52 protein-coding genes (1 of these 52 cut by a window edge) are annotated in these 53,208 nt (G+C 45.6%); 30 read left to right on the top strand and 22 right to left on the bottom strand.

Going from position 1 to position 53,208, the window contains the following annotated elements; all coding sequences use genetic code 11:
- Together LSG37_RS12225 and LSG37_RS12220 are read right to left on the bottom strand one after the other, a co-directional pair.
- On the bottom strand, window positions 1-227 hold a 227-nt coding region (locus LSG37_RS12225), incomplete at its 3' end, for a hypothetical protein (protein ID WP_233080137.1).
- Complete coding sequence (locus LSG37_RS12220) at window positions 209-1,306, bottom strand: dienelactone hydrolase family protein (RefSeq protein WP_233080136.1); 1,098 nt, start codon at window positions 1,304-1,306, stop codon at window positions 209-211. The genes LSG37_RS12220 and LSG37_RS12225, both read right to left, overlap by 19 nt.
- Window positions 1,307-1,556: 250 nt before the next feature.
- Between LSG37_RS12220 and LSG37_RS12215 the strand changes: the two genes are divergently transcribed.
- The 4 genes from LSG37_RS12215 to LSG37_RS12200 all read left to right on the top strand — a co-directional run bounded on the left by LSG37_RS12215 (window position 1,557) and on the right by LSG37_RS12200 (window position 9,290).
- Window positions 1,557-3,722: a prolyl oligopeptidase family serine peptidase gene (locus LSG37_RS12215; RefSeq protein ID WP_233080135.1), complete on the top strand. Its 2,166-nt coding sequence runs from the start codon at window positions 1,557-1,559 to the stop codon at window positions 3,720-3,722.
- A gap of 111 nt (window positions 3,723-3,833) precedes the next feature.
- Window positions 3,834-4,910 carry a low-specificity L-threonine aldolase gene (gene ltaE / locus LSG37_RS12210; RefSeq protein ID WP_233080134.1) on the top strand — a complete coding sequence of 359 codons (1,077 nt, stop codon included), beginning with the start codon at window positions 3,834-3,836 and terminating at the stop codon, window positions 4,908-4,910.
- Between the two features lie 113 nt (window positions 4,911-5,023).
- Window positions 5,024-8,263 (top strand): S41 family peptidase, encoded by a 3,240-nt coding sequence (locus LSG37_RS12205; RefSeq protein WP_233080133.1) that lies wholly within the window; start codon window positions 5,024-5,026, stop codon window positions 8,261-8,263.
- Window positions 8,264-8,417: 154 nt separating this feature from the next.
- The gene (locus tag LSG37_RS12200; RefSeq protein ID WP_233080132.1) at window positions 8,418-9,290 is read left to right on the top strand and encodes a 3-keto-disaccharide hydrolase; all 873 of its coding nucleotides are present in this window, start codon (window positions 8,418-8,420) and stop codon (window positions 9,288-9,290) included.
- On the opposite strand, the gene LSG37_RS12195 is transcribed toward LSG37_RS12200, so the two are convergent.
- Together LSG37_RS12195 and LSG37_RS12190 are read right to left on the bottom strand one after the other, a co-directional pair.
- The gene (locus LSG37_RS12195; protein ID WP_233080131.1) at window positions 9,247-9,612 is read right to left on the bottom strand and encodes a hypothetical protein; all 366 of its coding nucleotides are present in this window, start codon (window positions 9,610-9,612) and stop codon (window positions 9,247-9,249) included. The genes LSG37_RS12200 and LSG37_RS12195 overlap by 44 nt on opposite strands.
- Before the next feature lie 40 nt (window positions 9,613-9,652).
- On the bottom strand, window positions 9,653-10,081 hold the full coding sequence (locus tag LSG37_RS12190) for a hypothetical protein (RefSeq protein WP_233080130.1): 429 nt from the start codon (window positions 10,079-10,081) through the stop codon (window positions 9,653-9,655).
- Window positions 10,082-10,386: 305 nt separating this feature from the next.
- On the opposite strand from LSG37_RS12190, the gene LSG37_RS12185 reads away from it, so the two are divergent.
- Complete coding sequence (locus LSG37_RS12185; protein ID WP_233080129.1) at window positions 10,387-10,575, top strand: hypothetical protein; 189 nt, start codon at window positions 10,387-10,389, stop codon at window positions 10,573-10,575.
- A 113-nt stretch (window positions 10,576-10,688) separates the two neighbouring features.
- Here LSG37_RS12185 and LSG37_RS12180 read toward each other — a convergent pair whose 3' ends face one another.
- Entirely contained in the window at window positions 10,689-11,285 is a 597-nt protein-coding gene (locus LSG37_RS12180) for an FMN-binding negative transcriptional regulator (protein WP_233080128.1), read from the bottom strand.
- A 6-nt stretch (window positions 11,286-11,291) separates the two neighbouring features.
- A complete protein-coding gene (locus tag LSG37_RS12175; RefSeq protein WP_233080127.1) occupies window positions 11,292-11,687 on the bottom strand; it encodes a GNAT family N-acetyltransferase in 396 nt (131 codons plus the stop codon).
- A 90-nt stretch (window positions 11,688-11,777) separates the two neighbouring features.
- Here LSG37_RS12175 and pdxR point away from each other — a divergent pair, with 90 nt between their 5' ends.
- Together pdxR and LSG37_RS12165 are read left to right on the top strand one after the other, a co-directional pair.
- Complete coding sequence (pdxR, locus tag LSG37_RS12170) at window positions 11,778-13,217, top strand: MocR-like pyridoxine biosynthesis transcription factor PdxR (RefSeq protein WP_233080126.1); 1,440 nt, start codon at window positions 11,778-11,780, stop codon at window positions 13,215-13,217.
- A 343-nt stretch (window positions 13,218-13,560) separates the two neighbouring features.
- Complete coding sequence (locus tag LSG37_RS12165) at window positions 13,561-14,274, top strand: DUF445 domain-containing protein (RefSeq protein ID WP_233080125.1); 714 nt, start codon at window positions 13,561-13,563, stop codon at window positions 14,272-14,274.
- A gap of 52 nt (window positions 14,275-14,326) precedes the next feature.
- Here LSG37_RS12165 and LSG37_RS12160 read toward each other — a convergent pair whose 3' ends face one another.
- Window positions 14,327-15,115 carry a PhzF family phenazine biosynthesis protein gene (locus LSG37_RS12160; protein ID WP_233080124.1) on the bottom strand — a complete coding sequence of 263 codons (789 nt, stop codon included), beginning with the start codon at window positions 15,113-15,115 and terminating at the stop codon, window positions 14,327-14,329.
- A 109-nt stretch (window positions 15,116-15,224) separates the two neighbouring features.
- On the opposite strand from LSG37_RS12160, the gene LSG37_RS12155 reads away from it, so the two are divergent.
- The 3 genes from LSG37_RS12155 (at window position 15,225) to LSG37_RS12145 (ending at window position 16,709) form a co-directional block, all read left to right on the top strand.
- Window positions 15,225-15,614, top strand: a complete 390-nt coding sequence (locus LSG37_RS12155) for a cytochrome b562 (protein ID WP_233080123.1) — start codon at window positions 15,225-15,227, stop codon at window positions 15,612-15,614.
- 69 nt (window positions 15,615-15,683) lie between these two features.
- On the top strand, window positions 15,684-16,127 hold the full coding sequence (locus LSG37_RS12150; protein ID WP_233080122.1) for a MarR family winged helix-turn-helix transcriptional regulator: 444 nt from the start codon (window positions 15,684-15,686) through the stop codon (window positions 16,125-16,127).
- A gap of 72 nt (window positions 16,128-16,199) precedes the next feature.
- Window positions 16,200-16,709 carry a DUF1993 domain-containing protein gene (locus LSG37_RS12145; protein WP_233080121.1) on the top strand — a complete coding sequence of 170 codons (510 nt, stop codon included), beginning with the start codon at window positions 16,200-16,202 and terminating at the stop codon, window positions 16,707-16,709.
- 137 nt (window positions 16,710-16,846) lie between these two features.
- Here LSG37_RS12145 and LSG37_RS12140 read toward each other — a convergent pair whose 3' ends face one another.
- From LSG37_RS12140 to LSG37_RS12125, 4 genes are all read right to left on the bottom strand, one after another.
- Window positions 16,847-17,632: a substrate-binding periplasmic protein gene (locus LSG37_RS12140; RefSeq protein WP_233080120.1), complete on the bottom strand. Its 786-nt coding sequence runs from the start codon at window positions 17,630-17,632 to the stop codon at window positions 16,847-16,849.
- An 83-nt stretch (window positions 17,633-17,715) separates the two neighbouring features.
- The gene (locus LSG37_RS12135; protein ID WP_233080119.1) at window positions 17,716-18,618 is read right to left on the bottom strand and encodes a DMT family transporter; all 903 of its coding nucleotides are present in this window, start codon (window positions 18,616-18,618) and stop codon (window positions 17,716-17,718) included.
- Window positions 18,619-18,640: 22 nt separating this feature from the next.
- Complete coding sequence (locus LSG37_RS12130; RefSeq protein WP_233080118.1) at window positions 18,641-18,820, bottom strand: DUF2496 domain-containing protein; 180 nt, start codon at window positions 18,818-18,820, stop codon at window positions 18,641-18,643.
- Window positions 18,807-19,076, bottom strand: coding sequence for a late competence development ComFB family protein (locus LSG37_RS12125; RefSeq protein WP_233080117.1), 270 nt, complete (start codon window positions 19,074-19,076; stop codon window positions 18,807-18,809). The genes LSG37_RS12130 and LSG37_RS12125 overlap by 14 nt, the downstream gene beginning before the upstream one ends.
- 166 nt (window positions 19,077-19,242) lie before the next feature.
- On the opposite strand from LSG37_RS12125, the gene LSG37_RS12120 reads away from it, so the two are divergent.
- A complete protein-coding gene (locus tag LSG37_RS12120; protein ID WP_233080116.1) occupies window positions 19,243-20,346 on the top strand; it encodes a tryptophan 2,3-dioxygenase family protein in 1,104 nt (367 codons plus the stop codon).
- Window positions 20,347-20,407: 61 nt separating this feature from the next.
- Here LSG37_RS12120 and LSG37_RS12115 read toward each other — a convergent pair whose 3' ends face one another.
- From LSG37_RS12115 to dinG, 4 genes are read right to left on the bottom strand one after another with little or no spacing between them, the layout of a single operon-like run.
- Complete coding sequence (locus tag LSG37_RS12115) at window positions 20,408-21,367, bottom strand: histone deacetylase family protein (RefSeq protein WP_233080115.1); 960 nt, start codon at window positions 21,365-21,367, stop codon at window positions 20,408-20,410.
- Entirely contained in the window at window positions 21,340-21,930 is a 591-nt protein-coding gene (gene priC / locus LSG37_RS12110) for a primosomal replication protein PriC (protein ID WP_233080114.1), read from the bottom strand. Before priC ends, LSG37_RS12115 begins: the two co-directional genes overlap by 28 nt.
- The gene (locus tag LSG37_RS12105; protein ID WP_233080113.1) at window positions 21,927-22,706 is read right to left on the bottom strand and encodes a sulfite exporter TauE/SafE family protein; all 780 of its coding nucleotides are present in this window, start codon (window positions 22,704-22,706) and stop codon (window positions 21,927-21,929) included. Before LSG37_RS12105 ends, priC begins: the two co-directional genes overlap by 4 nt.
- 2 nt (window positions 22,707-22,708) lie before the next feature.
- Complete coding sequence (dinG, locus tag LSG37_RS12100; protein ID WP_233080112.1) at window positions 22,709-24,760, bottom strand: ATP-dependent DNA helicase DinG; 2,052 nt, start codon at window positions 24,758-24,760, stop codon at window positions 22,709-22,711.
- A 476-nt stretch (window positions 24,761-25,236) separates the two neighbouring features.
- On the opposite strand from dinG, the gene LSG37_RS12095 reads away from it, so the two are divergent.
- The 16 genes from LSG37_RS12095 to LSG37_RS12020 all read left to right on the top strand — a co-directional run bounded on the left by LSG37_RS12095 (window position 25,237) and on the right by LSG37_RS12020 (window position 43,279).
- Window positions 25,237-27,939, top strand: a complete 2,703-nt coding sequence (locus LSG37_RS12095; RefSeq protein ID WP_233080111.1) for a TonB-dependent receptor — start codon at window positions 25,237-25,239, stop codon at window positions 27,937-27,939.
- 230 nt (window positions 27,940-28,169) lie between these two features.
- Entirely contained in the window at window positions 28,170-30,113 is a 1,944-nt protein-coding gene (locus LSG37_RS12090; protein WP_233080110.1) for an alpha/beta hydrolase family protein, read from the top strand.
- A 175-nt stretch (window positions 30,114-30,288) separates the two neighbouring features.
- A complete protein-coding gene (locus LSG37_RS12085) occupies window positions 30,289-30,612 on the top strand; it encodes an HvfA family oxazolone/thioamide-modified RiPP metallophore (protein WP_233080109.1) in 324 nt (107 codons plus the stop codon).
- A 52-nt stretch (window positions 30,613-30,664) separates the two neighbouring features.
- Entirely contained in the window at window positions 30,665-31,513 is an 849-nt protein-coding gene (locus LSG37_RS12080) for an HvfB family MNIO-type RiPP peptide maturase (protein WP_233080108.1), read from the top strand.
- 1 nt (window position 31,514) lies between these two features.
- Window positions 31,515-32,252, top strand: a complete 738-nt coding sequence (locus tag LSG37_RS12075) for an HvfC family RiPP maturation protein (protein WP_233080107.1) — start codon at window positions 31,515-31,517, stop codon at window positions 32,250-32,252.
- Between the two features lie 273 nt (window positions 32,253-32,525).
- Window positions 32,526-33,074, top strand: a complete 549-nt coding sequence (apt, locus tag LSG37_RS12070) for an adenine phosphoribosyltransferase (RefSeq protein ID WP_233080106.1) — start codon at window positions 32,526-32,528, stop codon at window positions 33,072-33,074.
- Window positions 33,075-33,095: 21 nt separating this feature from the next.
- Window positions 33,096-35,276, top strand: a complete 2,181-nt coding sequence (gene dnaX / locus LSG37_RS12065; protein WP_233080105.1) for a DNA polymerase III subunit gamma/tau — start codon at window positions 33,096-33,098, stop codon at window positions 35,274-35,276.
- Between the two features lie 76 nt (window positions 35,277-35,352).
- Window positions 35,353-35,688, top strand: coding sequence for a YbaB/EbfC family nucleoid-associated protein (locus tag LSG37_RS12060; RefSeq protein WP_008897685.1), 336 nt, complete (start codon window positions 35,353-35,355; stop codon window positions 35,686-35,688).
- An 18-nt stretch (window positions 35,689-35,706) separates the two neighbouring features.
- Complete coding sequence (gene recR, locus LSG37_RS12055) at window positions 35,707-36,309, top strand: recombination mediator RecR (protein WP_233009442.1); 603 nt, start codon at window positions 35,707-35,709, stop codon at window positions 36,307-36,309.
- A gap of 443 nt (window positions 36,310-36,752) precedes the next feature.
- Window positions 36,753-38,684 carry a molecular chaperone HtpG gene (gene htpG, locus LSG37_RS12050; protein ID WP_233080104.1) on the top strand — a complete coding sequence of 644 codons (1,932 nt, stop codon included), beginning with the start codon at window positions 36,753-36,755 and terminating at the stop codon, window positions 38,682-38,684.
- 193 nt (window positions 38,685-38,877) lie between these two features.
- Window positions 38,878-39,519, top strand: coding sequence for an HvfX family Cu-binding RiPP maturation protein (locus LSG37_RS12045; RefSeq protein WP_233080103.1), 642 nt, complete (start codon window positions 38,878-38,880; stop codon window positions 39,517-39,519).
- An 89-nt stretch (window positions 39,520-39,608) separates the two neighbouring features.
- Complete coding sequence (locus tag LSG37_RS12040; protein WP_233080102.1) at window positions 39,609-40,169, top strand: sigma-70 family RNA polymerase sigma factor; 561 nt, start codon at window positions 39,609-39,611, stop codon at window positions 40,167-40,169.
- Window positions 40,162-40,872: a DUF3379 family protein gene (locus LSG37_RS12035; RefSeq protein ID WP_233080101.1), complete on the top strand. Its 711-nt coding sequence runs from the start codon at window positions 40,162-40,164 to the stop codon at window positions 40,870-40,872. Before LSG37_RS12040 ends, LSG37_RS12035 begins: the two co-directional genes overlap by 8 nt.
- Before the next feature lie 467 nt (window positions 40,873-41,339).
- Complete coding sequence (adk, locus tag LSG37_RS12030) at window positions 41,340-41,984, top strand: adenylate kinase (RefSeq protein WP_233080100.1); 645 nt, start codon at window positions 41,340-41,342, stop codon at window positions 41,982-41,984.
- A gap of 149 nt (window positions 41,985-42,133) precedes the next feature.
- On the top strand, window positions 42,134-42,514 hold the full coding sequence (locus tag LSG37_RS12025) for an MAPEG family protein (RefSeq protein ID WP_233080099.1): 381 nt from the start codon (window positions 42,134-42,136) through the stop codon (window positions 42,512-42,514).
- Window positions 42,515-42,517: 3 nt separating this feature from the next.
- Window positions 42,518-43,279 carry an alpha/beta fold hydrolase gene (locus LSG37_RS12020; RefSeq protein ID WP_233080098.1) on the top strand — a complete coding sequence of 254 codons (762 nt, stop codon included), beginning with the start codon at window positions 42,518-42,520 and terminating at the stop codon, window positions 43,277-43,279.
- Here the strand turns inward: LSG37_RS12020 and LSG37_RS12015 are convergent.
- Window positions 43,256-43,738: an Hsp20 family protein gene (locus LSG37_RS12015; RefSeq protein WP_233080097.1), complete on the bottom strand. Its 483-nt coding sequence runs from the start codon at window positions 43,736-43,738 to the stop codon at window positions 43,256-43,258. The two genes, LSG37_RS12020 and LSG37_RS12015, sit on opposite strands and share 24 nt — an antisense overlap.
- Before the next feature lie 154 nt (window positions 43,739-43,892).
- Complete coding sequence (tpx, locus tag LSG37_RS12010; protein ID WP_233080096.1) at window positions 43,893-44,501, bottom strand: thiol peroxidase; 609 nt, start codon at window positions 44,499-44,501, stop codon at window positions 43,893-43,895.
- Between the two features lie 145 nt (window positions 44,502-44,646).
- Here tpx and LSG37_RS12005 point away from each other — a divergent pair, with 145 nt between their 5' ends.
- Window positions 44,647-45,678, top strand: a complete 1,032-nt coding sequence (locus LSG37_RS12005) for a response regulator (protein WP_233080095.1) — start codon at window positions 44,647-44,649, stop codon at window positions 45,676-45,678.
- Entirely contained in the window at window positions 45,679-46,635 is a 957-nt protein-coding gene (locus LSG37_RS12000; RefSeq protein ID WP_233080094.1) for a sensor domain-containing diguanylate cyclase, read from the top strand.
- Window positions 46,636-46,663: 28 nt separating this feature from the next.
- Here LSG37_RS12000 and LSG37_RS11995 read toward each other — a convergent pair whose 3' ends face one another.
- From LSG37_RS11995 to LSG37_RS11980, 4 genes are all read right to left on the bottom strand, one after another.
- A complete protein-coding gene (locus tag LSG37_RS11995; RefSeq protein ID WP_233080093.1) occupies window positions 46,664-48,166 on the bottom strand; it encodes a SpoVR family protein in 1,503 nt (500 codons plus the stop codon).
- A 23-nt stretch (window positions 48,167-48,189) separates the two neighbouring features.
- The gene (locus LSG37_RS11990; RefSeq protein ID WP_233080092.1) at window positions 48,190-49,458 is read right to left on the bottom strand and encodes a YeaH/YhbH family protein; all 1,269 of its coding nucleotides are present in this window, start codon (window positions 49,456-49,458) and stop codon (window positions 48,190-48,192) included.
- Between the two features lie 21 nt (window positions 49,459-49,479).
- Entirely contained in the window at window positions 49,480-51,402 is a 1,923-nt protein-coding gene (locus LSG37_RS11985) for a PrkA family serine protein kinase (RefSeq protein WP_233080091.1), read from the bottom strand.
- A 230-nt stretch (window positions 51,403-51,632) separates the two neighbouring features.
- Window positions 51,633-52,217, bottom strand: a complete 585-nt coding sequence (locus tag LSG37_RS11980; RefSeq protein ID WP_233009457.1) for a Fe-Mn family superoxide dismutase — start codon at window positions 52,215-52,217, stop codon at window positions 51,633-51,635.
- Window positions 52,218-52,442: 225 nt separating this feature from the next.
- Between LSG37_RS11980 and LSG37_RS11975 the strand changes: the two genes are divergently transcribed.
- Window positions 52,443-52,781 carry a Grx4 family monothiol glutaredoxin gene (locus tag LSG37_RS11975; RefSeq protein ID WP_233080090.1) on the top strand — a complete coding sequence of 113 codons (339 nt, stop codon included), beginning with the start codon at window positions 52,443-52,445 and terminating at the stop codon, window positions 52,779-52,781.
- 75 nt (window positions 52,782-52,856) lie between these two features.
- Here the strand turns inward: LSG37_RS11975 and rnt are convergent, their stop codons facing one another.
- Window positions 52,857-53,208 carry the 3' portion of a ribonuclease T gene (rnt, locus tag LSG37_RS11970; protein WP_233080089.1) on the bottom strand. The gene runs 326 nt beyond the window's last position, so 352 of the gene's 678 nt are visible here — the last part of the coding sequence; its start codon lies beyond the right edge, outside the window — the gene reads right to left on this strand; the stop codon is at window positions 52,857-52,859.

Here is a 53,208-nt window from a genome sequence, read left to right as displayed (position 1 = left end):
CACGAGCTTCTCCTGTTTGCATTAATCAACAAACGGAGTTTCATCTGATCCGCAGTGAGGGTTACGTGAACCTCACCTTGCGGCAGGGAGGTTTTTATTTGCTGTGCGCCTGTGACAGCTGAACGTGATGAGTAGTTGATTGTTTTGCAAACAAAAATGACATGAGTGTTTGATACATGCTTAAGGATGCAAGGCAAAGCCGACTGTTTTAGTGCTGTTTTTGCCATTGTTCCAGCCATAACCAGACTTGTTGTTGCTGTTGCTGGTTAAATTCGTGGCGGGCTTCAGTCCAGATTTCAGTGCGAAGTGTGGAGTCAGCCTCAAAAGCCTGCCAGACTTTTTTCAGTTGGTTATGACCTTGTATCACGCCTTGCACTGGCATCAGTGGGTCTTGTCCGCCATTGATTAAATACAAAGCTTTAGGCGCGACTAAACTGACCTGATCCACTATATCCAACTGACGGGCCAAGCCTGGATGCAGCAGATAAAAAGACGATTGGCCTTTGGTCAGGTTTTGTCCTGGCAGCACTAAATGCTGATAGGTGTTAAACCAGCAAATAGCCGCTGCAGATTGAATATGCTCTGACAAAGCCGCCACCTGCCATGCCCGGTAAGCCCCCATCGAAAAGCCGATAGCGGCAACTTTGCCTTTGGGCACATGGGGTCTTTGTGCTAAAAATTGAGCTAACTGCATATCTTCATAAGCCGACAAACCTGCAAGCGAATGCCCTGTTGCCAGCAAATTAGCGGCTAACTGCTGTTGCTGTTCGTACAGCACAGGCCCACGTTCACCAAAACCTAAGGTATCAGCGGCCAGCACCAGATAACCTTGTTCCGCCAGTTCATCGCCAATAAAACGGCCGCCGTAGTGTTTATTTACCCAGTTTTGTGCTTCTGTTTTGACGCTGGAACCAGCAAAAGGCCGGATCATTTTTTCTTTACCAATAACAAAATAAGCACCGTGGTCATGCAGCAATAAAACAGCAGCTTTAATCGGCTGGCTTTTAGGTGTGAGCAGCAAGGCTTTGCTATGACTGATACTGCTTAACGGGATTTGCCATAGCTCTGCCTGATAACTGCCTCTGTCTTCCTGTTGCAGCATTTGTGCCTCAGCCAGAGGGGATTTCACAGGCGCAAGCAAAGCAGCCAGATAAAACTGACGTTGCTGCTGTTGCCATTGCTGCACTGGTATTGAGGCTTGCCAACTGCCCGGATAAGTGGGGGCTGGACTTACCGGTACTGTCATATCGGCATTGACAAAAAATACAGCTAAACCCAGCCACAACAACGCACTTCCTCGGGACATCAGCATTACCTCACCAGTCTTTTATTCAGCATAAAGCAAAGCTGAACAACAAGCCGATATTCTGTCTATTTATTCCATAAACCGCACAGCTCCGGCTATTAGTCGCGTCTTTTAAAAGCCTTGGTTCAAACAGGTGCTTTGAGCTGGCAGTTTTGTTATGCTCGGTATTGAATTTTAGTAACACTCACCCATTTGTCAGTGAAGCACCGGCTTCCACTGCGAAGGGTATAACATCCGGGGAACAGGATAGATGAGATACGCATTAAGCGCAGTGGCATTGGCTTTGTTAACAGCCTGCGGCCAACCAAGTGACACCACAAAAACACAAGAAACAGTTATGACAGAAACTCAGGCCGCTCACCCTTTTACTTACCCAGTAACCGCTAAAGGCGACGTGGTAGATAGTTACTTTGAAGAAAAAGTGGCAGACCCTTATCGCTGGCTGGAAGACGACCGCAGCAGCGAGACAGGCAACTGGGTAAAAGAGCAAAATAAAGTGACTTTTGCTTACCTGGACCAGATTGCTTACCGCGACCAGATTAAACAACGTTTAGAAGCACTATGGAACTATGAAAAAGTAGGCGCACCTTTTATTGAAGGTGAATACACCTATTTCTTTAAAAACGACGGCTTACAAAACCAGTCGGTGCTTTACCGTAAAAAAGGCGATGGCGAAGCAGAAGTCTTTTTAGACCCAAATACCTTCAGCACTGATGCGACAACCTCTTTGGCTGATGTGTCTTTTTCTGACGATGGTAAAACGTTGGCGTACTCTATCTCTGAAGGTGGTAGTGACTGGCGCAAAATTATTATCATCGATGTTGAGACGAAAAAACCAATTGAAGAAACCTTGGTAGACGTCAAGTTCAGCGGTGTGTCGTGGAAAGGCAACGAAGGTTTTTATTACTCAAGTTACGACAAACCAGAAGGCAGCGAGCTGTCTGCAAAAACCGATCAGCACAAGCTGTATTACCACAAATTAGGCACTGCACAAAAAGACGATCCTGTGGTGTTTGGTGGTGTTGATGCTGAAAAACACCGTTATGTCGGTGGTGGTGTCACAGATGACGGCAAATACCTGATTGTTTCTGCCGCCAACGCGACCTCTGGTAACAAAGTCTTCCTGAAAGATTTAACCAAAGCCGACAGCGCTTTTGTCACTTTATATGCTGAAGGCAATGCCGATTTTGAATTTGTCGATAGCCGTGGTGATGCGCTGTATTTTGTCACCAACTTAAATGCACCGAACAAAAAGCTGATCAAAATTGATGCGACTGCACCTGAAGCGGATAAGTGGACAGAAGTGATCCCGGAAACTGCCAATGTGCTGGATGTGAATAAAGGTGCAGGTTTCTTATTCGCCAATTATATGGTGGATGCGATTTCTCAGATTAAACAGTATGACTACGACGGCAAACTGGTGCGTGATGTGACACTGCCGGGCTTAGGCACTGTGTCTGGCTTTGGTGGTAAAACCAAAGACACGACTTTGTACTACAGCTTCACTAACTACAACACAGCACCTAGTACTTTTGCTTTTGAGCCAAAATCTGGCGAAACCAGTACTTATTACAAAGCTGCTGTGAAGTTTAACAGTGACGATTATGAGTCGAAGCAGGTGTTTTATACCTCTAAAGACGGTACTAAAGTGCCGATGATGATCACCCACAAAAAAGGCATCAAACTGGATGGGTCTAACCCAACTATGTTGTACGGTTATGGCGGTTTTAACGTCAGCCTGACACCAGCCTTCAGTGTGGCCAACCTGGTGTGGATGGAAATGGGCGGCGTGTACGCTGTGCCTAACCTGCGGGGTGGTGGTGAATACGGTAAAGCCTGGCATAACGCCGGTATTCAGTTGAAAAAGCAAAATGTGTTTGATGACTTTATTGCTGCAGGTGAATACCTGATCGCAGAAAAATACACTTCCAGCAACAAACTGGCTATTCGTGGTGGTTCTAACGGTGGTTTGTTAGTAGGTGCTGTGATGACACAACGCCCTGATTTGGTCAAAGTGGCTATTCCTCAGGTCGGTGTACTGGATATGCTGCGTTACCATACTTTCACCGCTGGTGCAGGTTGGGCGTACGACTACGGCACGTCAGAGCAAAGCAAAGAGATGTACGACTACATCAAAGGCTACTCACCAGTGCATAACGTCAAAGAAGGTGTGGCTTATCCTGCAACTCTTGTCACCACAGGCGATCACGATGACCGTGTAGTACCAGCGCATTCCTTTAAGTTTGCCGCTGAACTGCAAGCCAAAGCCACTGGCCCTAACCCACAGATGATCCGCATTGAAACCAATGCAGGTCACGGTGCCGGTGTGCCAGTATCCAAGCAAATCGAGTTAGCTGCGGATATCTTTGGTTTTACTTTGTTTAATATGGGTGTGAAAGAGCTGCCAAAGCAGTAAATACTTTTAGCACTATTACTTGAGATAGCAGCTTAACCCTGATAAAAAACCAGAGCTTTTAAAACTCTGGTTTTTTTTAATCTTTAAAATCTGAATAAACAGAGGGAATGCATGACAGACTTTCGCAGTGACACAGTCACTCAACCCAGCGAAGCAATGAAAGCCGCTATGCTGGCTGCCCCTTTGGGTGATGACGTATTTCAGGACGACCCGACAGTAAATGAGTTGCAGCGTTATGCGGCAGAGCTATTAGGTTTTGAAGCTGCTTTATTTGCGCCAAGTGGCACCCAAACCAACTTAATAGCCCTGATGGCACATTGCCAGCGGGGCGATGAAGCCATAGTGGGGCAGCAATGGCATACCTATAGATGGGAAGGCGGTGGTATGGCCGTACTCGGTTCTATTCAGCCACAACCTATAGAGCATCAACCCGATGGTACATTGGCATTGGAGCATATAAGAGCTGCGGTAAAGCCAGATGACCCACATTTTGCCCGCACTAAATTAATTGTGATGGAAAACACCACGGGGGGTAAGGTATTGCCACTGGCCTATATGAATTCAGTGGCGGCTTTGACCAAAGAGCTGGGATTAAAGTGCCATATAGACGGCGCCCGTTTGATGAACGCTGCTGTGGCTTTAGCGACTGAAGATGGTTCTGATCCAATTCAAAAAGCCAGAGAACTTTGTGCTGGTTTTGATTCAGTGTCTTTGTGCTTATCCAAAGGGTTAGGGGCTCCGGTTGGCTCTTTGCTGCTGGGCAGTCATGCTTTTATTCAGCAGGCAAGACGACTTCGTAAAATGCTGGGCGGCGGCATGCGTCAGGCTGGTGTGCTGGCGGCGGCTGGTTTATATGCATTGCAGCATAATATTCAGCGTCTGGCAGAAGATCACCAGCATGCACAACAACTGGCTGATGGTTTACAGCATATTGCTGCTGAACATCCACTGCTCAAAGGCAAGCTGGAACTGGTATCTGTTCATACCAATATTTTATTTACCGATATAGCTGTTGAAGTGGCAGAGCCTTTACTGGCTTATCTGTCGGAGCAGGGTATTAAACTGACCAGCAGTAATTACAACAAAGCAGATCAATACTACAAAAGAGTGCGTTGGGTCACTCATTTGGATATCAAGGCTACTGATATTCAAGGTGCGCTGGACGTAGTGCAAAAATTCAGGCTCTGAGTGGGATTAACTGACTGATTTCTGAGGCGGCCCCCTCTGCTTTTTTTTGGTTGAAGCTGATAAGGTAAAGCCAAACTAAAAGTACAGTAAAAACAAAAACTCCGGGGCCATCTATGAAACTCAGTTTAGTCGCTTGTCTGACCGCCGCTCTTTTTGCCAGCAGTTATGCCGATGCTGCTTATTACCGCTCACCCGCTTTGCAAAACGATCAACTGGTATTTACTGCCGAAGGTGATTTATGGCTAAGCCAACTTAGCGGTGGCGATGCTAAACGTTTGACCACACATCCGGCCGAAGAAACTCAGGCGCTATTTACCCCTGACGGTAAAGCCGTAGTTTATGTGGCGGCTTATGACGATACCCCGGATATTTATTATTTATCTTTAACAGGCGGTTCACCGAAGCGTTTAACAGCACACAATGCCAAAGTAAAACTGCAAGGCTGGAGCTTGGATGGCAAATTGCTGTACAGCACTGATGCCATGACAGGCCCGGTAAACAGCTGGGTGCTGAAGCTGATGGATATAGACACTCAGCAAACTGAAACCTTGCCGTTACTGGATGCAGTAGAAGCTGTATTGGATCAGCAAAATGGCTATGTTTATTTTATCCGTTACGGTTTGCAACTGACCGGCGATAACGCCCGGCAGTATCAGGGCGGAGCCAAAGGCCAGTTGTGGCGCTGGAAACTGGGTTCAGTGCTCGAAGCTGAACGCTTATTGGCAGATCATCAGGGCTCGTTACGCAATCCTATGCTTTGGCAAGGGCAACTGGTGCTGGTCAGTGATGCAGGTGGCAATGCTAATTTATGGTCTTACGATCCTGTTTCTGCACAGCTTAAAGAGCTGACCACGCATCAGGATTTTGCCGTACGTTCTGCCCGTCTTGAGCAAGGCAAAGTGGCTTATCAGTTAGGGGCAGATATTCAACTGCTGGATTTAAGCTCGGGCCAAAGTAGTACTCTAGCCCCTGCGTTGGTGACAGACTCTCCGCAGCAGCGTCAGCGTTTATTAACTGAACCTCTGAAGTATTTAACCTCCAGCTCTGTTGGTTTTGCCAAAGAAAAACTGGTACTGACGCTTCGCAGCAAAGTGCAGGTGTTGTCCCGCTCGCCACAACGTATTGTCGAGCTGGCCGTGCCTGAAACAGCCCGGGCCCGCGGTGCTGTGATCAGTCAGGATGGCAAATGGGTGTATCTGATTTCGGATCAATCCGGTGATCCTGAAATTTGGCAATATGCAGCCGATGGTTCAGACAAAGGCAAGCAACTGACCAAGGATGGCCGTGGTTTTCGCTGGAACTTAGCCTTATCACCTGATGGCCGTTATCTGGCGCATGATGATAAACAAGGCCAGCTTTGGGTGTTCGATTTGAAAACCGGCAGCAATCAGCTGGTTCACAAAAGTGGCTTTGGTTTAAGCCCTTACGGCGATATGGTCTGGAATAAATTCAGCAACGTATTGGCCTTTACCGCAGAAAAAGATGGCACTGGCCGTCAGCAAATTGGCCTGTATTCCATCAAAGAGCAGCAGGCGAAATTGTTGACTACAGATAAATACAATTCCTACAGCCCGGCTTTTCATCCAGATGGCGACTGGTTGTACTTTTTATCAGAGCGCGAGTTAAAACCAACCCCAGGTTCACCTTGGGGGGATAGAAATATGGGGCCTGCTTTTGATAAAAGAGCCCAGGTATTTGCCTATGCGTTAACCAGCTCTGCGCAGTTTCCCTTTGACGCAGAAACTGAATTAACCGCCGGGCTTGAAGACCAGGGTAAAGCTGTTTCAGTGAAAGACTTACCAGGGCAGTTGTGGCAAGTACCGGCAGCAGCAGGGAATTATCAGAAACTGCAGGTTGGTGCTGATTATTTATATCTGCATGAATTTGAACATAGTAGGGATGCGGGTTCAGTACGGGCCTTAAAAATTGAACCTGAAAACAAAAAACTGTTGAGCTTTGCCGGTAAGGTTCGCGCTATACAAAGTAGTGCAGACGGTAAATCACTGTTTTTGCAGTACGAAACAGCGCCTGGCAGTTATAGATTTTTCTTGGGTTCTGCCGCAGCGAAAGCACCGGAAGGCGAAGAAGCAGAACCCTGGGCCATTGATAAAATTAGCCTGACCGTCACACCAAAAGCCGAATGGCAACAAATGTTCCATGATGCCTGGCTGATGCACAGGGAGTTTTTATTTGACCCGGCAATGCGTGGTGTGGACTGGGGCACCACCAAAAGACGCTATCAGCCTTTACTGGAAAGGGTGACAGACAGATTTGAACTGGACGATTTACTGGCACAGCTGATTGGCGAATTGTCTGTCTTGCACTCGCAGGTGCGGGGCGGCGATTATGCAAAAGCCAGTGAAAGCAGCAAAGCTGCCAGTCTGGGGGGCGAATTTGTCAGCCGAGATGGCAAATTAATACTGCAAACTATTTATCAGACCGACCCTGATTTACCTTCTATTGCCAGTCCACTGAACAGGGCCGGAGTTGAACTGAAAACCGGCGATCACTTGCTGGCGGTGAATGGTAAAGCTGTGACTTCAGTATTGGATTTACATCAGGTTTTACAGCAACAACAAGGCCAGCAAGTACTGTTGCAGCTAGAGCGAAATGGTAAAGCCCTGAAAAAAGTGGTGGTGCCTGTCAGCCCGCAACAAGAGCAGATGTTGCGTTATCAGCATTGGGTGCAGCAGAAAAAACAACAGGTGGAACAACAAGGCAAGCAGCAACTGGGTTATCTGCATTTATACGCTATGACAGCCAACGACATCAGCAACTTTGCCCGCGAGTTTTATGCCAACGTGGATAAACCCGGCCTGATCATTGATGTGCGCCGCAACAGAGGGGGCAATATCGACAGTTGGGTGATTGAAAAGTTATTACGCCGGGTTTGGGCATTCTGGCAACCGACTCAGGGCAATGCTTATGGCAATATGCAGCAAAGCTTCCGTGGCCAGTTGGTAGTACTGACCGACCCACTGACTTACTCAGATGGTGAAACTTTTGCCGCCGGTATTAAAAGTTTAGGTTTAGGCCCTGTGATTGGGCAACAAACCGCAGGGGCAGGGGTTTGGTTGTCAGGTCGTAATTTATTAGCTGATATGGGGGTGGCCCGAGTGGCTGAAACCGCACAGTTTGATAAAGATGGCCGCTGGATTATCGAAGGCAGAGGCGTGAGCCCGGATCTGCTGGTCGATAATTTACCTTATGCCAGCTTCAGTGGTCAGGACGCGCAGTTGTCCTATGCCATCAGCTTGCTGCAAAAACAACTGCAGGAAAAAGTCGTGCCTGAACTAAAAGCGGAGCCGTTAAAGCCGGGTATTGCCAAAGACGCACAAAAGCTGAACTGGTAACCATATTCTTTTATCGCTTTAAGGGCTGAGTCAATACTCAGCCCTTATTACTAAAAAACGTAACAGGCTTTGTTCCTGCTTTGCTATGTAAGCGCTTTACATTTGATTGTTAAACTGGTATCCAATTGAAATCATTCACTATTGGATAAAAGCTATGAAACTTAAATTCCTCTGTTTTTCCATCGTCTTGTGCAGTTATTCCGCAGTAGCGGCCGACTGGCAACCCTTACTGGATAAAAACCTCAGCCAGTGGGATACCTACTTAAGCTATAAGCATAAGGAGTCTTATGACGGTTCTGTGCCTAAAGATGAGCAGGGAAATCCTATAGCTCCTATAGGTTTAAATAGGGGCAATGATCTGTATAAAGTTTTTACTATGCAGGAAGAAAACAACGAGCCAGTGCTTAGAGTCAGTGGTGAAGTTTATGGCGCTGTGACCAGTAAAAAATCCTATAAAAATTATCATTTAAAACTGCAATTTCGTTGGGGTGAGAAAAAGTGGCCACCTCGTCTGAATAAACTCAAAGACAGCGGCATTTTGTATCACGCCAATGGTGAACATGGTCAGGAGTATTTCCGCACCTGGATGTTGTCGCAGGAATTTCAAATCATGGAAGGCCATAACGGCGATTATTGGCAGCAAGCCACGTCAGCTATTGATGTCAGAGCCTTTTTACCTGAGTCTATTATGAATGCGGTTGCCGATGAGACTCAGCCTTTTATAAAAGTGGGCAAAGGCGAAGAGCTACAGGGTTTTGTATTACGTAAAGACAATCATGAAAAACCGGCTGGGCAGTGGAATACGCTGGAGCTTATTACTTTTGAAGGGCAAAGCCTGCATATAGTGAATGGTCATGTGGTGATGGTGTTGCGTAATTCCAGATATGTCACGCCAGAAGGCAAAACTGAACCTTTAATTGAAGGCAAAATTCAGTTGCAAAGTGAAGCAGCAGAACTGTTCTACAAAGGCATACTGATCAAACCTATAGAGCAAATGCCAGCAGAATACAGCAAGCTGTTTTTATAATGGAATTAAAAAAAACATCGGGAATGTTTTTTAACGGCGCTGTTTGCCGGCCCAGAGGGTGAGCGCCATGGATGGCGGCGAATAAAAAATCGTCAGGAAAGATTTTTAACAATGCGAAGCGTTGGCCCAGAGGGTGAGCGCCATGGATGGCGGCGAATAAAAAATCGTCAGGAAAGATTTTTAACAATGCGAAGCGTTGGCCCGAAGGGTGAGTGCCATGGATGGCGGCGAATAAAAAATCGTCAGGAAAGATTTTTAACAATGCGAAGCGTTGGCCCGAAGGGTGAGTGCCATGGATGGCGGCGAATAAAAAGGCAGCCAAATGGCTGCCTTAACTTCAATGCGCTAGTCGAACAAGAACGTCAGAATTTATAGCCAGCGTTAAAGACTGCGACAGTTCTGCTGTCGCCATCACGACGGCCACCATCGTAATCTGCTGTGCCTAAACCACCACCTAAAGTCCAGCCACGACCGCTAAAACCACTGAAGTGGTAATCATAAGTGGCCAGCAATAAACCTTTACTATCAAACACATCAGAGCCTGACGCATATTGAGCACCAAATACGTGCTGACTGCCGGCAGATGGCGCTATATGAAAACCTACAGCTGCACCGCCTACGCCCACACCGACGTAAACAGCCATATTATCTTCGCGGTACATAAATTTACCGCCTAAGTCGCCGTATTGAGAGCCAAAACCTGCGGCTGGCACAAATTCACCGGCCTGAGCAACGCCTGTTGCGAATACTGTTGCGACTACTAAGCTGGCCAGAGTTAATTTAATTTTCATTGTTATGATCCCTCTTTAAAACACATACCGGAAGTTGCCCGGTTCAGATAAGGCGGCAGTGTACCTTGGTTAACTGAACGGCAGCTTACTGTTGTTGAACGCAGTTTCGCAGAAGGATCTGGCCAAAAATCAGCGGATAATGTCTGATTAAAAAATGAACACTCAGTTCAGCTTAGGCTCATCTTTACCGGCGCAAACTGAAAATCCACCTGCCAGTGGGCTCTGTAATGAAGTTTAGATTTTAGCCCTTGGCAGTCTCAATACCACAAGGTATTAGCTTAAGTAAAAAGACAGGAGTGCATCTTATGAGTGCAATCAAACAACAGAAAAGTGCGCAACCCTTTAGCTTTGACGCCACTAAGAACAATGCAGATTTAACCCAGCAAGAGCGCCGGGCTTTAAGTTTAGTCTGGAGTGATGCGGAGTCAGAGCCTGTGAAATCCAAAAGCCCTGACTTCACTACAGATCACTGTGCTGAGCTTGGTTATAACTAAGCCGCAGTGCGGCCACTCATCTGTAGTTCTGGTTTTAGTCCGTACTCAGGCAAGGCAGTCGCTGGTTTTATACTGAGCCCGCAGCCATCTTCTGCTTTGCTTGTTTTTCGCTGTCAGTTGCTTTGATACAAAGCCAGCTGTTGCATCAGTTGCCAGACACTTTGAGGTTGCTCCGTCGCCTGTAGATAGTCTCCGACTTTTTGCCGCTGTTCTGCTGATTTGTTCTGCGAGAGTTTCATTTTCCCAACGACGCTGCTGATCTCTATCCGCACACCACAAATACCCTTTACCAGCTTTTGCTGATAATCCGCAGACTGCAGCATGTCTGGTGCGGAAAAACTTTCCTGCCTTCGTACTAACGCCAGGGTTTGTTCTGTATCTAAAGTAAAAGCTGTGCCTTTAAGTTCAATCAGGCCGTAGTTCCAGGTTGAAACTGCCTGCTCATCGCCATAACAGTTTGCTGCGACAAAAGCATGAGGCCCCATAATCACAATCTGCACCTGCTGATCATTGAGCTGCTTTAACTGCGGATTAGTGCGGGCCAGATGGCAAAATACAGTCAGATGATCGTCCTGCCAGTCCATTAAAAATGGCAAGGGGTTGTAATATAAATCCGGGCTCTTACTCAACAGCAAACCAAAATAATGTTGCTGTAAAAAAGAGCGGATCTGATCTAAATCTTCGCTCTGAAAATGTTTAGGTAAATACATAGTTTTTTAGCTTTCCCTTTTGACTACAAAAGCATTGTGGCATAACTGATAACCCACTTTGGGGTAATAACTCATCGCACTTTCGGCACTGTGCAATAACTGCTGCACTTGCGGTCCTGTCACCAGTTGCACCTGACGTAACAACTCTTTACCTATGCCCTGATGCTGCAGGCTTTTATCGACCAGTAAATCGCAGATATAGACCACCCATGCTTTGTCCGTCATACAGCGGGCTAAGCCCACCAATTGACCATTTTTCCGGGCTGTCAGCAGTAAGTTCGCGCCGGAAAGCAGGGTCGCCATGCGGCTTTTATCCTCTGTGGGCCTGTTAATGCCAGAAGCTTTATACAAAGCCAGCATTTCTTCTAAATCAAAACTGGATTCCACCTGATAACTCAGCATATACATTCCTCTTCGCTTGTAGAAGACGCTGTTTTATCGCTAAACTGGTTCTATAGAAAGTGCCAGTTTTGTCAAAGTGAGAGATCCAGTTTGCGTATAGAACTTGGAAGTTTTTTTCTGTCTGGTGAAGGCTCCCTGCAACAGCAGTTGTATCAAGCATTGCGCGAAAAGCTGTTGACAGAGCAGTGGCCTGCAGAGGCATTATTGCCGTCCAGCCGTCAATTAGCGCTGGATTTAAAGTTAAGCCGCAATACGGTCAATCAGGTGTTGCAACAGCTGGTGGCCGAAGGTTATTTGTTGGGCCAACCAGGCCGCGGTTATCAGGTGCTGGCTGTGGCTCCTGATCAATTTTTTCAGGCAAGCGGACATGCTCAAGTAGCGCTGGCACCAGCTCAAATAACAGTGTTTGACTATGGGGTTACAGCCAAAACCGGGCCAGCTTCAGGTTTGCTGCAAACCGGAGTGCCAGACTTATCGGCCTTTCCTTTTGCCTTGTGGCAAAAATTAACCCAACGACATAGCGGCAGAAGTGCTTTAGCCGGTATGGCGGATGCGATGGGGTATTTGCCACTGCGCCAGGCGCTGAATCATTATTTACGCCAGTCCCGTCAGGTGCTTTGTGATGAAGATTGTATTGTGATCACACCGGGCGCTCAGGCAGCTTTGTTTATTGCCACTAAGCTGGTGAGCCAGGCAGGGGATAAAGTGGCGATGGAATCCCCCGGTTATCCCCGTTTACGGCAAGCATTGCAGTTATCCGAAGCCGATATTCATTACATCGATGCCAGTTCAGACAGCGGGCTTGCCACTTCAGATCTCAATGGTTTAAACGGTTGTAAAGCCTTGTTTGTGACTCCGGCTCATCAATACCCTATGGGTGGTATTATGCCGCTGTCAGAGCGGTTGCATTTACTTGAATGGGCCAGACAACAGCACTGCGTTTTGGTCGAAGACGACTACGACAGTGAATTCCAGTTTAAACACAGGCCTATTGCCAGTTTGCAGGGGCTGGCGCAAGGACAAGGGGTGATCTATGTTGGCTCCTTTAGTAAAACCTTATTTCCTGCGCTGCGTTTAGGTTATCTGGTATTACCCAAACAATGGGTCGCGAAAGCGGCGGCTTTATTGCAGGCTCTGTATGGTGATGTAGCATTGCTGCCTCAGGCAGTAACGGCAGATTTTATGCTTGAAGGGCATTTTGGCCGGCATTTGCGAAAAATGCGCCAGCTGTACCAGCACAAACAACAGTTTTGCCTGCAACTTATTGCAAAGTTTCTGCCAGAGGCGAAGCTACACGCCCGTTATGCCGGTTTACATATCAGCCTTGAGTTTCCTTATGAAGTGGCAGATCTGCAGCTAACGGCCGAATTGTTAAAAGCAGGCTACAGAGTGCAGCCTTTGAGCCGTTATGTATTTGCAGGGCCTGCGCGTACTGGTCTGGTGATAGGTTTAGCCAATAGTTCAGAGCAGCAACTGTTATCAGGTGTACAGTTTATTGCGCGCTTGCTGCCTTTGTATAAAAAAGTCTGAAAAGCAGAAATTATTGCTTAAATTGCAAATGGGAATTATTATCATCTAAGTTGTTTTTACTGAAGCCTACACACCTGATGACAGAACCCAAGCCACAAAACACAGCCAATAAACTGTTTAAAACTATACGGCAATGGCTGGGATTTGCCGTTGTGCTGACTGGTGCCCTTGTATTGCTACTTGAAAGTTTTGCTGTGATCCCAGGTTGATACTATGGCTTTGGCCACAGATCTCTGGATCAGGCCGCAACGCCTTCATTCGCAGGCATTAAGATCCTGATCTTGTTGTTCTTCTGTACACTGATTACAATCGCTGCCATTTCTGCTTTTTGTATGGAGTTCTGATGAATAAAAGTCTTTTAACCAATCTGTTGTCTTTGATTGTGATGGTTGCCGGCTGGTTTTTCGCTTTGCCATGGTTATGGGCTATCGGCTTGTTTGCCTTTTCCGGTGCTGTGACCAACTGGCTGGCTATTCATATGTTGTTTGAAAAAGTGCCCTTGTTATACGGTTCAGGCGTGATACCGGCTCGTTTTTCTGAATTCAAACAAGGGATTTATGATCTGATCATGGGGCAGTTTTTCAGCAAAGAAAATCTGCAGCGTTTGCTTGCCGAGCAACATGAGCAAGACGCAGTCAGCTTAAAACTGGCACCTGTGATTGAAGCCATCGACTTATCACCGGCTTTTGATGCCTTGCTGGAGACAGTTCAAAAATCTTCCTTAGGTGGTATGCTGGCGATGTTTGGCGGCGCTCAGATGCTTGTACCACTGAAAGAGCCTTTTATCGAAAACCTGAGCCGTTCTTTAATTGAATTGGCCGATAGCCCTGAAGTACAGCAGCAAATTAAAAACCAGCTGCATCAGGGCGATACTATTGATCTGTTGCAGCCTAAAATTGCCGCTGTAGTGGAGGGGCGTTTAGCTGAGCTGACGCCTGAAATGGTAAAAGACATAGTGCAACAGATGATCCGTCAGCATTTAGGCTGGTTGGTGGTCTGGGGCGGCGTTTTTGGTGGCCTGATAGGTTTATTAAGCAGTTTTATTCCGGCGATTTGATTAAAACAATAGTAAGGGGCAGAACTGTCTGCCCTTACTATTAAAATGCCAGTTAAGTTAAAAAAATCTCACCCTGTAAATAGAGTTTTGCCTGCCCCGAAACCAGTACTCTTTCACCTGCTAATTCACAGCGCAATACACCGCCTCGTGCCGATGCCTGATAGGCCATTAACTGAGTTTTTCCGAGCTGTTCTGCCCAATAGGGCACTAAACCCGCATGAATGGAACCTGTTACCGGATCTTCATCGCCACCATTGGCTGGCCAGAAATAACGTGAAACAAAGTCGTAATCAGTGCCAGGCGCTGTGGCCACCACATCATAAGGCGCCAATTTTTTCAGTTCATGGCTGTTGGTCGATAGCTGCTTGACCTGCTCTTCATCGGTATAAATCGCAAAATAAGCCTGAGCACTTTGCATTACCAAAGCCGGAGCTATAGATAATCCGGTTATCAAAGCATCTGGTGCTTTGACCGGACTGGCAGGGCGTTTAGGGAAATCCATTTGGATCCAGCCATCAGCCTGTTGGCTCACCACTAAGTCACCCACTTCTAAGGTGCTGAAGCGAAGGGTGGTACTGTTGCTTTGAGCGAACAATACAAAAGCCGCAGCTAAGGTAGCATGACCACAAAAGTCAATTTCAGTGACAGGAGAAAACCAGCGGATCTGGTAATGGTCTTTCGCCAAAGGCAATACAAAGGCGGTTTCAGATAAGTTATTTTCGGTGGCTATTTGCTGCATCAGTTCATCATTAATGGCCTGTTGCAAAGGCACAACAGCAGCATAATTGCCTTTAAATAGCTGATCGGTAAAAGCATCTACCTGATAAATCGGAAGTTTCATCGGTGTCATTCCTCTGTCTAACCTTAAGTCGCTGCATCATAGCTCAGAAATACACAGCAAAAGGACTGAACTTGCTTATAATACCCCAGCATTTTTTTGAGGATTTTTGATGAAAGTAGTAATTTCTGTGGTGATAACAGCTGTGTTGTTTTGCGGCTTTGCTTTTGCGAATGATGTGGATATGGAAAAAACCATGAAGCAAATGGCGCTGAACTTTAAACAAGCCAAAGAAGCGCAGTCAGTGGAGCAGATGAGGCTGGCATTAGCCAGTTTTGAAACTCAATTGCAGCAAGCGCAGCAAGGTAAATTTCAGGCAGACAAAGCAGAGCTGTATCAGCAAGGTTTAAAAGAACTGGCTGTTGAAGTGGACCAGGCTCAACTGTTGTTAGAACAACAGAATTTGGAAGGGGCGAAGCAGCACCTGGTGAAAATAGATGAGCTGCGGAAAAAGTATCATAAACATCGTAAACCCAGCTTCTGGCAACTGATTTTTGGCTAAGCTCTCAAGCTCGATTTTAGAGCTGAACTCAAGTATATTGCACACAATTCAATTGAGTCCGGCTATCTGATGATGACAGAACACGAAGATTATTTAGTATTGGAAAAACAGCTGTGTTTTTCACTCTACAGCGCCAGCCACCGACTGGTGCGCAGTTACCGATTATTGCTGGAGCCTTTGGATTTGACCTATCCGCAGTATCTGGCAATGTTGGTGTTGTGGCAGCAGCCTGAACTCAATGTCAAAGAGTTAGGTGAAAAACTGTATTTGGATTCTGGTACTTTAACGCCCTTGTTAAAACGATTGGAAACTAAGGGGTTAGTTAGCCGAACCCGTAGTCAGCAAGATGAACGTGTGGTGCATATTCGTCTGACTGAACAGGGGCAGTTGTTAAAAGCACAAGCCAGCCATATTCCAAAAACTATTTTTCAGCAATCAGCTATGCCGTTAGAGCAGTTGCAGCAATTAAAACACAGTTGCGATTTGTTATTTCAGCAACTCGAAGCCTTGTAATAACTTTTCGCATCCCCATTTCAATCATCAGATCCTTGCAAAGGGCAGGATGGTTTAAATGAGGCAAAAAGCATGAGTTTATCTTTTTACAGCGCGTCAGTTCCGGTCTTTAAACAGTTCCTCACCAGCTTAAAAGACTTGTTGGTTAAAGCTGAAAAGTTCAGCCAGCAAAAAGATCTGGCCGATGCAGTGTTGCTGCAATCGCGTTTATACCCTGATATGTTTCCGCTGGTACGTCAGGTACAAATTGCCGCTGATTTTGCTAAAAGTGTCTCGGCCCGTTTAGCTGGTGTTGAAGTGCCCGGCTATGAAGATACTGAGCAGACTTTTGCAGAACTGCAGCAACGTCTGGATAAAACTCTGGCTTTTCTTGACACCTTAAGCGCTGAGCAATTTGCCAATGCCGCAGAAAAAGAAATTGTATTGCGTGCTGGTACACCAAAAGAAAAACGTTTTACCGGTACTCAATATTTAGCTCAATACGGTTTGCCTCAGTTTTATTTCCACGTCACTACCAGTTACGCTTTGTTGCGTCACAATGGTGTTGAAGTAGGCAAAAAAGACTATATGGGCCAAATCTAGGTCATGTAGCGGCGGGTACCGTAAGGGCAGAGACAAGCCCAGCCCTTACGGTACCCGCCCGTCTTGCGTTCAAGCTCTACGCAGAGCTATGGTATGAATCCAACATATTGGTGCTTTTAAGTACGACGGAGTTTGAGTTACTCGAAGTGCAAAATGCCATCAATAGCTTGTGTATTGATATTGTGATAATGCTTTAAAATCATCTGCCATTTTTCCGCAATAAACTGCTGTTGACCACTTTGACGATATTTTTCCGCCGCTAATTTCCAGCTTTGCATTAGTTTTTGATCTGTGCCTGATTTAGACATCAGCAGATAAACCTCTGAAGTTCTGAGTTTATACACAGCTTTAATGTCGTCTGCTTGCAAGCCTTCTTCCCATAACAAATGCTGGATCCCCTGGCTTTCGTAAGCAATTAAATCCAGCCGACCCGAACGTAACCTATGGATATTTTGCTTATGGTTGACCGAAGGATGCAGGTTATGAAACTCTTGTTCCAGCAACCATTCTTCTCTGATATCCCCTCGAACCACACCTATGGCTTTAACTTTACGTAACTGATCCAGCGTTTGAATTTGCAAAGGACTTGAACTCATAGCATAGGCTGACCAGGTTTTAACCACCAACTGTCCAATCCAATAAAACTCATTTTCCCTTTTTTCAGTTCGGGAGAAACTGAACAGCAGGACATTAGGTTCAGTGCGGGCAATATGAATAGCGCGGGCTTCAGGCATTATTTCTATTTGAGTTTTGTCATTCAGGATACGCTGAATAGCTTGCACCACCTCGACAGAAAAACCTGTCAGTTGGCCGTGGCTATCCAGATAACTGGCTGGAGGTTCTACTACTGTGATGATCCGCAAGGCCTGGCTTTGCAGAGCAAAGCTGATAAGAAAGAAAAAAATACCCACAATCCATCGCATAGTCTGCGTTCTCTGAGAAAGAAACACTGTACTAGGTATAGTCAGATTTCACAGTGCTGACAACAAAGAGTTGTCATAAGTGATCAAAGACTGACAAGACGCTTTAACTTCGCTGCCGGCAACAAAATAATTAAATTGCCCAGAGCCACAATACAAACCCCAATAAGAGCTGACCAACTCCAGTGGTAATTCTCAAACAGGGTGGAAATGCCTAAAGCAACAATAGGGAACAACACCATGGTGTAGGCAGCTTTAGCGGGGCCTATTCGACCAACTAATGTTAGATAAGCGCCAAAGGCCAGTACTGAGCCGAATAGTGACAGATACAACAGGGACAAATTAAAATTAAGACTGCTATCAAACACCGGCATAATGCCCTGAACTAAGGCCAATATGGCCATCATAATCGCACCGTAGGTCATACCAAACACATTACTCTGAATGACAGGCAACTGCTGTTGCTGGTTTTTGGATGAGAGCATATTGCCAAGTGAGGCTATGTAAGTGCCGGCAATACTCAGCACTAAACCCCACAAGGCAGAACCATTACTTTCCAATCCTGCCAGTTCTGGCCAGAACACAAAAGCTATACCCAAAATTCCCAACAAGGCCCCCAACAGAGTTTTAACTTCAATGGGTCGGCCAAAAAATAAAGCACCGTTGAGTATATTCATCAGCACTATGCTGGAAAACACCACTGCAATAAGGCCACTAGTTAAATCAGAGGTGGCCAGATAAATCAGCAGGTAGTTTAAGCAAAATAAAAACAAACCTTGCAGCGCCATCCAACCATGCTGGCGACGACTAAATTTCAGTGGCAGCTTACGCCACAGACACCAGAACCAGAGCAACAAAGCCGCTAAACCAAAACGATAGGCAATAGACCACACTTCCGGCACATCGCCGAGCTGAAATTTAATAGCGAAAAAGGTTGAGCCCCAAATCAATACTGTGGCCAGATACAAAGTAATGGAATGGGTCAGCATACTGCCTCAGGAAAATCAGAATTTAATCAGCTTGTTTAACAGGTGTTGCCAGTTTTTTCTGGAAATCGCGTTGTACTATGCTCAGGGCTGCCAGTACTGTTTCTGTTGGCAAATCCTGTTGCTCCAGCAACAGGATCAGTTCCACAGCCAGTTGCACCTCAAGGGGCGCATCAGATAAAGCCGGAGTCTTAGTTTTTGTCACGTTGGGTGTCTAAGAAGCCTTTGGCCTTGGCAACAGCTTCACGCACTTTCATCACCATTTCAAAACGTTCCGTCTGAGGCAGGTAAAAGGCCATATCCACTTCATAACGAATGTATTTAGGCGGTAACTGATTCAGTACTATGCAGCATAAATCGGCTAGATATTCGGTGTCGTACTCATCGTCCAGACGTAGCTCAACTAAATGGTCCAACAGAAGCTTTTCATAATAGTTATGGATATCGTCATCTAACTTCATCTGTTACTCCTTGTGTGCCTGGGCTTTATGCCCCTGCCGCTGACTACTTAACTGAGCCTAAGCATAATCAGTTCGGTTATAAAACGCTACCAGCAGATGTTAACTTCTGGTCGTGCTGATAGAATAGCGCGGTCAAAACAACAGGCTCTGGCCTAAGATTAAAAAAATGCAAAAGAATACAACCCCTTGTTACTACGGTGACTACCTGCAACTAGACAAAATTTTAACTGCTCAGGCACCTGAAAGTGCAAAGTATGCCAATGAAGCTCATGATGAAACCTTGTTTATTGTGGTGCATCAGGTCTATGAATTATGGTTTAAGCAAGTGCTGCATGAGCTAAAAGCTGTGCTTGGCGTTTTTGCTGCTGACGAAGTCAAAGATCAGCAATTAACAGGTGTGGTGCATAAGCTTAAGCGGGTCATTACCATTCAGCAATTGATGAACCAGCAAATTGGTGTGATGGAAACCATGACACCTCAGGATTTTATGTCCTTCCGCGACTACTTAGTGCCAGCTTCAGGTTTTCAAAGCGTGCAGTTTAAGATGCTGGAAATTGGGCTGGGTTTAAAAAGTGAATACCGCATCGATTTTGATAAAAACTCCTTTTACAGCCGGTTAAACGAAAAAGATCGGATCTTTTTAGAAGGCCTTGAAACTCAGCCAAGTTTGTTTGAGCAAGTGGAAAAGTGGCTGGAACGTATGCCATTTTTACAATTTGGCGATTTCAGCTTCTGGCAGATGTACCAAAGCGCGACAGAAAAAATGCTGAATGAAGATGAAAGCACAGTGTTGGCTATTGAACAAATTGCTGAACATGAACGCGAAATGCAGCTAAAAGAAATCATCAACACCAGAGCTAAGTTTGCCGCTTTGCTGGATAAAGACAAATACGCAGAACTGCAGCAACAAGGCAGCTTCCGCTTAAGTCAGCGCGCTATGCTGGCCGCTTTGTTTATTACCTTGTATCAGGAAGAGCCTGTGTTTAACCTGCCATTTCAGGTATTAACCTGCCTGACTGAAATTGATGAAAATATGACGATTTGGCGCTACAAACACGCCATGATGGTCCAGCGTATGCTGGGGACTAAAATTGGTACAGGCGGTTCTTCAGGTCATGATTATTTAAAACGTACCACAGAGAAAAACCGTATTTTTACCGATTTATTCCATATGGCTACGTTCTTACTGCCAAAATCGGATCTACCTGAACTGCCTTTGGTAGTGCGTAAACAGCTGGGATTTTATTTCGCTGGCGCGCAGCAGGTTTAAATTGGGGCGGGTGAAGGGCGGGGACAAGCCCTGCCCCTACAGTACCCGCCCGTCTTTCAATTCAGGTACTAAGGGCATGAAACCAGCGGTTTGTATTTGGTAACGACAAACCGCTGATTTTAAAGGCTGCATAAAACAGCTGCAGATGAATTTGAGTCAAAGCCTCAAGGTCACGTTGATAACCTCCACCAATCACAGCGGCAACCGGAATTCCGCGTTTGTGACATTCGTTGAGTACATACCAATCCCGCTCTGCCACTCCAGCTGTGCTGATATGCAAAAGCCCTAAATCATCCTGCTGATGAATATCGATACCCGCATCATAAATCACTAAATCCGGCTGATTGATGCGCAATAAATAATCCAGACTTTGTGTTACTGCTGCCAGATACTCTTCGTCTGAGCAGGCTGTAGGCAAACCTAAATCCCAGCTGGACTGTTGTTTACGGGATGGAAAATTCTTTTCGCCATGTAAAGAGGCGGTAATGATAGCTTGCTCATTTGCAAAAATTGCGGCGGTGCCATCGCCCTGATGCACATCACAATCAAAAATCAGCACTTTATCCACGCCCTGTGTTAAGGCGTAGCGCGCGGCCACTGCTAAATCATTAAATAAGCAAAAACCACTGCCTTCACCAGCAAAAGCGTGGTGATAACCGCCACTTAAATGCAAAGCTAAACCTTGCTGCAAAGCAAGCTGAACCGTCTGCACTGTGCCACCTACAGAGGTTAAAGAGCGGGTCACTAATTGTTCAGACCAGGGAAAACCTATACGGCGCATAGCTTTACTATCGAGCTGACCGCAAATTAGCTGTTCGGCGTATCGGGGGGCATGAACGGATAGCAGCTGTTCAGTAGTGGCGATTTGAGATGAAGTGAACTGCTCAGCAGGTACACCCAGTTCTAACAAGGCTTGATACAAAGCCTGATATTTACCTATGGGGTAACGGTGTTTAAAAGGTAGTTCCAGTTGGCTATAAATCGGGTGATAAATCAGCCCCGGCGGTTTTGTTCGGACCACTGAATTTCTACCTCTAATTCACTTAAAGCTTTACGACAACGACCTAGCCGGGCATGTATGGCCAATACTCTGTCGGCGCTGGTGTCCGCTGAACCACTGGACAACTGACGTTGTTCCAGTTCCAGCATATCGAGCAAACGCCTTTCAAAGCCTTGATATTCAGAGAGCTGTTGATACAACTCCTGAGTAGTGCGGCGTAACTGCCCAACCATAGCCTGAGCTTGTTCTGACGCATTAGGTGAAGTAGGGCGTTTTTTGCCTTTGCCTGGTAGATAACGTAAGTCTTTGGTTTGAAAAGCCCGGCTTAAGGCTTGAATTTGGGCGCTGAGTTTAGCCGCCAAAGCCTGGGCTGAACTGGTGCGCTGCTCTGTGCTTGCTTTCAGGCGCTTGAGCATAGCTTCGGCTTCCAGCACATAGTCGGTTAAAAAAGGCGAGTGGGATTGAAACAAGTCGCTGTCAAACCAGGCCTTTTGTTGCCAGCTGCTTTGTTTACCATCTATCACTTTGGCTTGTTGTGTCAGCTGTTTGAGTTGTTGCTCCAAAGCAGCTAATAAATCTTTCATCCATTGCTCCAGGCTTGCCATAACAAGCGGGCGGTAATAGCTAAGACCATAGTTAAAAATATTGGACGAATAAACTTACTGCCAAAACGAATGGCTGAACGGGCACCAAAATAAGAACCGAGCATTAAACAGGCGCCCATGGCTAAGCCCAAAGCCCAATAAATATGGCCTAGCCAAGCAAAGGTGACTAATGCAAATACATTACTGACACAGTTCATTGAACGCGCCACGCCGCTGGTCAATAGCAGATTGATTTTATACAGTGCCATAGTCGACACCATCCAAAAGGAGCCTGTGCCAGGGCCTGCTAAACCATCATAAAAACCCAAAGTAAAACCCTGAGCTCTTTGCTGCCAGAAATGTTGAGGAGTTTGTTCCGGCAGGGTCAATTGATCGTCTGGCTGCATTTTTACCACCAGGCTATATAAAGCTGCGATGACAATAAAAAACGGAATAATACGTTCCAGCCATTCTTTGCTGATTAAATCCACTACTAAAGTGCCGCAAATTGCGCCAATGGCAGTGAATATCAGTGCTGTGCGCCAAAATGCAGGATCAAAAAGTTTGCGTCTGTAATACGTAACTGAAGCCGTGATGGAACCAAAAGTCGCAGCCAGTTTATTGGTGCCTAATACCAGATGAGGCGGTAAACCTGCTGTTAGTAAAGCTGGGACTGTCAATAAACCTCCGCCTCCGGCCACAGCATCAATAAAACCTGCGACTAAAGCGACAGCGCATAAAGCGGCCACTACCCAGAGTTCTAAACCTAATTCCATTTTTACTCTTCAATAGTTTGTGAAAAAGGGGGCAAAGCTTTTAGCATGGCTTTGCCGTAAGTTTTGGTCACTAAGCGTCTGTCTAAAATGACGACTCGGCCATGATCCATCTCTTGGCGCAGCAGTCTACCACAGGCCTGCACCAGTTTTCGTGCTGTAGCTGGTACTGTCATTTGCAAAAATGGATTGCCGCCGCGTTTGGTAATAGCTTCAGATAAAGCTTCTTCTAAAGGAGAAGAGGGCACAGCAAAAGGTAATTTGGTGATCACCAGGTTCGTCAGCAAAGCACCGGGCAAATCCAAACCTTCAGAAAAACTTTGAGTGCCACATAAAATACTGCCTTCGCCTGCTTTTACTTTCAGGGCATGAAGTTCCAGCAACGACTGACGGGATGCTTCGCCTTGCACTAAAAAAGACCAGCCTTTAGCTCGCAAAGCTTCTACGACTTTTTGCATTTGCCAATACGAAGCAAATAGCAGCAGGTTACCGGCTTTTTTATCCAGGTATTTTGGTAATTTATCGATCAATTCGTCAGTAAAGGCATCACTGCTGGGGTCGGTTTGCATTTTGGGCAACAATAAACTGGCTTTGTTTTGATAATCAAAAGGTGAATCAACTTTGAGTGTTTGCAAGCCTTGGTGCTGGGAAAGCCCCAACTCCTGTTTGATATAGTCAAAACTATTCAGCGTGGTTAAGGTGGCAGAACATAAAACTGTGGCAAAAGCCTGACTGAATAATAAGTCGTCCAGTAAAAAGCTCACTGACAAAGGGCTGGCATAAGCGCTGCTTAGTTGATGCTCTTTTTGATCAATAGTAACCCAGCGCGCCTGATTCACGTGTTTTTGCTGTGGGACTGAATACAAGCGCCAGAGCTCTGACTGTTGCTCAAATCTGTGTTCTATTGCTGTGAGTTCAAACTGCAGTGGCAACACCAGTTTGGTTGCTACTTTGTGTTCTGTAGTGGCTTCAGATAAAAATTGTTGTAATTTTTCTACACAAGATAAAGCTTTACCACTTAACTCTGCCAGTTGATCGGCGTTGGAGGAAAAAGCTTCCGGCAATACCGCATCGGCAAACCGATAATGTGGCTCTTTGGCAAACCAATGGTGCTGATTCAGCTCAATCTGATGTTGCACAGGTTTGAGCTGTTTTAAAAAGTCGCTCGCCAGCTCATCCAGTTTTAATACTTCGGTCATAGCGCCATGCTGTGGTAATACACCGGCCAGCTGCTGGGTGGTCTTTTTTAATTTTTCCAGATACTGGGCCGGGAAACTCAAAGGTGCATGGGCTGAAAAGAAATCACGACCACTGTCGGGTAAGTGATGGGCTTCATCTATGACATAAATACAGTCAGCGGGTTCTGGCAATATTTGTGAACCTGCATCTAAATCAGCTAGTAACAAAGCATGATTGACCACCAATACAGTGCTGCCCTCTATTTCTGCACGAGCTAAATGAAAAGGGCATTGATGATGCACTGGGTTGGCTTTGCTGCAATGCGCAGGATCAGAAGCTATAGCATACCAATGTTCATCTGCAATAGGCTCTTTTAAACTGTCTCTATCACCCAGCCACTGACGCTGCTGCCAGTTGCTAAGTAACTGCTGTAATAAAGGCGCTGGCGCTGTGCTTTGAAATAATGGTAATAAATCAGGTTGCTGCAATTGCTGGCGGATTTTTTCGACACAGGCATAACGCTGCCTGCCTTTGACTAAACAGAATTCAAATTTCAGACCGCTGTATTTCAGGAAGAAGGGCAAATCTTTTTGCACCAATTGCTCTTGTAAGGCCACTGTTGCTGTTGCTATTACCAGTGTTTTTTTCTGTTTTAACGCAAAAGGGATGGCCGCCATTAAATAAGCCAGAGATTTACCAGTACCAGTTCCAGCTTCCACCAGCAAGGTTCTGTCGTAGCTGTGATAACTGCCTGCCAATGTATTGGCAATTTCAGCCACCATTTTATTCTGACCAGGGCGGGCTTGGTAATTCGTCAGATTGCTTTTTAGCTGCTGATGAATTTCACGGATTTGGTTTTTTAAAGCATCAGTAAGCATTAAAACATCTGGATAAAAAAACAGGTGTTCATGATAAGTCAGCCTTTAGTCCAGCGCAATATCGATATTACCTCTAAAAAAACACACTTTAGGCTGCGAATAAATGAAAAAAATTAACTTATATATTGTGGAGTTATGTTTACAGAATCAGGCAAAGAATTTAGAAGGTATACTGGATTGGTTATAAAGTGTGCTAAAAAAGGTTTTTTTGTAGCCTGAATAGGGATGAATCTACTAAAAACATCGGTTAATTTGCGCGTTAAGGCTTTAAGCAGCTTGGTTTGACGGAGACGTTGACAACACTCAGTGAAATTTGTTCCGTAAAAGCTGTTGACCGTGTTGAAAAATTGCGTTTATTATCGAGACGTTGTTTTCGGGGTCCTCCTCGAATTCGAAAAGTCCGGAGTTCCAGTCGCCGTAAAGGTTGGTCATCGTAAAAATATAGAATCACTAAATAGTGGTCCAGGGAGAAAAACATGTTTACAAATAATAAATTATCAAAAGCAGTGCGTTTAGCAGTAGCTTTTGGTGCAGCATCTACTGCAGCATTTACTGGTGCAGTTTTTGCTCAAGAAGCTGAAGAAGCAAAAAACGTAGAGCGTATTGAAGTTACAGGTTCTCGTTTACAGCGTACCGACATTGAAGGTGCTTTGCCTGTTACAGTAATTAGCCGTGAAGAACTGAGCGTAAGTGGTGACATTTCTGTTTCAGATTACTTACGTGACACTAACTTCAACTCTTTCGGCTCTTATCAGTCCACCTCTGGTAGCAGCTTTGGTGGTGCTTCTACGGTCAGTTTACGTGGTCTGGGTCAAGGTCGTACTCTGATCCTGATCGACGGCCGTCGTGCTCCTACGTCACCATTGACTGGTAGCGGCCAGGACTTAAACTCTATTCCAATGGCAGCGGTAGAGCGTATCGAAGTTCTGTCTGATGGTGCATCAGCAGTATATGGTTCTGATGCTATCGGTGGTGTAATCAACATCATTACCCGTAAAGATTTCGAAGGTGCAGAATTCACTTACGGTGTGGGCCGTCCTACTCAGGCTGGTGGCGATACTGAAGAGATGAGTTTTGTTATCGGTACTGCTACGGATAAAAGCCGTATGCTGTTCGGTGCATCAATGAATAACCGTGATGTAATCTTTACCCGTGACCGTGATTATTGGTATCAGTCGCCAGGTCTGTCTACTTACTCGAATAACTTTGGTGTAAAACAGCCTACTGGTCACGCAACCTCACTTGGTAATGGAAACCGTTTAAAGCACCCAACCAACGGTGCGGCAGTACCTGGTCTGTGTACTAATGGCGATGACAGTGATCTGTTTTATACGACTGGTAGCACAGCTGATAACACAACTTGTCAGTACAACCACTCTGCCACTTCAGCACAGCTAACCGCTCTGAAAAATACGTCTTTGTTTGGTCGTAGTTCTTATCAGATCAATGATGACTGGTCACTGTACTTCAATGGCGACATGACCAAGGTAAAAAGTTTTGGTCGTTTTGCTGCATTACCTTCTTCTCCTTGGGTAGGCGGTGCAATCTCTCTGTTACCAGGTACGCCTAACCACCCTGGTACTGCTCCGGAAGATGGCGGTTTAAACCCGTTCTATGATTCTTACTATGCCTCATTTGCGGATCAGGAACTGTCGCTGTATCACCGTTTTGCGGCTCTTGGTCCACGTGACAACACCGTTGAAAACACCACACTGAGCTTTTCTGGTGGTTTTGAGGGTACAATTGGCGAAGTTACAGTAGATATGGGTGCGCGCTATGTTGAAGGTCGTGCACTGAATCTGGGACAAAACTATGTAGTAGGTGGCTTGGCTCAGGCACCAATTACCAGCGGTAGATACAATATTTATGACCCGTTCGCTGGCAATGCAAGCGCACTGGGTATGACAGCTACAACCAACCGCGACATGTTCTCTGTGGTTAAAGAGTTTTACGCCAATGCATCTTTTGATGTATTTGACTTGCCGGCCGGTACAGTGGCTGCTGCGGTAGGTGCTGAGTACCGTGAAGAGCGATTCCAGGATAAATATGACTTGCTGTCAGCAGCTGGTCAGGTAGCTGGTTCTTCAGGTGCTTCTTCTGCTGGCGCACGTGATTTAACCTCGCTGTTTGGTGAAATGTTATTCCCGGTACTTGAGACTTTAGATGTTGAAATCGCAGGTCGTTTTGATAAATACAGCGACTATGGTAGTGATTTTTCACCAAAAATTGCTGCCCGTTGGAAACCAATTGATGACCTGTTAGTTCGTGCTTCATATGGTGAAGGTTTCCGTGCACCAACACTGAAAGACTTGACCAGCGAACCGGCATTCGGTGCAGCCTTTACCAATGACCCAGCGACTTGTATCGCACTGACTGGCGCGCTTTGTACTTCTTCTGTGCAAATCACGACCTACAGCATGGGTAACGTGAATCTGCAGTCAGAGCAATCCAAACAGTACAGTCTGGGCATTGTGTGGAACACCACTGAATGGCTGAACATGAGTGTGGATTACTACAACATTGAGATTGATGGTGCCATCAGTACAACCGGTTTGGCTACAGTAGTCGATTGTTTACGTGGTACCGAATCTGTTTGTCCTCCTGGCCTGACTCAGTTCCCGAATGGCACACCAATCCCTAACCAGTCATTAGGTTTAGGTGCGATGTTTGAAGGTAACAACGTCAATGGTGCTATCACAGGCGCGCAATTGGGTTCTGTTAACCTGGGTGTTGTAAACACCAGTGGTTTCGACTTCACTGCTCAAACCAAGTTCGATTTGGGCTGGGGCCGCTTGAATAACAACTTTAGCGTCAGCTATGTTGAAGAGTACTCTGCAAACGATGGTCCAAATGCAGTAGGTGAAGATGGTCGTCCTGAATTACGTGCTTCGTTAACCAACGGTTTGGCAGTGGGTGATTTCGACGTGAACTGGAATATCAACTTGATTGATAGCATGGACGACGTCAATGGTACTGTTCCATACCACATCCCAAGCTGGGTGACTCATAACATCCAGGTCACTTACAACACTCCATGGGATGCAAAACTTTCGTTTGGTATGAACAACCTGACAGACAAAGATCCTGCGGATGCAGCGCTGTTCTCTACCTCTTACAACTCTGAGCTGTACAGCCCATGGGGCCGTGTACCTTACGTTCGTTACACTCAACGTTTCTGATAAACGCTTGTAGTTAAAACGTAAGCGAAAAAACCAATGCCAGTCAGATTATCTGACTGGCATTTTTTTTACTCTAAATCATAAGCTGAGTTTTTGAACAACTATAGTTTGATGGGTTAAAAAATGTTTTTGCTTTTCCCCACAGCTAAAGATTATTTTTAGCTTTAAAAGTGACATAATTGATAATAATATTGAGATACCAAAACTTATAATGTTAAAGGAGTGTAACTTTGTTTTTACTACGTATCTGGATTTTTAGCTGTGCTGTATTGTTTAGCACAACAGCTATTGCAACTATTCCTACCAGCCATTTTTTTGAGCATGCCAAGGTTCGCAACATGAAACTGTCGCCTGATGGTTCTCAGGTCGCCTTTAGCTATGAACATGGTACTGAAGTAAGATTGGCGATTATGCAGGTAGCCAGCAAAAAAATTAAAAGTAGCTTTAACTTTGGTGAAAACAAGCATGTGCTGGCTTTTCATTGGGCTAATAATGAAAGAGTCTTGATGGAAGTCGCTGAAGTGACCGGTAATCTGGTCAGTAAAGAAGGTGTAAGAGTTGATCTTTACGCCGCGAATGCTGACGGTAGCCGCCGTAACTTGATTTTTGAAATGGGAATGTCTGGCTACACCATATTGCATTTATTACCCGACCAACCGGAACGCATACTGATTGGCAAGTTTCATTGGGCAGAGGACAAGGGCATGCGTGCCTTTACATTGGACATTTACAAAGGGAAGGATGCATTTTTGGGTGATCAGCCGCCAGGTGTTGTTGCCAGTCTGATGGCCGACAATAGTGGCACCTTGCGCATGGGCGTTGAGTTTATCGAAGGAAAGACGTTTGACGATAACAAAACCGTATTGCATATCAAAGATGAAGGCAAATGGCAGCGTCTGGAGTTGCCGGTCAAAAGGGCTAACCCGGTCGTTCAGCCTTTAGGTTTTACTGCAGATAACAACACAGCTTATTTTGTCTCAAACTTTGACATGCCTGAGGGCGATCGCCAAGGGTTGTTTGCTTACAATTTTAAGACTAAATCACTGGAGTTGGTTGGCCGTCACGAATATTCTGACATCAGTGGCCGTTCACTGGGTCATGATGGTGAGTTACTAGCGATCGACTATGGTACCAGTATCACTGAACATGCTTTTATTAACCAGCGTCATCCGGATGCCTTATTATTAGCGGGTTTGAAAAACGCCTTTGCCGGACAGAAAGTAACTATTACTTCTTTTGACAGCAAAGGGCAGCAAGCTTTATTCCATGTCAGTAGTGATCGCAACCCAGGCGAATTTTATCTGTACGATCTGGAAAATAAACAAGCCCGTTATCTCGCTTCCGTCAGTGCTAATCTGAAAAGTGAACAATTGGTGGCTATGAAGCAGGTAAGTTTTAAGGCTCGGGATGGCAAGGAAATTCGTGGTTTCCTGACGACTCCAGCGAATGCGGATAAAAAAGTCCCGCTGATTGTGAATGTTCATGGTGGTCCTTTTGGTGTCTACGACACTTGGGGTTTTAACCCTGAAGCGCAGTTTTTCGCCAGTCGCGGTTATGCAACCTTGCAAATAAACTTCCGTGGTTCAGGTGGTTATGGTGACGACTTTACGCGTGCTGGCCGATTGCAGTGGGGTAAGTCTATGCAGGACGATGTTACCGATGGTACTCGCTGGGCCATAGAACAGGGCATTACTGATCCTGATCGCATTTGTATCTATGGTGGTAGTTATGGCGGTTATGCTGCACTGTGGGGAGTGATCAAAGAACCTGACTTGTATAAGTGCACTGTTGGATATGTCGGCGTATACGATATGCCACTATTTTTTGATGGTGATGGTTCTGATGCTAGCAACAGCCGTAATATCGAGCAATTTATAACATCACATGTCGGAACGGGAGAGGACTATATGCGTTCAATTTCTCCTGTGCATCATGTTGACAAAATCAAAGCAAATATCTTTATTGTGCATGGTTCTAAAGATGTGCGTGTGCCATTAGTACATGCGAACAACCTTAGAAAAGCCCTGGACAAAATTGGTAAGCCTTACGAATGGATGGTAAAAGAAGAAGGCCATGGCTTCTATAAAGTAGAAAACAGGGTTGAGCTTTACAACAAGATGCTGGCGTTTTTTGATAAAAACATAGGTAATGCATCTCAGGTGAATAAGAAGTAGTAACAGATACAGCAGCCACGCCTGTGGTGTGGTTGCTGCACCTTCAATCGTCATGTCCTGTAATAACTCTCTTGCTGTGCATCAGAAAATTAAATAATGTGCGGTACTCTGAAATTTTCTCTCTGCTATGCTGGTCTACTTAACGCAACTTATTGCAACTACAAGGAACATCGACATGAAAACGAATAAAACTACTGCTGTTGCCGTCAGCGCTTTAGTATTGGGTTCTCTATCTACTTTAAGCTTAAGCGCTAATGCGAATCCATTTTCAGCTGAACAGCTGAATGCTGGTTATCAGTTAGCCTCAGCTGAAGCTTCTTGTGGTGCTGATAAAGCCAAAGACAAAGAAGCCAAGTGCGGCGAAGATAAAGCCAAAGCGAAAGACAAAGAAGCTAAATGTGGTGAAGGCAAATGCGGCGGCGATAAAAAAGATGCCAAAGATAAAGAAAAGACCAAAGAAGCTAAATGTGGTGAAGGCAAATGCGGTGGTGCTGTATAACATCGAAGAATGTCAGCCTGTGATCGCAGGCTGACAGCTTTCAGGAGAGCTTATGTCGGATGTCCTTTTGGGTTTAAAAGCTGCAGAAGTCGGTTTGGGCTTACGTCGTGAAATGCTCAATTCTGTGTTGCAACAGCCTCAAACCGACATCGACTTTTTTGAAGTAGCGCCGGAAAACTGGCTGCCTTATGGTGGCGCCTACCAGAAAAAATTCCGTCAGTTAACTGAGCGGTATCGTTTTATTTGCCATGGTTTGTCGTTGTCTTTAGGCAGTCCTGATCCTTTGGATCTGGATTTTGTTCGCCAAATCAAAGCGTTTTTAAAAGAACATCAAATCAAACTTTACAGCGAACATTTAAGTTATTGCTCTGCTGCAGGGCATTTGTATGATTTGCTGCCTATTCCTTTTACTGAAGAAGCCGCAGTTTATGTCGCAGAGCGTATTCGTCTGGTGCAGGATATTCTTGAACAGCCTTTAGTCATCGAAAACGTCTCTTATTATGCGGCGCCTGGGCAGGAGTTGACTGAACTTGAGTTTACTAATGCAGTGCTGGAGTTAGCCGACTGCAAGCTGCTATTAGATGTGAATAATATTTACGTCAATTCAGTCAATCATGGCTATGATGCGCTGGCTTTTTTAAAAGGCCTGCCGACACAGCGTATTGCTTATGGTCATGTGGCCGGACATTACCGCCAGCATGACAGCTTGCTGATTGATACTCATGGCGCTGATGTGTCTGATCCGGTTTGGGCTTTATTGTCCGAAGCTTATTTGCATCACGGCCTGTTTCCGACATTGCTGGAAAGGGATTTTAATATTCCGGACCTGCAACAACTGCAACTGGAGCTGGCACAGATCCGCCGCCTGCAACCAGCCCAAAATACTAAGTTAAGGGCCTGATATGAAGTTTCAACAGCTTCAGCAGCAGTTTGTTTCTTATCTGCGCGAGCCGGATAAAAACGAAAGGCCTGTGGATATAGAACAGGAACGTCTGGATGTGTATCGGGAGTTGTTGTTTAACAATGTTTCAGGTTTTGTTTGCGCAGCTTTTCCTGTGCTGAAATCTTTGTACTCAGATCAGGCGTGGCTACTGCGTTTACAGCTGTTTTTTGCCGGCTATCGCTGCGAAAATCCATTCTTTTTATCCATAGCCCAGAGTTTTTTAGATTTTTTACAGCACCAGTATCAACTGCAGCCCGATGACCCTGTGTTTATGCTGGAATTGGCGCATTATGAATGGCTGGAATTAGAGCTGGCAACCCGCAAAGCTGAACCTGGACGTCCCATATGCGATCTAAAACAGCAGGCACTGCAGTTGTCCGATTTGGCATCAGTTCAGGCCTATCAATACCCAGTGCATAAAATTTGTCTTGAGTTTCAGCCAACAGAAACCGAAGCTAGTTTTTTACTTATTCATCGTAACTCTGATGACGAAGTAAAATTTATCGCGTTAAACCAGCTGACCACTTTATTGCTGCAAGTGCTGGGGCAGCAGCCGGGTTTGACTCTGGCTGAACTGGTGAGTCAATTATCACCTTACGTGCCACAATTAGACCCAGCTCAATTATTGTCAGGAGCAGAAACAATACTGCGTGATTTTGCAGAGAAAGGCATAGTGCACGCTTTTCAAGCTGACTAAAATTCATTACCATGGTCCACCTTTTTTAGTGAATGAGCTCACATCATGGCAGACGAGAATTTTAAAGAGTCTTTTGGCATTGGCCAGTTAGCGTTATTGATTATCGCATTTGTGGTCTTATTGTGTCTGGCACCCATAGTAAGTTGGTTGCGGATCATCGCTTAAATTTTTGCGAGCGAAAAAGACCGCCCACAAGGCGGTTTTTTTATCTGTGGCATATCGAGCCAATTTGGCGGTATGCAGTTGTTGAATTTTATAATCAGGATAGTGATGATGAATGCACAATCTCTTTCCGCTTTATTAAGTCAGGTGATCAAAGCTGTGCCTGACTATCCAAAGCCAGGTATTTTATTTCGTGACGTCACCAGTCTGATGCTGGACGCCGACGCTTTTGCTAAGGTGATTGATGCGTTTAAGCAGCAGTATCAGGGCAAAGGTTTTACTAAGATTGTTGGCACTGAATCTCGCGGTTTTATTTTTGGTGCACCTTTGGCCTATGCGATGGGATTACCTTTTGTACCAGTGCGTAAACCGGGTAAATTACCACGTGAACGTATTGCTCAGTCTTATCAACTGGAATATGGCGAAGACACGCTGGAAATTCATAAAGACGCTATAGTTGCCGGAGATAAGGTGCTGTTAGTGGATGACTTATTGGCTACAGGTGGTACTATTGCTGCCACAACCAGTTTAGTCGAACGTTTAGGTGGCAAAGCCACAGACGCCGCTTTTGTGGTAAATCTGCCGGATTTAGGCGGACAAGCCCGTTTAGAAAAGCTTGGGTTGAACCTTTACAGTCTGGTTGAATTTGCAGGCGATTAATTCTAACAACAGGCAGGTGGCATGAGTTATCAAGTACTGGCAAGAAAATGGCGACCTCAACATTTTGGTCAACTGGTCGGCCAGGATCATGTGAAAACTGCGCTGACCAATGCGCTGAATCACAACAGATTACATCATGCCTATTTGTTTACCGGCACCCGTGGTGTCGGTAAAACCACCATAGCCCGTATTTTTGCCAAAAGTTTAAACTGCGAAACAGGTGTCACTTCCACGCCTTGTGGTGTCTGTAGTGCCTGTGTCGAAATTGATCAGGGCTTTTTTGTTGATCTATTAGAAATTGACGCTGCATCCCGCACTAAAGTAGAAGATACCCGCGATTTACTCGATAACGTGCAGTACGCACCAAGCCGCGGCCGTTATAAAGTTTATTTAATAGACGAAGTGCATATGCTGTCGCGCCACAGCTTTAATGCACTTTTGAAAACTCTGGAAGAACCGCCGCCACATGTGAAGTTTTTGCTGGCGACGACTGACCCACAAAAGCTGCCTGTTACAGTGCTATCCCGTTGTTTACAGTTCAGCTTAAAAGCCTTAAGCCCGGAACAAATTAAGCAGCATTTATCTTATGTGTTGGCGCAGGAAGGCATTCCGGCCGCCGAAGATGCGCTGGCTTTATTAGCTCGCGCTGCCAAAGGCAGTTTACGCGATTCATTAAGCCTGACTGATCAGGCTATAGCCCAGAGTAATTCCAATATCACTGTGCCTTTAGTGCGCGATATGCTGGGGTATCTGGAGCAGCAGTGGGCTGAGCTTTTACTGGCAGCTGTGATTAACCGGGATTTGGCTGCGCTGAAACAGCATCTGGATCAATTGGTGCAGCAGCATAGTCATTTTGCCCATGTACTGGATGATATGCTGGCCTTGCTGCATTTAGCTGCTTTAAGTCAGTTTAACTGGCAAGCTGCCGATTTAGTCACAGATCACAGCGCTTTTGTGCAGCAATTAGCAGAGCAGCAAAGCCCTGAGCAGTTACAGCTGTTTTATCAGTTACTGATCTCTGGCAAAAAAGAATTGGCCTTTGCACCAGAGCCACGTATTGGTCTGGAAATGGCGTTATTACGAGCTGTAGCTTTTGTGCCTGGAGCTGATACTTCTCCTGCGATGCGAGCGTCGCTTCCGGTGTCGCATGCGGCTGAACTCAAAGCTAAGTTTAATTTACCTGAAACCGCAGGTCCGGCTAAAGAGCCAGAACCTGCGCTTCATATGGCAGAGTCATTGCCACTAGAGCCTGAAGTTGTAGTTGAAATACTCCCAGAGCAGCATGCTCCAGTAGAAGCTGTGGCGGTAGGTACACAGCCATCAGCTCCTGCTGGTATAGCCGCCTCTATTCTGGCGCGTCGTGGTATAAAAGCGGATCCTGTTAGTGCGGATAGGGCTGTGGAGACACAGACCGAAAAAAAGTCTGAAGCAGGTGCTGCTGTAGCCAAGGCTGCAGAGCCTGTTGCTATGCAAAGAGCACAAGCTGCTCCAGTTGCAGTTCATCAGCCTGTATTACAACAGCAAGCCCAAGTGAATCAGCCGTCTCAGACATCGGCAGCTCCAGCTGTTCAGCACACTCAGGTTTCTGCTGCCGCGTCAGAACAACCAGAACCTGTGATGTCCGTTTATCCGGATGAATCTGATGCTTTGGATATACCAACAGAGGATGCAGATTTTGCGGCCGATTGGGCCTGGCAGGAATTTCAGCAGCAACATCAATCTGAGCCTGCGCCAGAACCACAGCCAATAGCTGCGCCGGAAGCGAAAGCTCAATATCGTTTTGATGGAGTGATCACCGCTGAAAACTTTTCAGTGCGCCTCGCCGCTCAGGTCGATGAGTGGGCGGCTTTAGTTGATAGCCTGAATTTAGGTGGATTATTGCGTTTGTATTTGCTGCACAGTTGCATTAGTTGGGCAGGTGATACGGTGCAGTTACTGGTCTGTCAAAGTCAGCAGCATCTGGACAAAGAAAAATTCCGTGCTGAAATTATTAAAGAGTTGAGTCAGGCTTTTAATAAAACGGTTCAGCTGGACATTCAGTATCAACCTTGGGTAGAGACTTGCCCTGTGGCTATTCAGCAGCGTATTGAGCAGGAACGTTTGGTTTATGTCGAGCAGTTGTTGCAGCAGGATCCATGGGTGGTGCAGCTGCAAAAAGATTTTGGGGCGGAAATAGTCGCTGACAGCATTATCGTCAACTAATTCGTCTTGTATTTTGGGGCTCAAGTCATTATCTTGTCGCCAGTTTAATCGAGTCATTTTTAAAGAGAGTACAGTTATGTTCAAAGGTGGTGGTGGCGGTTTAGGCAATATCATGAAGCAGGCGCAAGCCATGCAGGATAAAATGCAAAAGGCCCAGCAGGAATTGGCTAATCTGGAAGTCACAGGCGAGTCGGGTGCAGGTTTGGTGAAAGTCACCATGACAGGCAACCACAATGTACGCCGTGTCAGCATCGACGACAGTCTGATGCAGGATGACAAAGAAATGGTCGAAGATTTAGTAGCTGCAGCTATTAACGACGCAGTACGCCGTGTTGAAGAAACCAATAAAGCCAAAATGGCTGCTGTGACCGGTGGTATGCAATTACCTCCTGGTTTTAAGATGCCGTTCTAAGTTGTTGTTTGATTTAGTATGAGCAAATTTAGCCCATTGCTGCAGCAACTGATCGACGCCTTGCGCATATTGCCAGGCGTAGGTCCAAAGTCGGCACAACGCATTGCCCTGCAGTTGCTGGAACGCAACCGTTCCGGGGCTGTGCAGTTGTCGAAGGCCTTGGCTGTGGCTATGGAGAAAGTAGGGCATTGCCAGCAGTGCCGTACTTTTTGCGAAACTGATTTATGTGCGATTTGCTCAGACCCGAGGCGTAGCGACAGTCAAAGCCTTTGTATTGTCGCCTCGTCTTCTGATCAGTTTGCGATAGAGCAAACCGGTCAGTTTAAAGGCCGTTATTTTGTGTTGCAGGGCCAGTTATCGCCACTTGATGGCATAGGTCCGTCAGAACTGGGGCTGGATTTACTGCAAAAGCAGCTAGGTACAGGTTCAGTGCAGGAAGTGATATTGGCCACCAATCCGACAGTGGAAGGTGATGCCACAGCCTATTACATTGCCGAACAGTGTAAAAAGTATCAGGTGAATGTCTCCCGTATCGCCCATGGTGTGCCTGTGGGGGGCGATTTAGAGTATGTGGACGGGACTACCTTGTCACACGCCTTTAGTGGCCGTAAACCTATCTGACCTGCGCCCTTGAAGCCGCAGCTTTGTTGACTGCGCTACTCGCCCAAGTCACATAGGACTACTATGCTCCTTGGGTCTCGCTCGCTTGTCGCCTCGCTGCAACTCCAATGTCTTTGGTCAGACCCAGCGTCTTTGAAGCTGTAGCTTTGCGGACTTAGCTATTCGTGCTAATTGCTTAGAACTGCAAGCGGGCGCACATAAACCACGCCCCTACAATTCCGCCGCGCTCTAGCTCCAATGCTTTTGCTCAGGACCTTCGTCTTTGAAGCTGGTAGCTTTGCTTATTCTTTCTCCAATTGCCTGATCCTCCATTTTGTTCTGAGTTTTGCCGTTATTGCCCCCTTGATATTTGTGGGTATTAAACCCATATCCTTGCCAGCACAATTCGAAAGGCGCTACGCCCTTGCATTTAAAGTCATTCCACGAAAGATAAGGAGCTGTATATGACTGAAACAGTACAAAAACAAAAGCACGGCTTTCAGGCCGAGGTCAAACAACTTCTGCAGCTGATGATCCATTCGCTGTATTCCAATAAAGAAATTTTCCTGCGCGAGCTGGTATCCAACGCTTCAGACGCGGCTGATAAACTGCGCTTTTTAGCCTTGTCAGACAGCAGCCTGTATGACAATGATGGCGAGTTAAGAGTCCGTATCAGCCTGGATGAAGCCGCTAAAACCATTAGCATCAGCGACAACGGTATTGGTATGACGCAGGATGAAGTGATTAGCCATTTAGGCACTATCGCGAAATCCGGCACTAAGGAATTTTTTGGTCAGCTCTCAGGCGATCAAAGCAAAGACTCTCAACTGATTGGTCAGTTTGGTGTCGGTTTCTACTCTGCTTTTATTGTGGCTGACAAAGTGACGGTCAAAACCCGTAAAGCCGGTGCGCCAGCTGATTCTGCTGTTGAGTGGGAATCGACAGGTGAGGGTGAGTACACTATTACTCCTATCGTCAAACCTAGCCGTGGTACAGAAATTATTTTGCATTTACGTGACGACGAAACTGAATTTTTAAGTCAGTGGAAAGTTGAGTCTATTGTCACTAAATACTCTGACCATATCAGCATTCCTGTGGAAATGTATCAGGAAGGTACACCAGAGCAGGACGGTGAAGAGGGCGAAAAAATCCCTGCCACTGAAGGATTCTGGAAAGCCGTCAACAAAGCCACAGCACTGTGGATGCGTGATAAGTCTGAAGTCACTGAAAATGAATATCAGGAATTCTACAAGCATATTTCGCACGACTGGAGTGAGCCATTAAGCTGGACTCACAACAAAGTCGAAGGCAATACCAACTACACCAGTTTATTGTTTGTGCCGAAAAAAGCACCTTTTGATATGTGGAACCGTGAAGCCCGTCATGGCTTAAAATTGTATGTGCAGCGTGTATTTATTATGGATGACGCTGAACAGTTTATGCCAAGTTACCTGCGCTTTATCAAAGGTGTGTTGGATTCCAGTGATTTACCGCTGAACGTGTCCCGTGAAATTCTGCAGGATACCAAAGTGACGCAAAGCTTACGCAAAGGTTGTACGTCTCGCGTCTTAAAAATGCTGGAGAAAATGGCCAAAGCTGAAGATCAGAGCGAGTACCAGACCTTCTGGAACGAGTTTGGTCAAGTGATGAAAGAAGGCCCGGCTGAAGATGTTGGCAACAAAGAAAGCATAGCGAAGCTGCTGCGTTTTGCCTCTACTCATAACGACAATGCCGATCAGACGGTCAGCTTAGAGGCTTATGTCAGCCGGATGAAAGAAGGTCAGGACGAAATTTATTTTATCGTTGCCGACAGCTTTGAGGCCGCTAAGCACAGCCCACATTTAGAAGTGTTGCGTAAAAAAGGCATTGAAGTGCTGTTGTTATCCGATCGTGTTGACGAGTGGTTAATGCAACACCTGACTGATTTTGAAGGCAAAAAGCTGCGTTCTATCGCCAAAGGTGGTCTGGATATCAGCAAGCTGGATGACGAAGAAACTAAAAAAGCTCAGGAAGAAACAGAAAAACAATTTGCTGCTGTGACTGAACGTTTTAAAACAGCTTTAGGTGATCAGGTCAAAGCCGTGAAAACCAGTCACCGTTTAACCGACAGCCCGGCTTGTATTGTCACTGACGAGTTTGATATGAGCACGCAGATGATGAAGCTGATGGAATCTGTTGGCCAGAAAGTGCCGGATGTGAAACCTATTTTTGAACTGAACCCGGATCATGCACTGGTGAAACATATTGCCGATGTGCAGGACGAAACACAGTTTAAGCAATGGGCTGAAGTCTTGTTTGATCAGGCCTTGTTAGCTGAACGCGGTAGCTTGAAAAATCCTGCAACTTTTGTCAGCCGCTTAAACGCGCTGCTGCTGGATTTATCGAAAAAAGCATAAGTTTTACTCTGAGTCATCAGAAGCCTCTGCATATGCAGGGGCTTTTTTATTCGCAGCCATCCATGGCGCTCACCCTGCCGGGCCAACGCTTGGCGTTGTTAAAAATTGCTCCGGGTAATTTTTTATACACAAAGGAAAGATTTCCCGCTATTCCCCTGTCTCTTGTCACAACGGCATGATGCGGAGCCTGGTTGTGATACAACAAAGTATTCTCTTTTATCAAAAACGAGTGAGCCAATTACAGCAACTGGACTTTATTCCATTGTTATTGCTGCGGTTGTATTTAACTCCTGTGATGATGCAGGCGGGCTGGACTAAACTGCAAAACTTTGACAGTACCTTAAGCTGGTTCGCCAATCCTGATTGGGGTTTAGGTTTACCGGCTCCTGCACTGATGTTGTCTCTTGTGATTCTGTTAGAGCTCGGCGGTGGTCTTGCGTTGCTGTTCGGTTTATTCACCCGACTGACTGCGTTTGGGCTAAGTATTACCATGTTGGTGGCTATGCTGACTGTGCATGCAAAAAACGGCTGGCTGGCTATTGCTGATGCGTCGAGCTGGCTGGCCGACGGCACTATTTTCACCAATGAAGCTGTGATGGCAGTGCCAGATAAACTTGCCAAAGCCAATGAAATTTTGCAGCAACAACCTGATTACGACTGGCTTATCTCCAGTGGCAAACTGGTGGTGTTAAATAACGGTATCGAGTTTGCTGCTACTTACTTTGTGATGTTATTACTGTTAGTTATATATGGATCTGGGCGCTGGTTAAGTCTGGATTATTGGCTCAGTCGCAGAGTTATTAGAGTGCTCACTGCAGAGGAGGTTGAGTCTTGAGTTTTCTTCGCTCCATGTCCTATAGTGAACAGCCGCAACCGGAAACAAAACCGGAGACGGTGCTCTTGCCTACAAGGACAAAAAAACTAATGTGGTGGTCAACTGATAAAACGGCTACAAAAAAGCAGACGTCGGAAAAAGAACAGCGCCAGCATAGCTATATGCAGCTGGTGCGTTTGTATCATGCAGATTTATACCGCTACAGCTGCTGGATTTGTCGAAGCCCGGATATTGCTGAAGATTTGGTGCAGGACACTTATTTACGCGCCTGGAAAAGTATTGATTTACTACAAAGTGAAGCGTCTGCCAAAGCCTGGTTATTTACTATTTTACGCAATGAAAATGCCCGACGTTTTGAACGTAAACAGTTTCAGTATCAGGAGGTAGAGCAAGATTTACTGCTGGACGAACATCAGGTGAGCCCTGAACAATTGTACTCACAGCAGCAGTTGCTAAAACAAATTGAGAGTCTTGAACCTGAATACAGTGAGCCGTTGATTTTACAAATTATTGGCGGTTTCAGCGGAGATGAAATAGCACAACTATTGTCTCTGAATCTCAATACAGTGAACACCCGTTTATTCCGCGCCCGTAAACAGTTACGGGATTTATTAAACCATGAAAGCGTCAGGGAGCAAAAAAATGGATGAGTTAGAAGTTCGTCGTCGTTTGCTGACTGATCCCTATCATTTGACGCCTGAACAACTGCAGCAGTTGCAGCAGGACCCGGATAGTCAGCAGTTTCATCAGGATATACTGGAGCTGGATCAACACATCAAGCAGCTGTTAAGCCCGTCGGTGCCAAAAGCGCTGGAAAATACCTTGTTGATGCAGCAGCACAAACACAAGCAGCAACAACAAAAGCGCTTTTATCAGAATTTGATTGCTTTAGCGGCTTCAGTGGCGTTTTTAGCGGGTTTTGCGCTGAACTGGTCGTTTTTCTTATATGGCTCGCAAAGCCTGGGGGAAAATTCGCTGGCTCATGTTTACCACGAAGAGCCTTATATGCAGCATATGACCACGGCTTTGTCTTTATCCGATGTAAATGCCAAGCTGGCTGAGTTTGACGCCAGTCTTGCTGAAAATGGCCATGCTGTGGTTTATGCTAACTTCTGTAACTTCCGTGGCACCCGTTCTTTGCATCTGGTGCTGGACACAGATCAGGGGCTGATGACTGTTTTTGTGGTGCCAAAACAAAACTCATTAGATTTTGAAGCAGAGTTTCATGATGATAAATACCAGGGGCGTAGCATTAACAGCCATAAAGCTATTCTGGTGATGGTGAGTGATAAAGCTGAAGTGTTACGACAGGGCGAGCAGCAACTGCTTCAACACCTGCAATTTAAAGCCTGAGCAAAAGCAGGGCTTCGGAATGTTTTATGTGCTTCCGAAGCCTTTCTTTATAAAATTCTTTGTTTTATTGATCTCAATCAATTCTGCTGAATTCATTAAGTGTGAAAACTTATTTAATCTTATTTAAATCAAATACTTAATCAATAAATGTGCTGGTTGTTATTTGACCGTTTATACAATTTAACCTCAAGAGCTTTATAGCCGCTATTACGCTGAAACCTAGTAAATATGCACTACCTTAGTCGAATAGCTTACTGTCTTTATTCGACTTTTCTGCCTGTCAGCCCTATTTCCGCTCTATAGATGCCTCAATAGGCTGTTGTAGCAAGTTATCCTACCAAAGTAGGCTTGACTTGGGCTGATCAGGTAAGACAAGCAGACAAATTCCTTGTCTGATGATGCACATTATGTAAAGATTCATCCCTTATAACAAATGGATCAATCCCTGGTTAATTGAGGATCTTTGTATGCGTATTATTTTGTTGGGTGCCCCGGGTGCTGGTAAAGGAACTCAGGCGCAGTTTCTGATGAACAAGTATGGGATCCCACAAATTTCGACTGGTGACATGCTGCGTGCAGCCATCAAAGAGGGCAGTGCTTTAGGTATGGCTGCTAAGCAAGTGATGGATGCTGGTCAGCTGGTGTCTGACGATTTAATTATTGGTTTAGTGAAAGAGCGTATCAGTAAAGAAGACTGTGCCAAAGGCTTCTTATTGGATGGTTTCCCACGCACTATTCCACAAGCTGACGCCATGAAAGCCAATGGTGTGGTTGTTGATCATGTGATTGAGTTTGATGTGCCGGATGATGTGATTGTTGAGCGTATGAGTGGCCGTCGTGTGCACCCAGCTTCAGGTCGTGTCTACCATGTCAGTTACAATCCACCAAAAGTGGAAGGTAAAGATGATTTGACCGGTGAAGATTTAGTGATCCGTGAAGACGACAAAGAAGAAACCGTGCGTAAGCGTTTAGGTATTTATCACGAGCAAACTGAACTGCTGGTGGGTTATTACCGTAAAGAAGCCGAACAGGGCCGCACTCAATACCACCATATGGTAGGTACTTTGCCAGTTGAGCAAGTCAGTGCAAAACTTGAGGCGTTATTAGGTTAAGCCACAGCCGTTTCATCGAAGCCCACCTAGAGTGGGCTTTTTATTAGATCCTGTAGCAATTTCTGCGGATTTAACAATTCAATGAGCTTCAGTTTCATCCGCAGACTATTTCATTCTATAGTTCTGCAGCAACTTCAGGGTTGGTAATTGTGAATTTAACTATTACATCTTTTTATGCCGCCATTCTGGCTTTGATCTATGTGGTTTTGGCGATACTGGTGATACGGCAACGATTTAAGTGCCGTGTTGGTCTTGGTACAGGCAAAGAGCCCCAGCTGTTACAAACAGTGCGGATGCACGGTAACTTTGCCGAGTATGTGCCATTGTTGCTGATATTAGTGGCCTTGCTGGAACTACAGCAGAGCCCGGTTTGGCAATTGCATTTGGTGGCTGGTTTAACTTTAGCTGGTCGTGTGTTGCATGCAGTTGGCTTATGGCAGAGCAGCGGTACTTCAGTGCCACGATTTGTAGGTATGCTCTCAACTTTCGCTGCGCTTATTGTTGGTGCTGTATTTTTACTGATGAAGTGATAAATGCAAACCACAGTACTGATGTTGCATAGCTCTCTATCCAGCGGGAGACAATGGCAGAGTCTTAAAAACGCTTTGAAAGCAGATTATGAAGTTCTGAACCCGGATCTGATGAATTACGGCAATAACACCGCCAGCTACCCGCGGCCTATGCAACTTGCTGATGAAGCTAAGCAGCTATGGCCTTTGCTGGAAGGAAAGCCTGCAGGTTCGGTGATTTTGATTGGTCATTCTTTCGGTGGTGCTGTGGCTTTGCATATGGCCAGAACTCGGCCTGAACTCTTTAAAGCCGTGCTCCTGTTTGAACCCGTGGCTTTTCATCTGTTAAAAACCACAGAGCCAGCTTTGTATCAGCAGGTGCAACAGTTAAGCATGCAGATGTTGCATGTCAGTGCAAAAGAAGCAGCAGCGCTTTTTATCGACTACTGGCAAGGCGACGGCTATTTCGCCAATTTACCAGATGTCATGCAGCAGAAACTAACAGGGCAGGTAGGCAAAGTAGCTGCTGATTTTGAAGCCTTAAGTGGAGAACCTGCAACACTTACCGACTACGCTACAGCTATTCACTGCCCTGTACTGTTGCTTAGTGGTGAGCAAAGCCAATTATCAGCACAACGTTTGGCAACAATGCTGGCTGGCGCTTTGCCTTCTGTTGAGTTTCAGAAAGTAAAAACGGGCCACATGGGGCCCGTTACAGATGCAGAACTGGTCAACTCTGTTCTGCTTGAGTTTATTCAGCGTTTAGCCATTACTAACCTGAGCTAAACTTTCATCCAGCAGTTGTGGTACTACTTTTACTGTTGGTTGTTGATTGATGCTGATTTTGCGTGGTTTTAATGCTTCCGGTACTTCACGCACCAGTTCAATATGCAGCAGGCCATGGCTCATCTGAGCGCCTGTTACTTTTATATAATCAGACAGCTGGAACTTACGCTCAAAGTTACGCTCTGCTATGCCCTGATGCAGGAAGCGGCGTCCTTCGGTTTTATCAGCCTTCTGACCACGCACTACTAAGTTGTTATGTTCGGTCTCTATCGATAGTTCAGCTTCATCAAAACCAGCGATAGCCATGGTAATACGGTACTGATCCTCGCCTGTCACCTCAATATTGTAAGGTGGATAAGCAGGCTGCTTTTCATTGCGGGCAGCGGCATCCATCAGGTTAGCCAAATGATCAAAACCAATAAATGAGCGGTAAAACGGGGTGAAATCTAAAGTGTTCATCATCAAATCCTCTAAGGCAATTAATCTATTCTGCTCTTCAAATGAACGAGCAATTGGTTTTATTTCCTGTCAGGGAAATAGCAGGTGCCGGATGGCCACCTGCTGTATAGATAAGTGCGCTTAGAGAATTTTCAAGAGAGGACTAAGCAAAAAATTAAGATTTTTTGCCGGTAATTTGCGCAAGAGCGGCCATGCTATGAGCATAATCTGGCTCTTGTGCCAGAACTGGAACTAACTGCTGATAAGCCAGATTACCTTTAGCATCAATAATTAACACTGCGCGCGCCAGAATGCCCATGTCTTTGATCAACAGGCCGTAGTTGCTGCCAAAATCACGCCAGACTGCGTCTGACAATACCAGTAATTGATCAACTTTCTCCTGTGCACAATAGCGTTTTTGGGCAAATGGCAAGTCGGTGGATATAGTCATCATCACCACATCCTCTGATACCTTGCTGACTTCCTGATTAAATCTTTTGGTTTGCAGTGAACAAATGCCGGTGTCCACACTAGGCACTACGCTGATCAATACAGTTTTGCCCTTAAAATCACTTAACTGAATTGTTTTGAATTTATCGTCGACAACCTTGAAATCCGGTGCCTGTTGTTGCAGTTGCACAGGATTACCTTGTAATTCAACAGCTTTATTGCCTGCTTTTACTTCGGATAAACGGCTTGGTAATTGTGCATTTAAATCAATAGCCCAGACAGCAGGGCTTATGGTCAGACAACAAATGATCGTTTTTATCAAATTTAATGACATCGTTTTGTCTCCGAGATTGGTAATAGGACTGAAAGTGAAAAAAATAGTAGGTGTTGGTTATTTTTTGTCAGATACTACACAGGGTTAGCGCAGAGCCATCTTTCTGACTACACTGGAAAATAACAATACGTGAAGTGAGCCGTAAATGGTAGCAGCAGTTTTGATATGTGACGATTCCAACCTTGCACGTAAACAAATGGCAAGAGCTTTACCAGCAGAGTGGCAGCAGAATGTCCAGTTTGCTGGTCATGGTGGTGAAGCTTTAGACATTTTACAGCGTCAGCCTATCGATTTACTTTTCCTCGATTTAAACATGCCTGTTCTGGATGGTTACCAGGTGCTTGCCGCCATTCAACAGCAACAGATCCCAGTGAAAACCATAGTGGTATCCGGCGACATTCAACCGGAAGCCCGCGAGCGGGTTCTATCTTATGGTGCTTTAGATTTTATTAAAAAACCTGTGGATCAACAAAAGCTGAATCATGTGTTGGGGCTGGTTGAACAAAAAACTGTGCAGCAACAGGAACAAGCCAAAACTGAACCTAAAGTATCTGCAGTCAAAAACACCGGCTCTTTTGTGCTGTCGAACGATTTACGTGATGTGTTTCAGGAATTAAGTAACGTGGCTATGGGTCAGGCTGGTGACTTACTAGCACGTCTGTTGAACGTATTTGTCAAACTACCTATTCCTAATGTCAATGTGATTGAAGTCAGCGAACTGCATATGGCTATAGCCTCTGTCGAACAAAAGGAAAATACCTCTGCTGTTTGTCAGGGTTTTATTGGCGGCGGTGTTGCAGGCGAGGCACTGCTGATTTTAAATGACTCCAGTTTTGTCGATATAGCCAGATTGATGCAATACGACGGCGAGCTGACCACTAAGGTGGAGCTTGAGCTGTTGATGGACATCGCCAATATTCTGATCGGCGCTGTATTAAAAGGTCTGTCTGAACAAATTGATATGACCTTTAGTCAGGGCCATCCTGTGGTGTTAGGCCAGCATGCTCCTGTGAGTGAGTTGATTAAGGCAAATGCCAGACGCTGGCGTCGTACTTTAGCGATAGAAATAAGCTATGGTATTGAAAACTATAATATCAGCTGCGATTTGTTACTGTTGTTTACCGAAGACAGTATAAAAACGCTGAATTATAAAGTCGAATTCCTTCTGGAAGATTAAATGTCACAAAACAACGTAGATGTATCCGAAATCCACTGGTTAATGGACATGTTCCAAACGGTTGACGTTGGTCTGGTGGTGTTATCTGCTGATTACCGCATTCAGGTGTGGAACGGCTTTATGGAGAACCACAGTGGCCTCACGCCCCGTCAGGTGCGCGACAGATATCTGTTTGATTTATTCTCCGAAATTGATGAAGACTGGCTAAGACGCAAATGTGATCCGGTGATTTTACTGAAGAACCGCGCTTTCACCATTTGGGAGCAGCGGCCTTATATTTTTAAATTCCGTAACTACCGGCCTATTACAGGTTCTGCTGAATATATGTATCAAAACAGCACCATATTTCCGCTGAGCGATACTATGGGCAAAGTCACTCACCTTTGTCTTATTATTTATGACGTCACAGACGTTGCTGTCAGCAGGCTAGAGCTGGAGTCGATGAATGGACAGTTACGCACTTTATCCAAAACCGACTTCCTGACCAGCTTAAATAACAGAGGCTTCTGGGAAGAGGCGCTGATTAATGAATACAAACGCATCAAACGCAGCGGCCATCACAGTACTTTACTGATGTGCGATATCGATCACTTTAAGCGGGTGAATGATACCTACGGCCATGCTGCTGGTGATGCAGTGATCCAACAGGTTGCGGCGGCTGTGAAAAAAAATCTGCGCAGCACTGATGTGGCTGGCCGCTATGGCGGTGAAGAGTTTGCCGTGTTGTTGCTTGATACTACAGTGGATCAAGCGATGTTTTTTGCCGAACGGCTGCGCAAAAATGTTGAAGCTATGGCGGTGGAATACAATCAGCAAATATTGAGGGTGACCGTTAGTATTGGCGTGGCCGAACACAACCCAGATATGGGCGAGTATCGTGACTGGCTGGAAGCTGCGGATAAGGCTTTGTATCAATCCAAGGCGGCAGGGCGTAACTGCATTACTAAAGCTGAATAAAACCACAGCTGCCCTGCATCTTTAGAATCTAAAGCGGGCAGCTACCTAATAGTTTTACGCTACCATCATCGTTTAGTTGCTCCAGTTGCACATTAAAGCCCCAAAGCCGGTGTACATGCTTCAGTACCTGTTGGAAATTATCTGCCAGTGGAATACGTTTGTTAGGAATAAATCTCAAGGTTAAGCTGCGATCCCCTGTGATATCCGCGCTGTACACCTGAATGTTAGGTTCAATATTGCTTAAATTGTATTGAGCCGACAAAGTCTGGCGGATTTGCTGGTAGCCTTCAGCGTTATGAATGGCAGCTACTTCCAGCGTGCTTTCTTTGTCATCATCTGTAATGGCAAACAAATGAAAATCACGGATAATTTTTGGCGATAAATACTGGCTGATAAAACTCTCATCTTTAAAATTCTGCATGGCAAAATGCAAAGTTTCCAGCCAATCCGAGCCTGCAATATCCGGAAACCATTCTTTGTCTTCTTCAGTCGGTTGCTCGCAAATACGGCGCAAGTCGGTAAACATGGCGTAACCCAACGCATAAGGGTTAATACCTGAATAATACTTGCTGTTGTATTCAGGCTGAAACACTACATTGGTGTGGTTATGCAGCACTTCCAGAATGAATTTATCCGTCACCAGATTCTCCTGATACAGATGCTGCAAAATAGTGTAATGCCAGAAGGTCGCCCAGCCTTCATTCATCACCTGGGTTTGTTTTTGTGGATAAAAGTACTGCGAAATTTTCCGCACTATACGCACTACTTCACGTTGCCAGGGTTTGAGTAGTGGGGCATTTTTTTCAATAAAGTACAAAATGTTTTCCTGGGGTTCAGATGGAAAACGGTACTCATGCTCTGCCGATAAATCGCCTTTATTCGGAATGGTTTTCCACAGCTGATTCACCTGAGACTGCAGGTAAGCTTCACGGTCTTTCTGGCGTTTTTGCTCTTCATCCATCGAAATTTTTTGTGGCCTTTTGTATCTGTCGACGCCGTAATTCATCAGCGCATGGCAGGAATCCAGCATATCTTCCACTTCGCTGATGCCGTATTTTTCTTCGCAGTGACTTAAGTACTGCTTGGCAAATACCAGATAATCGATAATGGATGATGCATCGGTCCAGGTACGAAATAAGTAATTGTTTTTAAAAAAAGAGTTGTGGCCATAACAGGCATGCGCCATCACCAGCGCCTGCATTGTCATAGTGTTTTCTTCCATCAGATACGCAATACAGGGGTTGGAGTTAATGACAATCTCATACGCCAGCCCCATAAAACCACGTTTGTAGTTTTGTTCGGTTTGAATAAATTTTTTGCCATAGGACCAGTGGTTATAACCAATAGGCATGCCGACACTGGAATAGGCATCCATCATTTGTTCGGCCGTAATGACTTCAATCTGGTTGGGGTAGGTGTCCAGTTTGTATAGTTTGGCGACCCGTTCAATTTCTGCCTGATACTGGCCTAATAATTCAAAGCTCCAGTCCGGGCCGTCGGATAAAGGTTGTTTTTGTTCAACAGAAGACATAAGCAACTCCCTGAAGTCAGTAGCTAAGCGGCCTGTTTTTTGAAAAGTTCGCGAAACACAGGATAGATGTCTGCTACTTGCCGTATCGGCTGAATGGCAAAGTTATCAAAACTTTGCTGCAATTTTTCGTACTCCAGCCACAGGCTTTGGTGGGGGCGTGGCGTGATTTCGATATAGGCGTAATAACGCACAAAAGGCAAAATTTGTTGTGCCAGTAAATCGGCGCATTGCGGGCTGTCATCGGCCCAGTTATCGCCGTCTGAGGCCTGAGCTGCGTAGATATTCCACTCGGCCGGGTCATATCTGTCTTTGACAATATCGGCCATCATTTTTAGCGCACTGGACACTATAGTGCCGCCTGTTTCTTGTGAATAAAAAAACTCTTGTTCGTCTACTTCCTTGGCCTGGGTATGGTGGCGGATATAGACTACTTCGACATTTTTATAGCTGCGGCTTAAAAACATATAGAGCAGAATATAAAAACGTTTGGCCATGTCCTTGGTCGCCTGATCCATAGAACCCGACACATCCATCAGGCAAAACATCACCGCCTTACTGGTTGGTTCAGGGCGCTTCTGAAAATTGCGAAAGCGTAAATCAAAGCTGTCGATAAAAGGTACTGCACCTATTCGTTTTTCAAGCAGCTCAATTTGTTCGCGCAGTGCCATTAGTTGATGCTGGTCCGGCACTGGCTCTGCTTCGACTAAGGCTAATTTGGCCTCCAGTTCATGCAATTCGCGTTTTTTGCCTGCTGTCATAGCGACACGGCGGGCGAGTGAGCCTTGCAGTGATCGCACTATATCAATATTGGTCGGCACGCCTTCAGAGCGAAAACCAGCCCGCACATTTTTGTACTGCACCAGCTTATCTAACTGGTTTTTTTTCAAATTGGGCAGTTCTAAATCTTCAAACAACAAATCCAGGTATTCGTCTTTAGAAATCGAAAATACAAACTCGTCTTCACCTTCACCATCTGCACTAGCATCGCCCTGACCTGAACCACCGCCTTGTCCGCCTTGAGGTCGTTTGATTTTATCGCCTGGGCTGAATTGGTCATTGCCCGGATGCACCCGCTCTCTGTGGCCGCCCTGACCTTGATGGAAAAAAGGTTCGGTAATGTCTTTGCCGGGAATAGAGACTTTTTCACCGTTGTTGATATCAGTGACACTGCGTTTGCTGATGGCATCGGACACAGCTTGTTTAATTTGCTGCTTGTAGCGGCGAATAAAGCGCTGTCGGTTGACAGCACTTTTGTTTTTGCCATTTAAGCGTCGGTCAATAAAATGCGCCATACAACCTCCAAGGCTCTGACCTTACTGCGATTTGCGAACCCGTAAATACCACTCGCTCAGTAAGCGCACTTGTTTACGGGTGTAGCCTTTCTCCATCATCCGGTCGACAAAATCATCATGTTTTTTCTGATCGTCTGTGGAGGTTTTGGCATTAAAGGAAATCACAGGCAACAGCTCTTCGGTGCTGGAGAACATCTTTTTCTCTATCACAGTGCGAAGTTTTTCATAGCTGGTCCAGGTTGGATTTTTGCCATTATTTTTGGCTTTGGCCCGCAGCACAAAATTGACGATTTCATTGCGGAAATCTTTTGGATTGCTGATGCCTGCCGGCTTTTCAATTTTCTCAAGCTCAGCATTCAGCGCAGCTCTGTCAAACAACTGACCGGTTTCCGGGTCACGGTATTCCTGATCCTGGATCCAGAAGTCTGCATAAATGACATAACGGTCAAAAATATTCTGGCCATATTCAGAGTAGGATTCTAAATAAGCGGTTTGAATTTCTTTGCCAATAAACTCTATGTATTTCGGAATTAAGTAGCCTTTTAAATGCTCCAGATAACGCTCTGACACATCGGACGGGAATTGCTCCCGCTCTATTTGCTGCTCCAGCACATAAAACAAATGCACAGGATTTGCGGCCACTTCGGTTGAGTCAAAGTTAAACACCCGCGACAAAATTTTGAAGGCAAAGCGGGTGGATAAGCCCGACATGCCTTCGTCTACGCCAGCATAATCGCGGTACTCCTGGTAAGACTTCGCTTTAGGGTCTGTGTCTTTTAAGCTTTCGCCATCATACACCCGCATTTTGGAATACAAGCTGGAGTTCTCTGGTGCTTTTAAACGCGACAACACGGCAAATTGTGCCAGCGAGGTTAAAGTCGCAGGAGAGCATGGTGCGATTTTTAATTCACTGTGCTCCAGCAGTTTTTCGTAAATTTTGACTTCTTCAGACACCCGCAGGCAATAAGGCACTTTGACAATATAGACCCTGTCTAAAAAGGCCTCGTTGTTTTTGTTGTTACGAAAGGTTTGCCATTCCGACTCATTACTGTGTGCCAGAATAATGCCTTCAAAGGGCAGGGCGGCTAAACCTTCGGTGCCGTTGTAATTACCTTCCTGAGTCGCAGTTAACAATGGATGCAGCACTTTAATAGGCGCTTTAAACATCTCAACAAACTCCATCAGGCCCTGATTGGCACGGCATAAAGCGCCTGAATAGGCGTAGGCATCCGGATCGTTTTGAGCAAAATGCTCCAACTGGCGGATATCCACTTTACCTACCAAGGATGCTATGTCCTGATTGTTTTCATCTCCAGGCTCAGTTTTAGCAATACAGATTTGATCCAGAATAGAAGGGTATTTTTTTACCACTTTAAACTGGCTGATATCGCCGTTGAATTCATGCAGGCGTTTACTGGCCCAGGGCGACATAATGGTTTTCAGGTAACGTTTGGGGATGCCGTATTCCTGTTCCAGAATATTGCCATCTTCGTTGACATCAAACAGACACAAAGGGCTGTCGTAAACAGGTGAACCTTTAATGTAATAGACAGGCACTTGCTGCATCAGCGATTTTAGCTTTTCAGCTAAGGATGATTTACCGCCACCTACAGGGCCTAACAGGTACAGAATTTGTTTGCGCTCTTCCAGGCCCTGAGCTGAGTGTTTCAGGTAGGACACAATTTGTTCTATCGCATCCTCCATGCCATAAAACTCGGCAAAAGCCGGATAACGGCCAATAACGCGATTGGAAAACAGGCGGCTGAGTTTAGAGTCCTGTGCTGTGTCAATCAGCTCAGGCTGACCTATGGCCATTAACAAACGCTCGGCAGCGCTTGCATAACAACTTTTGTCTTTTTTACACAGCTCCAGATATTCCTGAATGCTGTATTCCTCTTCTTTGGCTGCTTCGTATCTAGATTTGTAGTGCTCAAAAATGCCCATAGTGCACCTCCGAAACTGGTCTGTGGGAACTGAATGCAAATAAAGCCACTGATGTAAGGTTAGACAGTAAAAAAGCGCTTCGCTCAACTAATTCACAGAAAAATATGAATTTTTTTTGTAGCGATGAGTGAACAGAACAGCAGAGTTGAGCCTGGATAGAGTCTGGTTTTTAATTGGGGACAAAGAAAAAGCCCGGCGAGCCGGGCTTGAGGATTTACAACAACAGCAAATTAAGCAGCGAAGTTTTTCGCAGCAAATTCCCAGTTGATTAATGCCCAGAAGGCATTTAAGTAAGTTGGACGTGCATTGCGGAAATCGATGTAGTAGGCATGTTCCCACAGATCCACAGTCATCAGTGCAGTCACTGAGCTGTCAGTCAGTGGCGTGCCAGCGTTGCTGGTGTTGACGATATCTAAAGAACCGTCCGCTTTTTTCACTAACCAGGTCCAGCTTGAACCGAAGTTGTTAACTGCTTTGTCATTAAAAGCAGTCTGGAATGCAGCAAAAGAGCCCCACTGTGCAGTAATTGCAGCAGCTAAAGCGCCAGTTGGTTCACCGCCACCATTTGGTGATAAGCAGTTCCAGTAAAAGGTGTGGTTCCAAATCTGAGCCGCGTTGTTAAAGACCGGACCCTGAGAAGTACGGATGATGTCTTCTAAAGACTTACCGGCAAATTCAGTACCTTCAACTAATGAATTCAGCTTCACAACATAGGCGTTATGGTGTTTGCCGTGGTGATAATCCAGAGTTTCAGGAGAGATGTGTGGTAATAATGCGTCTTTTGCGAAAGGTAATGCTGGTAATTCGAAAGCCATTGTAGTTCTCCGTAGGCGTTGTTTATGGGGTCTGCATCGCGTAGACTACAAAACCCGACTAAATTACTCAAGTTTTAGTCGTAAATTTCACAGCCTGAGCTTATTGCAATGCAAGTGTCTGCTCCCCATATTCTTGGGGCACTTTGTAAAATCTCAAGTGCGAAATGAACGAACTCAGCGTAAAATGAGACAAATTTTTAAACCCAGTAGTGCCAGAGGCTGAAGATGGAAACCATTGAGAAAATTGAACAACAGTTGGCTGACAATCCAATCATTCTGTATATGAAAGGTTCGCCGAAATTCCCGAGTTGCGGTTTTTCAGCTCAGGCTTCTCAAGCCCTGATTGCATGTGGCCAACCTTTTGCGTTTGTCGACATTCTGCAAAACCCGGATATCCGTGCTGAATTACCAAAATATGCCAACTGGCCAACTTTCCCGCAGTTATGGGTGGAAGGTGAGCTGATTGGTGGTTGTGACATTATTCTGGAAATGTTCCAGCGTGGTGAATTGCAGCCGTTAATTAATGAAACTGCCGCTAAGCACAGCAGCGAAAGCGCAGAGTAACTTTACGTTTGAAGCAAAAAGGCAGCCTAGGCTGCCTTTTGTATTTCTACATCTGTATTCATAAAGTCGGGTCGATCAAGCCGGATCGGATTCGGTACTTTTTTCCGGTTCACAATCATCCATCAGCATAGGTGGCGGCCAGCCGCCGAGTTGATGCCAGCGGTTGACTATGTAGCAAAACAGTTCAGCCGTGCGTTCTGTGTCATACAAAGCGCTGTGGGCTTCTTTGTTATCAAAATCAATACCTGCTTGTTTACAGGCTTTTGCTAAAACGGTCTGACCTAAAGCCAATGCCGACAAGGTTGTGGTATCAAAAGACACAAAAGCGTGAAAAGGTGAGCGTTTTAATTTAATTCGATCAATAGCTGCATTTAAAAAACCTTGGTCAAAAGCAGCATTATGAGCGACGACTACAGCACGTTGGCAG

It is taken from the genome of Rheinheimera soli (genome assembly GCF_021290985.1).
GTDB classification, from domain to species: domain Bacteria; phylum Pseudomonadota; class Gammaproteobacteria; order Enterobacterales; family Alteromonadaceae; genus Pararheinheimera; species Pararheinheimera soli.
Note: the sequence above shows the minus strand (reverse complement) of the source record. Positions and strands in the feature narration are given on the sequence as shown.

Excerpts from the sequence above, each read along its gene's own strand:
- LSG37_RS12220 (WP_233080136.1), bottom strand. The coding sequence starts at position 1,306 with ATGTCCCGAGGAAGTGCGTTGTTGTGGCTGGGTTTAGCTGTATTTTTT.
- LSG37_RS12215 (WP_233080135.1), top strand. The coding sequence starts at position 1,557 with ATGAGATACGCATTAAGCGCAGTGGCATTGGCTTTGTTAACAGCCTGC.
- ltaE (WP_233080134.1), top strand. The coding sequence starts at position 3,834 with ATGACAGACTTTCGCAGTGACACAGTCACTCAACCCAGCGAAGCAATG.
- LSG37_RS12205 (WP_233080133.1), top strand. The coding sequence starts at position 5,024 with ATGAAACTCAGTTTAGTCGCTTGTCTGACCGCCGCTCTTTTTGCCAGC.
- LSG37_RS12200 (WP_233080132.1), top strand. The coding sequence starts at position 8,418 with ATGAAACTTAAATTCCTCTGTTTTTCCATCGTCTTGTGCAGTTATTCC.
- LSG37_RS12190 (WP_233080130.1), bottom strand. The coding sequence starts at position 10,081 with ATGAAAATTAAATTAACTCTGGCCAGCTTAGTAGTCGCAACAGTATTC.
- LSG37_RS12185 (WP_233080129.1), top strand. The coding sequence starts at position 10,387 with ATGAGTGCAATCAAACAACAGAAAAGTGCGCAACCCTTTAGCTTTGAC.
- LSG37_RS12180 (WP_233080128.1), bottom strand. The coding sequence starts at position 11,285 with ATGTATTTACCTAAACATTTTCAGAGCGAAGATTTAGATCAGATCCGC.
- LSG37_RS12175 (WP_233080127.1), bottom strand. The coding sequence starts at position 11,687 with ATGCTGAGTTATCAGGTGGAATCCAGTTTTGATTTAGAAGAAATGCTG.
- LSG37_RS12165 (WP_233080125.1), top strand. The coding sequence starts at position 13,561 with ATGAATAAAAGTCTTTTAACCAATCTGTTGTCTTTGATTGTGATGGTT.
- LSG37_RS12160 (WP_233080124.1), bottom strand. The coding sequence starts at position 15,115 with ATGAAACTTCCGATTTATCAGGTAGATGCTTTTACCGATCAGCTATTT.
- LSG37_RS12155 (WP_233080123.1), top strand. The coding sequence starts at position 15,225 with ATGAAAGTAGTAATTTCTGTGGTGATAACAGCTGTGTTGTTTTGCGGC.
- LSG37_RS12150 (WP_233080122.1), top strand. The coding sequence starts at position 15,684 with ATGATGACAGAACACGAAGATTATTTAGTATTGGAAAAACAGCTGTGT.
- LSG37_RS12145 (WP_233080121.1), top strand. The coding sequence starts at position 16,200 with ATGAGTTTATCTTTTTACAGCGCGTCAGTTCCGGTCTTTAAACAGTTC.
- LSG37_RS12140 (WP_233080120.1), bottom strand. The coding sequence starts at position 17,632 with ATGCGATGGATTGTGGGTATTTTTTTCTTTCTTATCAGCTTTGCTCTG.
- LSG37_RS12135 (WP_233080119.1), bottom strand. The coding sequence starts at position 18,618 with ATGCTGACCCATTCCATTACTTTGTATCTGGCCACAGTATTGATTTGG.
- LSG37_RS12125 (WP_233080117.1), bottom strand. The coding sequence starts at position 19,076 with ATGAAGTTAGATGACGATATCCATAACTATTATGAAAAGCTTCTGTTG.
- LSG37_RS12120 (WP_233080116.1), top strand. The coding sequence starts at position 19,243 with ATGCAAAAGAATACAACCCCTTGTTACTACGGTGACTACCTGCAACTA.
- priC (WP_233080114.1), bottom strand. The coding sequence starts at position 21,930 with ATGAAAGATTTATTAGCTGCTTTGGAGCAACAACTCAAACAGCTGACA.
- LSG37_RS12105 (WP_233080113.1), bottom strand. The coding sequence starts at position 22,706 with ATGGAATTAGGTTTAGAACTCTGGGTAGTGGCCGCTTTATGCGCTGTC.
- dinG (WP_233080112.1), bottom strand. The coding sequence starts at position 24,760 with ATGCTTACTGATGCTTTAAAAAACCAAATCCGTGAAATTCATCAGCAG.
- LSG37_RS12095 (WP_233080111.1), top strand. The coding sequence starts at position 25,237 with ATGTTTACAAATAATAAATTATCAAAAGCAGTGCGTTTAGCAGTAGCT.
- LSG37_RS12085 (WP_233080109.1), top strand. The coding sequence starts at position 30,289 with ATGAAAACGAATAAAACTACTGCTGTTGCCGTCAGCGCTTTAGTATTG.
- LSG37_RS12080 (WP_233080108.1), top strand. The coding sequence starts at position 30,665 with ATGTCGGATGTCCTTTTGGGTTTAAAAGCTGCAGAAGTCGGTTTGGGC.
- LSG37_RS12075 (WP_233080107.1), top strand. The coding sequence starts at position 31,515 with ATGAAGTTTCAACAGCTTCAGCAGCAGTTTGTTTCTTATCTGCGCGAG.
- apt (WP_233080106.1), top strand. The coding sequence starts at position 32,526 with ATGAATGCACAATCTCTTTCCGCTTTATTAAGTCAGGTGATCAAAGCT.
- dnaX (WP_233080105.1), top strand. The coding sequence starts at position 33,096 with ATGAGTTATCAAGTACTGGCAAGAAAATGGCGACCTCAACATTTTGGT.
- LSG37_RS12060 (WP_008897685.1), top strand. The coding sequence starts at position 35,353 with ATGTTCAAAGGTGGTGGTGGCGGTTTAGGCAATATCATGAAGCAGGCG.
- recR (WP_233009442.1), top strand. The coding sequence starts at position 35,707 with ATGAGCAAATTTAGCCCATTGCTGCAGCAACTGATCGACGCCTTGCGC.
- htpG (WP_233080104.1), top strand. The coding sequence starts at position 36,753 with ATGACTGAAACAGTACAAAAACAAAAGCACGGCTTTCAGGCCGAGGTC.
- LSG37_RS12040 (WP_233080102.1), top strand. The coding sequence starts at position 39,609 with ATGTGGTGGTCAACTGATAAAACGGCTACAAAAAAGCAGACGTCGGAA.
- LSG37_RS12035 (WP_233080101.1), top strand. The coding sequence starts at position 40,162 with ATGGATGAGTTAGAAGTTCGTCGTCGTTTGCTGACTGATCCCTATCAT.
- adk (WP_233080100.1), top strand. The coding sequence starts at position 41,340 with ATGCGTATTATTTTGTTGGGTGCCCCGGGTGCTGGTAAAGGAACTCAG.
- LSG37_RS12020 (WP_233080098.1), top strand. The coding sequence starts at position 42,518 with ATGCAAACCACAGTACTGATGTTGCATAGCTCTCTATCCAGCGGGAGA.
- LSG37_RS12015 (WP_233080097.1), bottom strand. The coding sequence starts at position 43,738 with ATGAACACTTTAGATTTCACCCCGTTTTACCGCTCATTTATTGGTTTT.
- tpx (WP_233080096.1), bottom strand. The coding sequence starts at position 44,501 with ATGTCATTAAATTTGATAAAAACGATCATTTGTTGTCTGACCATAAGC.
- LSG37_RS12005 (WP_233080095.1), top strand. The coding sequence starts at position 44,647 with ATGGTAGCAGCAGTTTTGATATGTGACGATTCCAACCTTGCACGTAAA.
- LSG37_RS12000 (WP_233080094.1), top strand. The coding sequence starts at position 45,679 with ATGTCACAAAACAACGTAGATGTATCCGAAATCCACTGGTTAATGGAC.
- LSG37_RS11995 (WP_233080093.1), bottom strand. The coding sequence starts at position 48,166 with ATGTCTTCTGTTGAACAAAAACAACCTTTATCCGACGGCCCGGACTGG.
- LSG37_RS11990 (WP_233080092.1), bottom strand. The coding sequence starts at position 49,458 with ATGGCGCATTTTATTGACCGACGCTTAAATGGCAAAAACAAAAGTGCT.
- LSG37_RS11985 (WP_233080091.1), bottom strand. The coding sequence starts at position 51,402 with ATGGGCATTTTTGAGCACTACAAATCTAGATACGAAGCAGCCAAAGAA.
- LSG37_RS11980 (WP_233009457.1), bottom strand. The coding sequence starts at position 52,217 with ATGGCTTTCGAATTACCAGCATTACCTTTCGCAAAAGACGCATTATTA.
- LSG37_RS11975 (WP_233080090.1), top strand. The coding sequence starts at position 52,443 with ATGGAAACCATTGAGAAAATTGAACAACAGTTGGCTGACAATCCAATC.